The organism is Eikenella halliae, assembly GCF_001648475.1.
Lineage (GTDB): Bacteria > Pseudomonadota > Gammaproteobacteria > Burkholderiales > Neisseriaceae > Eikenella > Eikenella halliae.
Genome location: NZ_LXSQ01000004.1, coordinates 1 through 56,927 on the forward strand (window position 1 = coordinate 1; position 56,927 = coordinate 56,927).

Sequence of the window (56,927 nt, forward strand, 5' to 3'; positions counted from 1 at the left end):
TTGCTCCGATGGTTTATCAAAATACGATGACCGGAGTCTTTTTTGAAGCGTGGTTTCAGCAATGCCTACTGCCCGCATTGACTCAAAAATCGGTGATTATTTTAGATAATGCACGATTTCACCGTATAGGTGTCTTACGGGAAATGGCGGAAAAATTGGGACATAAGGTATTGCCTCTTGCACCCTATTCACCTGAGCTCAATCCGATTGAGAAGGTGTGGGCGAATATTAAGCGGTATCTTCGAACCGTATTGTCTGATTACGCCCGATTTGACGATGCGTTACTGTCCTATTTTGATTTTAATTGACTATATTTGTACTGTCTGCGGCTCGTCGCCTTGCCCTGATTTTTGTTAATCCACTATATTTTAATCCGCTATATCAATCAAATGGGCAGATTATAGGCTACCTGAAACTTTCAGGTAGCCTGATCAGCTTGCAGGCAGTTTGGTGTTACAACCCGAACACCGAAGTATCGCCCGCACCCTGGCGGATAAGCTCGGTGCCGTCGGTCATGTCGATTACCGTGGTCGGCTCGGTGCCGCACCAGCCGCCATCGATGATTAAATCCACGGCGTGTTCGAGCAGGTTGCGGATTTCGTAGGGGTCGGTTTGCGGCTCGGTTTCTTCGGGCAGCATCAGGGTGCAGGAGAGCATGGGCTCGCCCAGCTCGGCCAAAAGGGCGAGGGCGATTTTATTGTCGGGCACGCGCAGGCCGATGGTTTTGCGTTTGGGGTGCAGCGTGCGGTTGGGCACTTCTTTGGTGGCGGGCAGGATAAAGGTATAGGCACCGGGGGTGGCGGCTTTGAGCTGGCGGAATTGGCTGTTGTCCACTTTGGCATAAGTGCCCAGCTCGCTCAAATCGGCGCACATCAGGGTGAGGTGGTGTTTCAAATCGATTTTGCGGATGGCCAAGATGCGCTCCATGGCCTCTTTGTTGCCCATTTGGCAGCCGAGCGCGTAGCAGGAGTCGGTGGGATACACGATCACACCGCCCTGGCGCACGATTTCGGCGGCTTGTTTCACCAGCCGCTCTTGGGGATTTTCGGGATGGATGGCGAAGAATTGTGCCATGGCTATCTCCTGCTGGAAAAATGAATATTTTAAGCCTTTATGCCGCGCCTTGTCCTGAATTATAGTGGATTAAAATAAGAATGGGACAAGGCGGCGAGCCGCAGACAGTATGAGCAATACAGCAAGGCGAGCCAACGCTGTAGCATTCTTATTTTAATTTACTATAAATGGAATTCACTCTGCTTAAAGCCCACTGTGTTTTTCAGGTAGCCTGTTTACCTGTTTAAACCTAAGCCAACAGCCTGCATGCCTGCCGCTTGATATAATGCTGTATCTGTTCATAACGCAGCGGATTAATTCACTATCGCCAACTTGCTTAACTTTTGCCACCGCGTTGGTTCGCCTTGCTATACCAAATGCACTGTCTGCGGTTCGCTGCCTCAGCAAGAAAGTTCTATTAGCTTGTTGTGTAAAGGTATTCAATGCCGCATGGGGAATTAAACGCTTTAGCAATACACACCAAATTTATGTTTGAAAAATTAGCCCATATTGTTCTACCCGGCTTTTTGCTGCTGGCTTTCGGCATCAGTGCCGCCACCGAAACGCCCGCCGCCCGCAGCGAAACCGCTCCGGCCGAAATTTCCTATCTCTGCCAGCTGGCCGACGGGCGCAGCGTGCGCACTGCCCTACCGCAAGGCCGTTGCCGCCCCGTGGCCAAATCTTTGGCCGATAAAGAAGCTGATTTATCTAAGCAGGCCGCTGCAACTCCCGCAGTTGCCGCCTCCGAGCCAGCTCAGCAACCGGCCGACAAAGCCGATGCCGACAGCAGCGAATTGCCCGATGTGTGGCAAGAAGCCGTGGCTGCCGCCAGCGATGTGGAAATCAGCAAACCCGTGCCCATGCGCGTTACCCTGCGCCACCAGCCCGAGCCGGAACGCCGCAGCATTCCCGTCGTGCGCCCTGCGCCGGTGATTGCTGCCGCCAAACCGCTCACGCCCAAGGAAATCATCACCCGCGACATCCGCCGCGAAGAACGCGCCTTGGCACAGGCCGAACGCGAACTGGCCACCGCCCGCCGCAACAACCAGTCCGACCGCGCCGGCAACCTGCAATTGCAAATCGCCGACCGCCGCTCCGGCTTGCAGTCGCTGCGCCAAGAACTGCGTCGGCATCAATAGGTTGCCGTCATAAGTATGATTAAAGGCTACCTGAAAGGTTTCAGGTAGCCTTTAAGTTTGGGAAATCATTGGGCGCTTACACTTTTTCTGTAGCAGACAGCTTTCGTTTCTACTTAAACAAGCTTTAAGTGTCTATAGCCAGCGTATATAAAGAATGGGTACATAAATTAGGATGGGCTTTAGCCCGTCAATCCTCATATGATCTGAAATGGGAACTGAAGACCGCCATAAAAATACCCCAACTCTCATGCACCTGCTATAGGAAATTGTCGTGTTGTTTGCAATTTTTCCACATCGGACAGCTTTTGCTTTTTCTCAAATGATTCTTCAGCAACTGGCCATCATAATCAAGAACAGGGCGGGTTCCTCGTATCTATCGACATTCTTGATCATACCAAATAGCTGATCAGTCAGGTCTTCAAGCGAAAACCGAAAGTGTCAACAACGCTGTTCATTTCCACATGCAGGGCAATTTTCCCGACCCTATCGGCATTTGTCACGATACCGACCAGCAGCTAAATCAGGCCTCCAAACAAAAGCCGGAAGCGTAAATAATGCTGTTGTTTTCCACAGAAAGGCTACCTGAAACTTTTCAGGTAGCCTTAGATGTTTGCATATAAATAAAGAAGAGAGCCGGAAACCACGGCTCTCCTGTAATACCAAACGATTAACGTTTGGAGAACTGTTTGGCGCGACGTGCTTTGCGCAGACCGAATTTCTTACGCTCCACTTCACGGGCATCGCGGGTAACGAAGCCGGCTTGAGAGAGGGCAGATTTCAAACCTGCATCATAGTCGATCAGGGCACGAGTGATGCCGTGACGGATGGCGCCGGATTGGCCGGTTTCACCGCCGCCGCACACGTTTACCATAATATCGAATGCTTCAGCATTTTCGGTCAGAACCAAAGGCTGGCGAACCACCATGCGGCTGGTTTCACGGGCGAAAAATTCGTCAACGGGGCGACCGTTTACTACGATCTGACCGGAACCCTTTTGCAGGAACACGCGGGCTACAGAACTTTTGCGACGGCCGGTGCCGTAGTAGTATTTACTGTTCATAAGATGGTGTCCTTAAATTTCTAATACTTTGGGTTGTTGGGCGGCATGCTGATGTTCGCTGCCAGCGTACACTTTCAGCTTGCGAATCATGGCGTAGCCCAAGGGACCTTTAGGCAACATACCTTTAACAGCTTGTTCTAGGGCGCGACCGGGGAATTTGTCTTGCATTTCCCGGAAAGTGCGCTGGTAGATACCGCCGGGGAAACCAGAGTGACGGTAGTAGATTTTGCCTTCATTTTTATCACCGGTAACACGCAGTTTGTCGGCATTGACTACAATGATGTAGTCGCCGGTATCTACGTGCGGGGTGTATTCGGGCTTGTGCTTGCCACGCAAGCGACGGGCGACTTCGGCAGCCACGCGACCCAGAACTTTATCTTGGGCGTCAATGACATACCATTCGCGCTTCACCTCGTGCGGTTTGGCTGAGAAGGTTTTCATAGCAGGAAAATCCAAATTAATATAAGAAAACTTTAATTTTAAAGATTAAGCGGTTTACTGTCAATGTTTATCCTGAGCGGAAACGGAATTTATGGCGTAATCCCTATACATTGTTGCAGTAAGGCAAGATAAGGAGGAAAGCCGTATATATAGATAAGCTCTCAATTATTGCTACCGTTTAACATTGTTTGGCTAGGCCTTTTTAGGAATAAACATATTTATTTCAACAGATTAGGTTTGGTCCATATTGATTTGATTGGCGTATGTGAGACGCAACAATGCGTGTAGAGGCTACCTGAAAACCGTATTGCCCGTAGCGCCAAGGATATTAGTTATCCCACAACATTTCCTGCATCAGCCGCATGCCCCATTGCCAGCCGCCCAAGCGCTGGTTGAGGTGGCCGGGCTGCGGTGCGCGTAACAGCCTGGCTTGCCAGATGGTGGCGGTATCGCTTGCCCAATCGGTTGGGCATAGCGGATTTTCATCTTGCCCGATTACTAAAGCGGCTTTGCAGTTAGTGCGGGCGCGTTGCAGGGTGTGCCATTCATCATCAATAAAAAAGGCAGATCGCAGAGGGGAAACCAAAATCATGCCACGGATGCGTTGCTGACCGCGCATACTGTTTTGGAACTGCCAAGCCATCACGGCCGGTACGCCTGCGCCGTGTGCCACAATCATAACCTGGCCGGGTATAAGCTGCCAGGCTGTGTTGATTTTACTTTGCCATTGGGCAATGCCCTCTTCGGCAGCACAGGCTACCTGTTGCACCAGCGGATAACTGCGTGCCCAAACATCTATCCACATCTCCGACTCGGCAGCGTCACGCACGAGAAGCAGGGTAAGGTCTTGAGCGGCAGACATAGGCGGTAGGGCAAAGTAGGAAGAAAAGTATTATTGTAATGTATGGCTCTTCCAAAGAGGAGTGAGAGGAATGAATCCATACTGTTCTTCCTCTTTGGCACAGATGTAAGTTAAGCTTGGCGAGGCTGTGCTGTTGCTTTTCAGGTAGCCTGCTGCACGATAGAAGCCGCCGAATGCCGGTGCTATAATCCGCCACTTCATATTACGCTGTTTCCATTTAAGATGATCTTGTAGTGGAATCAGCTATTATACTAATCTAAAACAACGGGTTATCCATGCTTTCTAACTCCACCATCCTCGTAACCGGCGGCACCGGCTCGTTCGGCAACACCTTCGTGCCCATGACCCTGGCCAAATACAATCCCAAAAAAATCATCATTTTCTCCCGCGACGAAATGAAGCAGTGGGAAATGGCGAAAAAATTTCAGGGCGACAAACGCGTGCGCTTCTTCATCGGCGACGTGCGCGACAAAGACCGCCTGTACCGCGCGCTCGATGGCGTGGATTACGTTGTCCATGCCGCCGCCACCAAAATCGTCCCCACCGCCGAATACAACCCGTTCGAGTGCGTGAAAACCAACATCAACGGCGCGATGAACCTGATCGATGCCTGCATCGACAAAGGTGTGAAACGCGTCGTCGCCCTGTCCACCGACAAAGCCAGCAGCCCCGTCAATTTATACGGCGCCACCAAGCTCGCCAGCGACAAACTCTTCGTAGCCGGCAACGCCTATTCCGGCGAACACGGCTGCCGCTTCGCCGTGGTGCGCTACGGCAACGTGATGGGCTCGCGCGGCTCGGTGATTCCGTTTTTCCTCACCCAGCGCGCACGCGGCACGCTGCCGATTACCGACCCGCGCATGACCCGCTTCATGATTTCGCTGGAACAGGGCGTGGAGCTCGTGTGGCACGCGTTTGACGACATGGTGGGCGGCGAAATTTATGTGAAAAAAATCCCGTCCATGAATATTTGCGATTTGGCCGCCGCCGTCGCCCCCGAATGCACGCAGGAAACCGTCGGCATCCGCCCCGGCGAAAAACTGCACGAGCAGATGATTGGCGCGGAAGACTCGTTCCACACCTACGAATACCCCGAACACTTCAAAATCCTGCCCGCCATCAACGGCTGGGACGAAACGCCCGAGCGCATCAAAAACGGCGTGAAAGTGCCCGAAGGCTTCGTGTATGCCAGCGACAACAACACGGAATGGATGACGCGCGAGGAATTGCAGGCGTGGATTGAACAGAATAAAGAGAAAATCGGCGCGATTTGAGAGAGAAGGCTACCTGAAAAATGAAATGCAGGCTGCTTGGAATGATTTTCAGGCAGCCTGAAATCTAAAACGAAACAAGGAAACCAATTAAAGATGGCTCAACAATCAGTAGAACCCAAAATTGCCAACCATATCAACCAGCAACTCAGCAGCTACCATCTAAAATATTTTCTACAGCAGGAAACGGTCAATACTGAAATAGAAAACGCGCTAAGTCGTGCCGCATCCAAATCCGGCGGAGACGGAGGTAACCGTGTGGACTGTAAGTTGTTACTGCAAGACGATTTATTGAACTACTATCCCGTTATGATTGAATACAAAGGTTACGCTGATAAACTGGAAAAACTTAATTCAGACGGCCACCCGGATAACTTCAACAAGAAAAAAAATGAACCAAACTACAAAAACATCAATGCCTACGCAGTAAACGGTGCGGTACATTACGCCAATGCCTTATTGGAGTTTACTAGCTACACCGACGTTATCGCCATCGGCATAACAGGCGAAGTTGATATTTCAGGCAACCTGAAAATAAAAATCGGCGTGTATTATGTCGGCAAAAGCAATTACGGTGTAGGGCAAAAAATTGGCGAATTTTCCGATTTGTCATTTTTAAAACCTGAAAATTTCAGTGAATTTATCCAAAAGGTTAAATTCTTAAAACTCACACCAGCCGAAATCGACAAAATCCACAAAGATCGCGAAAACCGCATAGAAGACGCTCTTACCAAAATCAATGAACGTCTGTATAACAAACAGGAAAACCTGAGCGCACTTTCGCGCATCCATCTCGTATCCGCTAGCATCATGGCAAATCTAGGTGTGGCAGGCAAAGTGCAGCCTTTGGAAGCCAAAGATTTGACTAGCAGCACGGAAGAAGACTATACAGACGGCGACATTATTCTAAAAAAATCAAATCCTTCCTTAAAGAAAAAGGCCTGCCCAAACGCAAACAAGAGCAAATCCTGAATAGTCTCTCCGTCACCATCAAAGACGATAATCTGTCCAAACCCAAAAACGGACAATCATTGCTTAAAGAAATCTTTATAGAAGTGGTTGAAGATTTGGGCTATTTCTACAAAGTTGGGCTGGATACCGACTTCACGGGCAAACTCTTCAACATCATGTTTCGCTGGCTTTCCTTTGCTGGTGATGACCAAAACGACGTTGTTTTAACACCGCGTTACGTTGCCTATCTTATGGCAAAACTCGCCCGCGTAAACAAAGACAGCTACGTTTGGGATTTCGCCACAGGTTCGGGCGGATTACTGGTTGCTTCAATGAATTTAATGCTGCAAGACGCTAAATCCAGCATAAACAGCCCTGATGAATTGCGCCAAAAAGAAAACAAAATTAAAACCGAACAGATTTTAGGCATAGAAGTGTTACCTGAAATCTATATGCTAGCAGTTTTAAACATGATTTTAATGGGCGACGGTTCAAGCAACATCTTGCAGGAAAACAGCCTGACCAATTTCAACGGCAGATACGGCTACGGCAAAGAAAATCAAAACTTCCCTGCCGACGTTTTCCTGCTCAATCCGCCTTACTCCGCTGTAGGCAACGGCATGGTATTTGTAGAAAAAGCCCTGAATATGATGAACAAGGGATATGCTGCCATCATTATTCAAGACAGTGCAGGCAGTGGTAAAGCACGCGACATCAATCGACGTATTTTGCAAAAACACACCCTGCTTGCGTCCATCAAAATGCCAAATGACCTGTTTGTCGGCAAATCCAACGTACAAACCGCTATTTACGTTTTTAAAGTTGGAGAAAAACACGAAGCCAAATTCCCAGTTAAATTCATCGACTTTCAAAATGATGGCTACAAACGCAGCAACCGCAAAAAGGCTAAGGCCAGCAGCAATCTGAAAAATATCAATCATGCTGAAGAACGTTATGCGGAACTTGTTGATTTGGTCAAATACGGCAAAAGCAGCCTGCATTTTTTCAGCGAAAACGAATATGTAGAAGACACCATTGCTTTGGATGGTGATAAATATGGTGCAGACTGGAACTTTGCCCAACATAAGAAAATCGATGCCAAACCCACCCTTGCCGACTTCAAAAAAACCGTAGCCGATTATTTGGCTTGGGAAGTGTCGCAACTTTTGGCAAAACAGGGGGACGCTCAGGGAAAGTAGTAAGCCATCTGCTGGAAATGGAACAGGCATTTTTGGCAGATGGCGGAAATTGGAAATATTTTCAAATCAATTCATTATTTAACATTTACCGTGGAAATATCCAAAATCAAGATAAATTAGTCGATGATATAAACGGCATTGCATTCATTGCACAAAACGACCGTAATAACGGATATGTAAAGCAGGTAAAAATTACTGATAACCGTTTATTTAAAGGGAATGCTTTAATTATCGGCAGGCAAACCGGCATTGTTTATTTTCAAAATCATGATTTCGTTACAACTGACGGTGTTTTGGTTCTAACACCCAAAAATGGCTTAATGCTAAATAAAAATACAGGGTTATTTGTTAAAACGATTGTCCAAAAACAATTAGTCATTTTTGGTTATACAAATACAGTTTCCGTACGAAAATTAAATGAAATCAGTATTCCGCTCCCAGTCAAAAACAATCAAATCGCCTTTGGCTATATGGAAAGCGTTGTCCAAGAACTGCAAGCGGAACGCTTGCAGGAACTGCAAGCCTATCTGCAAGCTACGGGTCTGTCCGACTACATCTTGAGCAAACAGGAAAAATCCGTGCTTGATTTGTTAGAAAACGTAAATGCACAGAGGGGAGGGATAAAACCATTTAAAATCAAAGAATTATTTGGAAATATCCAGCAAGGCGAACGCCTTACCAAAGCCGACCAGATTTCAGGCAGCCTGAATTTCGTTATGTCCGGTACAACCAATACGGGTATTGTCGGCTCAATCGGCAATGCCGTTGTGCGGTTTCCCAAAAATTCAATCACTATCGATATTTTCGGCAACGTGTTCTACCGCAATGACGAATTCGGCGCATCAGACGATGTGGGCGTATATTGGAATAATGAAGACAATGCAATGGACAAACACGCCATGCTGTATCTGGCTGCCAGTTTGCGGAAATCGCTGTCAGGGCGTTTTGACTATGGTTACAAATTACGCGCCTCAAAATCGCATAACCTAACCTGCCTGCTGCCCGAAAAAGACGGAAAACCCGATACCGGACTGATGTCCCAAATCGGACGTGCCATAGAAAAACTCGTCATTACCGATGTCGTCAAATTCAATGAACGGGAACTTGCCGCCTACCGGCAAACTATTCAGCAAGCGTAGCCTGCTTGAGTAGTGTGTGTGCGGAACGTACGCACGCGGTTTCTCAGTTTTCAGGTAGCCCCTATCAGGCTACCTGAAAACACAGCTTCAACGCAGTTAAAAAGTGCAGACTGCTTTTTAACGGCTTCAAAGCCCTAAAAAATCAGCCTGCACCCTACCGGCCAAGACAGCGACGATCCCTAGCGCATGTCTTCTACAGCAAAGCAAAGAAGTAGGATGAACACTCGCTGCCCAGCGGGTTTCAGTTTTCAGGTAGCCCGAAATCCATGCGCAACTTTATTTTCCTCGCTCTTCTATTTCCCCTCCCCGTCCTTGCAGGCGGCGATGCTGCGGAAGCTTATGTATCCGGCGTTTCCGGCAGCCGGGGCGGCTATCGGTTTACCGTCCGCCAAACAGGGCGAGCCATCCGTGCGGACGGCTGCACGCAATACCGCGTCCGCATCACTCCGCCCCGGCGCACTTTTTGGGACAAACTCAATATCGGTATCGGCGGGCTCGACCCCGGCCATCCTACCGCCGAACAAACCCAAGCCGCCGCCGCATTGCTGCAACGCCATGCCGCCGAACAAAAGCCCCTGCAAATCGGCTATCTCGGCAGCGGGCTTACTCCCGACCCGCAGCAAAAATGCCTGTATCACGGCACGGGCATGGCGGTTGAGGCAAGCGATACGGTGATGGTGTATCAAGACGGGCGTGAAGGACTCTATCCGTATTTGCCCAATCCTTAAGATGGCAGATTTTCAGGTAGCCTGCATCCGTAAAAAGCTACCTGAAAATCCTCGGCGGTTCTTGCTAACGCTTAACATATTAAAGAGCGGCATTGGCTCGCTTGCCGTATTGCTTGTGCCGTCTGCCCCCTGCTTATTTGAACCGCCACCTCCCTATCCGCCGCCATGAAGAGCAGCCGCCCGAAACCCAACCCGCACTGCCGAAAACTTGCACGCCCGCCGAGAACATGGCAGGCTACCTGAAAATCCTTCATGAAAGAGAAACCATGTTTCAGGTAGCCTTTTCTTTTGCCGGCCGGAGGTGCGCATGAGCCGGCAAACCATCGTGATTATCGGCGGCAGCGGCTTTATCGGCCGCCATCTGGCTGCGGCGTATCAGGCCGACGGGCATCGGGTGATTATCGTTAGCCGCCATCCGGCCAGCGCACGGGAGGCGGATAAGCGTTTTGAATACATCGCCGCGCTGCACCACCTCTACGACAGCATCCGCCCCGATTTGCTGATTAACCTGGCCGGGGCGTCGGTGGGCGAAGGCCGCTGGACGGCGCAGCGCAAGCAGGAGCTGTTGCAAAGCCGCTTGCAGCCGGTGCAGGCTGTGGCCGACTGGCTGCACCGCCACCCGCAACCGCCGCGCCTCATCATTCAGGCTTCCGCCGTGGGTTATTATGGCAACGGCAGCGCGGAGGGCTGGCCGCCGTGTGCGGAAAACGCGCCGCCGCAAAATGTTTTCCCTTCGCAGCTGTGCCAGCAATGGGAAGCGGCGATACAGCGCGTACAGCAGGAGAGCGGCGTGCCGGTGGCCGTGTGCCGTTTTGGCGTGGTGCTGGGCAGGGACGGCGGCATTTTGCCGCAGCTGCTCAAACCGGTGCGCTACTGCGCGGGCCGGCCCGGCAGCGGCGAGCAGCCCCTGCCGTGGGTACATATGGATGATGTCGTGGCTGCCATCCGTTTCCTGGCCACACAAACGCACAGCGGCTTTCAGGCCTACAACCTTACTGCCCCCAAGCGCACCACTCAACTCGACTTTGCCCGCGCTGCCGCCCAACGGCTGCGCCGACCGCTGTTGTTTTCCGTTCCTGAGCAGATGTTGCGCCTGATGCTGGGCGAGCAGGCCGATTTGGTGCTAGACGGCCAATTTGCCCCGCCGAAAGCCTTGTTGCAGCAAGGGTTTGAGTTTACCTTCCCCACCGTTGAGCGTGCGCTCGACAACCTGCTGAATTAGGCCGCCCAATTCAATCCTTAGCTGCTGCTTAAAATCAGGTAAAATAGCGTTTTCCTGTTTTAAATTTTTCCCCGAAAGAGTGCCATGACCCAATCCCTCAGCTACCGCGACGCTGGTGTCGATATCGATGCGGGCGACCAACTGGTCGAAAACATCAAACCCTTTGCCAAGCGCACCCTGCGCCCTGAAGTGTTGGGCGGCTTGGGCGGCTTCGGCGCGCTGGTGGAAATCAGCAAAAAGTATCAAAACCCCGTGCTGGTAAGCGGCACCGACGGCGTAGGCACCAAGCTGAAACTGGCGTTTGAATGGGATATCCACCACACCGTGGGCATCGACCTGGTGGCCATGAGCGTGAACGACATCCTCGTGCAAGGCGCAGAGCCGCTGTTTTTCCTCGACTATTTCGCCTGCGGCAAGCTCGATGTGGCGCGCGCCACCGATGTGATTAAAGGCATCGCCGAAGGCTGCGAGCAATCCGGCTGCGCCCTGATTGGCGGCGAAACAGCCGAAATGCCCGGCATGTATCCCGAAGGCGAATACGATTTGGCCGGCTTCGCCGTGGGCGTGGTGGAAAAAAGCAAAGTCATCAACGGCCGCAGCATCCGGCCCGGCGACGTGGTGCTTGGCCTAGCCTCCAACGGCACACACTCCAACGGCTATTCGCTTATCCGCAAAATCATCGAACGCAGCAATCCCAATTTGGATGCCGAATTCGACGGCGGTAAAACCCTGCGCCAAGCCGTTATCGCGCCCACCCGCCTGTATGTGAAACCGATTTTGGCCGCGCTGGAAAAATTTGAAATCAAAGGCATGGCGCACATTACCGGCGGCGGCCTCACCGAAAACATCCCGCGCGTGCTGCCCGAAAACTGTGTGGCGCAAATCGACGCCCAATCCTGGCCGCTGCCCAAACTGTTCCAATGGCTGCAACAAGCCGGCAACGTGGAGCGGCAGGAAATGTACCGCACCTTCAACTGCGGCATCGGCATGGCCGTTATCGTGCCTGCCGAACAGGCCGATGCGGCGCAGGCCTTCCTCGCCGAACAAGGCGAAACCGTGTACCGCCTGGGCACAATCCGCGAACGTGCGGGAAGCGAGCATCAAACGCAGGTGGCATAAATAATTTCAGGTAGCCTTGCTTAAAGGCTACCTGAAAACGGAAAACCGCTTTTTGTGTGAACCCCGTTCAGGCAGTTTCTGCACGTTATTTCTCCAAGGGGCAAGCTTATGAACAGCAAAGATTTCTACCGTTACTTGAACACTGTACTGAGTCCCGCTATGAAGCAGGTCGGCTTTGTTAAAGACAAACGCAGCATCCCCTGCTGGCATACGGGAACCGGCGAACGGCTGTTATACCTGATGGTCAAAACCGGCAAATACCCATATCAGCCGTATATCGGTGGTGATTTTTCCCTCTATGCCTGCTTGAGGGATACAGATGACCCGCCACCACAAGCAGGCGACCTAGACTTGGATATTTTTGAATATGCGGATGAAACCCTAAAACAACGCATACTGGCGCAAAATCGCGCCGTTTATGGGAAAATTGCTGCCTTGGATGTCAGCCATTTACAAAATGCTGATGCGGAATACGAAATACTCCTCTCCCAACGTGCATTGACCCTGCCCAGCCTGCGCTTTGAAGCAGAAACCGACCGCCCGTGGATAGAGGTAAATAAACCGTTGCTGTATCTGGATGAAGCCGACATCGCGGTATGGGGTGGTATTGTGGCAGATGTATTTGCCGTTACGGCGATCGGAGTACGCGGTGGCATTATCCATAACGGACGGTAAAACGCCGATAAAGGTTACCTGAAACCATTTCTACCAATTAACCAACAAAGGCAACAACATCATGGCAAAAAATATCGTAGTAATCGGCGCACAATGGGGCGACGAAGGCAAAGGCAAAATCGTCGACTGGCTAGCAGAAGAGTGCGCCGGTGTGGTGCGCTTCCAAGGTGGCCACAATGCCGGGCACACGCTGGTGGTGAACGGCAAAAAAACCGTGCTGCGCCTGATTCCCAGCGGCATCCTGCATGAAAACCTGCATTGCTACATCGGCTCCGGCGTGGTGGTTTCCCCCGAAGCCCTGCTCGGCGAAATCGACGAGCTCACTGCGGCCGGCGTGAAAAACGTGGCCGGCCGGCTGCACATCGCCCCCACCTGCCCGATGATTCTGCCCTACCACATTGCGCTCGACCATGCCCGCGAAGCCTCCAAAGGCGCCGGCAAAATCGGCACCACCGGCCGCGGCATCGGCCCAGCCTATGAAGACAAAGTAGCCCGCCGTGCCATCCGTTTGGGCGATTTGGCCAATACCGAGCTCTTGTCCGACAAACTGCGCGCCAACCTTGAAGTGTATAACGTGCAGCTGCAACATCTGCATGGCGCAGAGTCCGTGCAGTTTGATGACGTGATGGCCAAAATCAACGCCTTCAAAGAGCGTATTCTGCCAATGCTCGCCGACGTGTCGCGCAGCCTGCATGACACCATCCAGCGCGGCGGACGCCTGCTGTTTGAAGGTGCGCAAGGCACGCTGCTGGATATCGACTACGGCACTTATCCCTTTGTTACCTCGTCCAACTGTTTGGCAGGCGCTGCCTCTGCCGGTGCGGGCGTGCCGCCGCAGGCCTTGGATTATGTGCTCGGCATCGTGAAGGCCTACACCACCCGCGTCGGTTCCGGCCCCTTCCCCACCGAGCTGTTCGACGACACCGGCAAAGGCCTGGCCGAGCGCGGCAACGAATTCGGCTCGGTAACCGGCCGTGCCCGCCGCTGCGGCTGGTTTGATGCCGCCGCCCTCAAGCGCTCCATCCAAATCAACGGCATCAGCGGCCTGTGCATCACCAAACTCGACGTGATGGACGGCATCCCCGAAATCAAAATCTGCACCGGCTACACCCTGCCCGACGGCAGCACCACCGATATCCTGCCCTTCGGCAGCAATGCCGTGGCCGGCTGCACCCCGATCTACGAAACCTTACCCGGCTGGACAGAATCAACCTTCGGTGTGCAAAGCTTTGATCAGCTGCCGGAAAACGCCAAAGGCTACCTGAAACGTATCGAAGAGGTATGCGGCGCGCCCATCGCCATCGTCTCCACCGGCCCCGACCGCGTGGAAACCATCGTGTTGCAGCACCCGTTCACCAGCTAACCGGCTTCTATGGGATGAAGAAAGGCTACCTGAAAGTTTTCAGGTAGCCTTTTTTGACATCGTATCCTCAATCTCACTCGCTCGGCAACCGCCACATCCACACTGTTACCAACAAACACACCACCGCCATACCCGCTCCCACCCACCAACGTTCGGGGAAACGGTACAGCATCCATACGCACGAGCAAGCCATCATCAGTGCCGATAACACCTTGCCCTTCAACGGAATGGCCCGTTTGCGCTCCCAGTTGCGCACCATCGGGCCGAAATGGCGGTGTTCGCTCAGCCAGCGGTGGAAACGCGGCGACGTGCGCGACCAACAGCCTGCCGCCAGCAGCACGAACGGCACAGTCGGCAATCCCGGCAAAAAGATGCCGATAATACCCAAGAGCAAAGCCAGCCAACCCGCCAGCCACACAAAAGGCCGCCACAGCGGCAGGTAAGAATCGCGGCCGGTTTGGCGGCGATGCCGTATCCACGCCACACCCGCCGCCAGCCCAACCGCCAAAACTGCAATCATCCACTCCGCTTTACCCATTATGGCCAATTCTCCCGCAAGGTTTGGCACGATTGTATCATTTAGCAAAAGAAATGCGACTTATTCGTAATTGATGCGCCGCGAGAAATACATCTCCCAATATAGGACAACTCCAAGAGCGGATAAAAGATTTATTCGGCCATCCGTCAGGCAAATATCAACCCGCCCGCTGCATAATTAAAGGCTACCTGAAAACCCATCCGGCCGTTTTCAGGTAGCCTGAGGCATTGGCAAATCCTATCCCTTTGCCCGTTCCAACAGCATCAACATCATCAGCGACAGCGTAACCAATTCATCATGCGCCGCTGTGCCGGTTTTTTTCAGGCTGAAGCGCCGTTCCATCAGCGAAGGCTCTTTCTTCAGCAGGTACGCCTCCTGCCCGGCGGCATCGTTTACTCCAAAACTTGAGTTGAGGAAATAACCGCTAAACATGCCTACAACCGGAATCTCGCCCACCAGCGCATCCCAAAATGCCAGCCACGGGTTTTTCTCGCGCACTTCATAAAGTAGTCGGTTACCGGCATCGTATATCTGGTAGGAAATGCGCCACAACGAGCGCATACCGTTACGCCGTATCGAGCCGAGCTCCTCGCCGTTTTCGTTCACAATCCGGTAGCAGGCGTTGAAATCGATGATGAGGTCGGCCTGTATGCGGTATAGCCGCGTGCGGCGGGTGGTATCGCTAAAAATCTCCACAGCTTCCTTCAGCTTAAAAATCTTCTGGCGGGTGTAGGCCACTTCCCTGCCTCCGGCATCCACCACGCTGAAATCGTTGGATGGCGTGAATATTTTGAAATAGAAGTGTAACGGCAGTTGCATGTTTTGCATCATTATTCTTTCTTAATAAAGACTAAAGTTGGGCTGGTGATAAATTTCAGGTAGCCTCAAGCCATGTGCTCGCAGGCTACCTGAAACCGGATGATATAGTGGATTAAATTTAAATCAGGACAAGGCGGCGAGCCGCAGACAGTACAAATAGTATGGCAAGGCGAGACAACGCTGTACTGGTTTTTGTTAATTCACTATTAAAGATACCAAGGCGGCAAACGCTATTCTTCCCGCTCCGCATCTGCAGCGTCGTAAGCATCCACAATTTTCTGCACCAAGGGATGGCGCACCACGTCTTCGCTGGTAAAGGTGTGGAAATAAATACCATCGATGCCTTGCAGTTTTTCCCGCGCGTCTTTCAGGCCGGATTTAATGTTGCGCGGCAAGTCGATTTGGCTGATGTCGCCGGTAATCGCTGCCTTAGCGCCGAAGCCGATACGCGTGAGGAACATCTTCATCTGTTCCGGCGTGGTGTTCTGCGCCTCATCTAGAATCACATACGAGCCGTTCAGCGTGCGCCCGCGCATATAGGCCAGCGGGGCAATCTCAATCAGCCCGCGTTCCAGCAGCTTGGTCACGCGGTCGAAGCCCATCAAATCATACAACGCGTCATACAGCGGGCGCAGATAAGGGTCTACCTTCTGCGCCAAATCGCCCGGCAGAAAGCCGAGTTTCTCCCCCGCTTCCACCGCGGGGCGCACCAACACAATGCGTTCCACTTCGTGCTTGCTCATGGCATCCACCGCCGCCGCCACTGCCAAATAAGTCTTGCCCGTGCCCGCCGGGCCTAGGCCGAACACAATATCGTGGCTGAGCAGAGCGCGGATGTAGCCGTTTTGGCGCGGCGTGCGCCCGCCCAGCTTGCCGCGCCGCGTTTGCAGGAAATACTGATGCCCGGCCTCGTTTTTCGGCACAAAAGCCTCATCGGCTGTTTTGGCTTCCACCGCCGCGAGCCGGATGTCGTTATCGTCCAAATCCCGCCGCTCCGACAGCTCGGCCAGCCTCAAAAGCGCTTCCCTTGCCGCATGGGCATGGTTGCCGATGAAGGTAAACTCGGCAAACCGCCGCCCGATTTCCACTTCCAGCGCTTTGCCCAGTTTTTCCAAGTTTTCTTCCAACGGCCCGCACAGCCGTTGCAAAACGGTGTTGTCGATCTCTTCAAATTTCAGGTGTACAGTATGGCTCATAAGCTCTCAAATATTCGTTGCAAACCTCCGGCTCCGCCTCTCTCAGCCCGCCGGAAAAACATAATTTATAAGATGATAGGCCGTATCGCCCGCCAGGGCAAATCCCCTACCGGACAAGCTTTAAGCAGCATAAAGCCCAGCCCCGGCATAGCGCCACATTGTTGCATAAAGCATACAATTTAGCCCGCATCTGCCGTTTTGCCCGCGATAGGATTTGTTTTTTTGCCGCCGAACAATTATATTGCAGTCATGAAATCGCTAATGCGGCGATTGCGTGAGAGCTTAAATAAAGAAAGACGAAGTTTCTTTTTTAAGTGTGTATTTTTAGTTTAGACATAGATAAAGGAATGCAGCATGAAAAAAACCCTGATTGCATTAGCATTGGTTTCCTTGCCGGTTGCCGCTTCTGCAGAAGTTATTCTGTACGGTAAAATCCGTGGCGGTGTTGAATTTACTCGTGAAGGTACCTCTACCCAAACTAAGAGTCAGAGAAACTCTTGGGGCGTGGTTGACTACAGCAGCTACATCGGCTTCAAAGGTTCTGAAGACTTGGGTGGCAACCTGAAAGCTATTTGGCAAATCGAAGCAACTGCCAAATTGTCTGGCGGTAATATTGCCAACAACCGTGACTCTTTCATCGGCCTGGAAGGTGGCTTCGGTACTGTTAAAGTTGGTCGTGTAAGCACTCCGCTGAGAAATGCCGTAGTTGATCAGGATAACTGGGAATACGACAGCCGTGTTTTAGGCTTGGGCTATTACAGCCGTTTTGCTCAACGTCGCACCAGCTTGAACTATCAGTCTCCTGACTTCGGTGGTTTCGACTTCTCCTTCCAGTTGGCTCCTGGCTCTAACGTACATAGCGGTCGCACCAACGACGGCAAGCCGGTATTCGGTTTGGGCTTAGGTTACAAAAACAGCGGCTTCTTCGTACGTTACGCTGCTGAGTACGCTCGCAAATCTACTGCCGCTGCCGGCGGTCTGAAAGACAGCCATGTTCACAACCTGTCTGCAGGTTATGATGCCAACAACCTGTACGTTGCCGGTGGCTTGCAATACGGCAAGAACGTAAGCCCTGTTGGTAGCACCGATATTGATATTGCCAGCCAGACTGAGAACAATGCCAAAACCAAAGAGGCTCAAATCTCTGCAGCTTACACTTTTGGTGCCGTTACTCCGAAGGTTTCTGTAGCCTACGGTCGTGCTGACAGCGATAATACTGCTCGTGATGGCGGTCGCTACCTGCAAGCCATCGTTGGTGCTGACTATGCGTTCTCTCGCCGCACCACTGGCTTGGTATCTGTAGGTTGGTTGCGTGAAAAAGCTAACTCTAATGCTCAAAACGTAAACAACTGGGGCGTAGGCACTGGCTTGGTACACAAATTCTAATTTGTGGCTAGCTTAGTCTAGTAACCCAACAAAAAGGCTTGCTTCGGCAAGCCTTTTTTCTTGCTTACCCATCTATCCACCTGGCTCAAACAATGCTACTTGCAAATTTGAAGAATTAAGGCAACATTCTGCATTCCAAAATCCCCAGGAGCTGCACAGGCAATACGTGTGCATACCCTACAATAATTCTGTATCTGGCTTGATGCCCATTTGCTATATTCTAAGTAATTCCACAAGGCTACCTGAAACCCATAACCTCGATATACAAAGGACTCCTCATGATCCCCTACGGCCGCCAAACCATCTCTGAAGCCGACATTGCCGCCGTTGTGCGTGTGCTCCAATCCGACTTCCTCACCCAAGGCCCGCAAGTGCCTGCCTTTGAAGATAGCCTGAAGAATTACTGTGGCGCACAACACGCCTTTGCCGTAAACAGCGCCACTTCCGCCCTGCATCTCGCCTGCCTCGCCCTCGGCTTAGGCAAAGGCGACAACTTGTGGACATCCCCCATCACCTTCACTGCCTCAGCCAACTGCGCCCGCTATTGCGGTGCAGACGTGGATTTTGTGGACATCGACCCGAACACGCTGAATATGTCTCCCGCCGCGCTGGAAGCCAAGCTGAAAGCAGCCAAGGTTTCAGGCAGCCTGCCCAAAATCGTTGTGCCCGTCCACTTTGCGGGCGAACCCTGCGATATGCGGGAAATCCACGAACTATCCAAAGAATACGGCTTCAAAATCATCGAAGACGCGTCCCACGCCGTTGGCGGCAGCTATCAGGGCGGCAAAATCGGCAACGGCCAATACAGCGACATCACCGTATTCAGTTTCCACCCCGTTAAAATCATCACTACTGCCGAAGGCGGCGCAGCTCTTACCAACAGCCAGGAGCTTGCCGCCAAACTTGCCCTGCTCCGCAGCCACGGTATCACCCGCAATCCCGAAGAAATGACCCAAGAGCCGGATGGCGCTTGGTATTACCAGCAAATCGATCTCGGCTACAACTACCGCATGACCGAACTGCAGGCCGCACTCGGTGTGAGCCAGATGACCCGCATCGACGAATTCGTCGCCCGCCGCCACGAGCTCGCCGCGCGATACGACCGCCTGCTGGCTCACCTACCGCTCGTCTTACCGCAGCGCCATCCTGAAAACCGCTCTGCCTTGCACCTCTATCCCGTGCAAGTGCGCGCCGATAGCGGCAAAACCCGCCGCCAAGTGTTCGACTTCCTGCGGCAAAACGACATCGGCGCCAACGTGCACTACATCCCCGTCCACACCCAGCCGTATTACCGCCAACACTTCGGTTTCAAAACCGGCGACTTCCCCGCCGCCGAAGCCTATTATGCGGGCGCAATCAGCATTCCGCTGTATTTCGGGCTGACCGAAGCCGAACAGGATAAAGTGGTGGAAGCATTGGAGCGGGCTTTCGGCTAGTGCCCGCAAACACGACAAAGGGCTACCTGAAACCAGTTTTCAGGTAGCCTTTTAACCGCATGGTATGCTAGCTAAATCGAATAATCGTCTTTCAATAAATGCTTATACGCGTGCAGATACGAAGCCGCCACAAACGCCGTACCGCCGGCCACATTGCCTAGAAACACGGGAATCATATTGGCAAAAAACTGCCCCCACGACACATTCGCCCCCGCAAAAATGCCGGCCGGGATGATAAACATATTGGCCACAAAGTGTTGCAGCCCAATCAGCACAAAGGTCATCACCGGAAACCACATCGCCAAAATCCGCCCCGAAGTCTGCTTCGCGCCGAAATAAAACCAAATGCCCATGCACACCATCCAGTTGCAGGCAATGGCCGACACAAACGAGCGGCCAAAGCTCATGCCCACCTTAGCTTCGGCAATGGCAACGGTTTTCGCCGCCGCCACGCCTTCGGCCAAGCCCACGAAATGCCCGAGGAAATACGCCATACACAAAGCCCCGGCTAAATTACCCAAACTCACGATCAGCCAGTTACGCATCAGATTGATCACATTGATTTTTTTGCCAAACCAGCCCAGCCCCATCAGCATCATATTGCCCGTGGCCAGCTCGCCGCCGCCAATCAGAATACAAATCAGGCAGATAGGAAACACGGCCGCGCCCAGCAAGTTGGCCAGCCCCGACCATTCGGGCGGAATGCCGGTAACCACTTTTAAAAACGCCAAATAGCCGAAGCCCACGTAACCGCCGCCCAGAAAGCTCAAAATCGCCAGCGTTTTCAGGCTCGAGCCTGATTTGGCCTGAGCCTTTTGCAGGGAATCCTGCAAAATTTCATGGGGGTAGAAGTCGCGCAAATGTTCGGGTTTCACAAAATCCATGGTTTGTCCTTATCGGCAGTTCAACGGTGGCGAACTGTATCAAGCACGCAGTATTTTGTGAAAGAATGATTGCTTTTATGGAAATTGCCGCCGGTTATAAGCCGGTTTGTTTATGGCAAGAGCGAACAATCTAATCTTGTGCCATCTCGTGAAGGCTTGCGTTTTCAGGTAGCCTGAATGGAACAATGTGTGCAGAAAACCGGCCGTACATAGCAAATTGACTTCAATGCAAGCCGGTAAGCTGCAAACAGTATGGAAATACGACAAAGGCTGCCTGAAAGCTTTGGCTGCGGGAGTTTAAACGCAAATATAGTGAATTAACAAAAACCAGTACAGCGTTACCTCGCCTTGCCGTACTATCTGTACTGTCTGCGGCTTGTCGCCTTGTCCTGATTTTTGTTAATTCACGATAGTAAGCTCTAAGATTTCAGGTAACCTCATCCGCAAAACAGGCCGCCCCGTTTTTGGGAGCGGCCTGTTTGTTTACAGCCTAAGGCTTAGTGATGGCAACCGCAGGCTTTCATGTCGATAACCATACGGCCTTGGATTTTGCCGTCGCGCATTTCTTGGAAAATGGCGTTTGTTTCGTCCAGGCGGCGCAGCTGCACCACGGGCACCACGATGCCTTCGGCGCCGAATTGGAAGGCTTCTTCCAAGTCTTTGCGCGTACCCACCAGCGTGCCGACCACTTCGATGCCGTCCAGCACCAGGCGCGGAATCGACAAATCCATGGTTTCGGGCGGCAGGCCGACGGCCACCACGCGGCCGCAGGCGCGCACGCAATCCACGGCGGAATTGAATGCGGCACGGGACACGGCGGTTACCACGGCGGCATGGGCGCCGCCGGTTTTCTCTTGGATGAACTTGGCCGCGTCTTCCTTGGCCGGGTTCACAATCAGATCCGCACCAGATTTTTGGGCCAGCGCCAGTTTGTCGTCGTTGATGTCTACGGCGATCACGTGTGCGCCGAACACTTTCTTGGCGTATTGCACGGCCAGGTTGCCCAAGCCGCCCGCGCCGTAAACGGCAATCCACTGGCCGGGTCTGGCGCCGGACACTTTGATGGCCTTATAGGTGGTTACGCCGGCACAAGTGATGCTGGAAGCCTGGGCGGGATCAAGGCCTTCGGGCACTTTCACCGCATAATCGGCCTTCACCACGCAGTGGGTGGCCATGCCGCCGTCGATGGTGTAGCCCGCGTTCAATACGCTGCGGCAGAAGGTTTCGCGGCCGGTAACGCAGTATTCGCAGTGGCCGCAGCTGGCAAACAGCCAGGCGATGCTCACGCGGTCGCCCACTTTCAGGGTGGTTACATCCGGCGCAACCTGTTTCACGATGCCGATGCCCTCGTGGCCGAGCACGCGGCCAGGTTTTTTACCGTAGTCGCCGGCAGCTACGTGCAAGTCGGTGTGGCACACGCCGCAGTATTCCACTTCCACCAGCGCTTCGCCCGCGCCCACGGCAGGGATGTCGCGCTCAACGATTTCTACGTTACCGTCGCATTGGGGGGTAACAACAGCTGCTTTCATCTTCATGGCTATGATCCTTGTGCTGGTTGATTGGTAAGTTCGGGGTTGCCCTCGGGGGCTACCCGGGTCAGAGTATGCACTCCGCCGGGAGTTGCCGTCAAGGTTTGGGAATAAAATAACTATTTGATTTAAATCATGTTATATTATAACTCTCACTTGGATTGCCTGCCTGAACAAGGCTACCTGAAAGCAGCGCGGGCAAGGCAAACGGTGCGGTTTGGCAGCAGTCGGATTAGCCCGTTTTTGGGCTGGCGGCAGGAAATTATTGCGATATTATTCTGCTGGGGCATACGGTTTCTGACGGATGCCAAAGCTTGCGCTTTCAGGTAGCCTGCCTGCTGTTTCATTTGCTAGAATGCCCATTCCCCAACCACTTTGCCGCGATGCCGCCATGTCTGTTTACACCAGCGTTTCCGATCAAGAAATCCGCCAGTTTTTAGAAGACTACGACTTAGGCAGCTTCGTGTCGCTGCAAGGCATTGCCCAAGGCGTAACCAACAGCAACTACTTCCTCGACACCGACCGCGGCCGCTATGTGCTCACCATCTTCGAGGTGCTCACCCGCGAAGAGCTGCCTTTCTTCATGGAGCTCAGCCAGCACCTCAGCCGCAACGGCGTAGCCTGCCCCGCGCCCATCCCCCGCCGCGACGGGCGCTTCGACAGCACGCTCGCCGGCAAACCCGCCTGCCTCGCCACCTTCCTCAACGGCCGCGACACCGCCGTGCCCGATGCCGCCCAATGTTTCCACACCGGCGCCATGCTCGCCAAAATGCACATCGCCGGGCAGAGCTTCGGCCAAAGCATGCCCAACCCGCGCCACGCCGCCTGGTGGGAGGCCGAAAGCCGCCGCCTGCTGCCCTGCCTGAGCAGCGAAGATGCCGCGCTGCTGCAAGACGAAATCGCCTTTCTCGCCGCCCACCCCGACAGCCACCTGCCCCACGGCATCATCCACGCCGACCTGTTCAAAGACAACGTATTGCTCGACGGCATTCAGGTAGCCGGCTTCATCGATTTCTACTACGCCTGCAACGGCAGCTTCATGTACGACCTCGCCATCGCCGTAAACGACTGGGCGCGCCTAGCCGACAACCGCATCGACCCGCAGTTGCAGCAAGCCTTTATGCGCGGCTATCAAAGCGTGCGCCCCCTCACCCCCGCCGAACAGGCCTACCTGCCCATTGCCCACCGTGCCGGCTGCATCCGTTTTTGGGTGTCCCGCCTGCTCGACTACCATTTCCCGCAGGGCGGCGAAATGACCTTCGTGAAAGACCCCGACGTTTTCCGCGACCTGCTGCTCTATTTCCGCCAAAGCCCCGCCCCCGCCGCAACCGACCAAGCCCCGTTCAACCTCGAAGGCAAAACGTTCCAACCCGCCGAAGCAGGCCATACAGGCGAAACGCCCGAACGCTGCCGCTTCCGCCAAGACGGCGACACCGTGTGGGCAGAATACGAAGGCGGCGGCATCCGCAAAGGCTTCCTGCTCGGCCGCTACACCGAACGCAGCAGCATCGCCTACACCCGCCAACACCTCACCCTCGCCGGAGCCGCCCACAGCAGCAGCGGCCGCCTGCGCATCAAAACCCTGCCCGACAGCCGCCTGCGCCTGCATTTGTCCGGCGAAGATGGCGAAGCGGTGTGGGAGGAGTGTGCGCCGTAGGGTTGCTTGTGTTGGAACGTGAAAAGGCTACCTGAAACGCAGTTTTCAGGTAGCCCGTGGTTGAGTAAGTGTGTTGGGAAACCTACTCCTGCTTCGGCTAACCCAACCTGCACTTTCTTTTCTTCGAAAGGATTTATGATGCCGAAATATTCACCCAGTTCAGAACTAGAGACCATCACAAGTTTTACTTATTCTTATGAATTAAATCAGCAGGTCAGCGAAGCCGATCCAATAGGAAATATTGGCCGATCCAGTTTTATAAGCGTATTGTATGCATCATTAGTCGGTTGGTATCAACCGTTCCTACCGATTTTGAATCGCAGCATCGAATGGATGCGGTATGGCATTTCGGTAAACGAAGGAGTGGGCAAGGATTATCGGGAAATACCATTGTTTACCCAGATTGGACTGCATGAAGCCTTGGCCTTGGCATTATGGTTCCGCGACGGCGTCGACCAGCCGGAATGGTGGCAGCAAACCTTGCAGCTGCATCAACAGATGCAAAACGAATGCTTGGGGGAAATCTATGGTAAAAAGGATATAAGCGGGCTTCAGGTGAACGACTATATGCGTCGCTGCCTGCAAGCAGAAGCTTACGAAGAGGGCATTATCGGCTACCGGCATTACTGCGGCGACAGCATACCTACCGGCCGTAACCTGCATGCTTCCGAGCGCAAGCTCGGCTATGCCTACTGTCTGCACTATGCCGAAGGCCGCTATTCCGCCGATGAATTGCAGCATGCGGCCAAGATCTTGCTGAGCCGCCGCATGGATGACGAATGGTTGGATCGTGGTCGTCCTTATGAGGCTTTGTTATGGCTCAAAACCGTTTATTGGAACCGCCAAACCGATGCGCCGAACCCGCGCCAAGTTTGGATGAAGGCCTATGACCATTTGCCCGGTGTTGAGCCCTTGAGCGAGGAAGTGATTCAAGCTTCGCTGGTCTCACTTGGAGAGGGTAATTAATACTATAGTGGATTAACAAAAATCAGGGCAAGGCGGCGAGCCGCAGACAGTACACACGTTACGGCAAGGCGAGCCAACGCTGTACTGGTTTTTGTTAATTCACTATAAGAGGCTACCTAAAATTCATTTTTCAGGTAGCCTTTTTGATTGCCGTCAGTATTACACCGCCACTTGCGCTTTGATATGCGGGTGCGGGTCGTAGTTTTGCAGCTCGAAGTCTTCAAAGCGGAAGTCGAACAGGTTTCGCACTTCGGGGTTGAGCTGCATTTGCGGCAGGGCTCGCGGCTCGCGGGTGAGCTGGAGGCGGGCTTGCTCGAAGTGGTTGCTGTAGAGGTGGGCGTCGCCGAAGGTGTGGATGAATTCGCCGGGCGCGAGGCCGCATACTTGCGCCATCATCATGGTGAGCAGGGCGTAGCTGGCGATGTTGAAGGGTACGCCGAGGAAGACGTCGGCGCTGCGTTGGTAGAGCTGGCAGGAGAGGCGGCCTTCGGCTACGTAAAATTGGAACATGGTGTGGCAGGGGGGCAGCGCCATTTCGTCGACGAGGGCGGGATTCCAGGCGGATACGATGAGGCGGCGGCTGTCGGGGTTGCGTTTGATTTGCTCGACAACGTTGGCGATTTGGTCGATATGCCGGCCGTCGGGGGCGGGCCAGGAGCGCCATTGGTAGCCGTATACGGGGCCGAGGTCGCCGTTTTCGTCGGCCCATTCGTCCCAGATGGAGACGTTGTTTTCTTTCAGGTAGCGGATGTTGGTGTCGCCTTTGAGAAACCAAAGCAGCTCGTGGATGATGGAGCGCAGGTGGAGCTTTTTGGTAGTGAGCAGGGGGAAGCCTTGGGCGAGGTCGAAGCGCATTTGGTGGCCGAATACGGAACGGGTGCCGGTGCCGGTGCGGTCGGATTTGTCGGTGCCGTGGCTGAGGATGTGCTGCATGAGGTGGAGATAGGGTTGCATGGTATTGGGGGTGGAGATGTCGAAATGGGGGTATTGTACACGTTTGGGGATGTGGGGGAGCAGCCATAGGCCAGATTCCCGAATCCGGCGCTTCCGGCATAACGGGTTTGTATCTTGGCTACGGGCTGCAACAAGGTTTCCGCCAGACCAAAGTTTCAGGTAGCCTTTTGTCTGCGCTGCGGCTGCGGTTTGGTTTGCCCCCGGTGTTGGCGATATAATCAGGTTTCTTTCCAACAACCGACACAAAGGAGTTTCATCATGGCCAAAACCATCATCCATACCGACCGCGCCCCCGCCGCCATCGGCGCCTATTCCCAAGCCGTTCGCGCCGGCAACACCGTTTATTTGAGCGGCCAGATTCCGCTGGTACCCGCCACCATGCAGGTGGTGGAAGGCGGCTTTGCCGAGCAGGCGCGCCAAGTGTTTGAAAACCTCAAAGCCGTGATTGAAGCCGCCGGTGGCAGCTTTGATGATGTGGTGAAACTCAACGCCTACCTCACCGACCTTTCCAACTTCGCCACCTTCAACCAAATCATGGGCGAATACTGCCGCGAACCCTTCCCCGCCCGCGCCGCCGTGCAGGTGTCCGCCCTGCCCAAGGGCGTGCTGGTGGAAGTGGAAGGCGTGGTGGTGCTGAACGCCTAAGCATATAAGGCTACCTGAAAACTGTTGCAGCTTGCGTTTTCAGGTAGCCTTTCGTTTTATCTGCCCCCCCTATAAACACCCCTAACACAAACATCATGGCACACTACGCAATCGGCGACCTGCAAGGCTGTTTCGCCGAATTTCAAGAACTGCTCGCCCGCATCGGCTTCAATCACGGCCACGACACCCTCTGGCTGGTGGGTGACCTCGTCAATCGCGGCCCCCAATCCCTCGACTGCCTGCGCTACATCAAACAGCACGAAAGCAGCATCCGAACCGTGCTCGGCAATCACGACCTGCATCTTTTGGCCATCGCCCACGGCCACGGCAAACTCAAGCGCAGCGACACCGTGGGCGACATACTCGCCGCCCCCGACCGCCAAGCGCTGCTCGATTGGCTGCTACACCAGCCTCTGATGCTGCAACACGGTAACAACCTGATCGTGCACGCCGGCATTTGGCCGCAATGGACGGCCGAAGAAGCGCAAAGCCGCGCCGCCGAAGTGGCCGCTGTTCTGCAAAGCCGCCCCGATTGGTTTTTCGCCCATATGTATGGCAACACGCCCGATACCGACTGCGCCGATAACGAAACCGAACGCCTGCGCTTTGCCACCAATGTGTTCACCCGCATGCGCGCCCTGCATTCGGACGGCCGCATGGATTTCGACTACAAAGCCACCCTGCCCGAAATGCCATCCGGCCTCATGCCCTGGTTTCGCGCGCCCGGGCGGCAAACCCTTGGTTATCAAACCGTATTCGGCCATTGGTCGGCACTCGGCCTCTATCGTGGCGAAAACGTGGCCGCCATCGATACCGGCGCGCTGTGGGGCGGCGAACTCACCGCGCTGGATTTAGACACGCAGCAGGTTTTTCAGGTAGCCTCCAAACAGCCCAAAAAGTTCGGCTAAAGCCTTGTCGCCACATGATTTGATGTTTATTAACATGAACAGGCGGGCAAGCAGGGCGGGCTTTTGTTACAATGCCGCCTGTTCGTGCCGGCCACAAAATTTGCCGCAGCGCGTTTTCCAATCAATTTAAGGAGTTCCTAATGAACAGCAAATTAGTCATCCCCGCCGCCATCGCCGTATTGGCACTGAGCGCCTGCTCCAGCAGCAAAGCCCCTGAAGGCAACCAGCCGCAAACCCAACAACAAACCCAGCAAAGTGATGAAGCCACCGCTTCCATCGGCAAAATTCAGGTAGCCCAGGTGGACAACATCGAAAAAACCGTGGAAGTAAACTACACCTGCCAAGCAGGCAACGGCCAGCAGCAAAAAGTGGGCGCCATGTACGGCATCAAGAGCGGCACCTTGGTGGTGGCACAGCTGAAAATCAACGATAAAGTTTCCCCCGGCCTGTGGCGCGTGCTCAACGACAGCAACGGCCAGCAGCAAAACAGCTATTATGGCGAAGGCGTGATTTGGGTAACCGGCAAAGCCACCCCCGCCAACGTAGCCACCACCAACGCCATCGGCCTGCTGCAGGCGCAGAGTTTGGATAACGCCGGCAACCCGGTAAACCTCTCAACCGTGCTGGAAAACTGCCAAGTGAGCCGCCAAGCCGCCGCTCCGACTCGCGGCAACCGCCAGCAACGCCGCCGCTAATCCAGCATGACAAAACAAAAAAGCTGCCTGAACGGGCAGCTTTTCTGCGTAATGGAAAGGCTACCTGAAAGCCGAACCAGTATTTTTCAGGTAGCCTTTCTCCTTTTCGGGCTACCTGAAAAACTATAGTGGATTAACAAAAATCAGGACAAGGCGACGAGCCGCAGACAGTACAAATAGTACGGTAAGGCGAGGCAACGCTGTACTGGTTTTTGTTAATTCACTATAAAGCGCATACTGTTTCCAATATGCGCTTCTTCCTTCCTCACCAAACTTATTTCAAGCTGCCCACCATATCGGCAGGGCGTACCCATTCGTCAAACTGCTCGGCAGTGAGCAGGCCGGATTTCACGGCTTCTTCGCGCAGGGTGGTGCCGTTTTTGTGGGCGGCTTTGGCAATTTTGGCGGCGTTTTCGTAGCCGATTTTGGTGTTCAACGCGGTAACCAGCATCAGGGAGTTGTCGAGCTGCTGTTTGATGCGCGGCAGGTTGGGCTCAATGCCGACTGCGCAGTGCTCGTCAAACGAGATGCAGGCATCGGCCAAAAGCTGCGCAGATTGCAGGAAATTCGCCGCCATCACGGGTTTGAACACATTAAGCTGGAAATGCCCCTGTGTACCGGAAAAGGAAATCGCCACATCGTTGCCCAACACTTGGGCGCACACCATGGTGAGGGCTTCGCATTGGGTGGGGTTCACTTTGCCGGGCATGATGGAAGAACCGGGTTCATTCTCGGGAATCAGGATTTCGCCGATACCGGAACGCGGGCCGGAGGCCAGAAGGCGGATATCGTTGGCGATTTTGTAAAGCGACACGGCCAGCTGCTTCAATGCGCCGTGGGTTTCCACAATCGCGTCGTGGGTGGCGAGTGCTTCAAATTTGTTCGGCGCGGTTACAAACGGCAGGCCGGTGAATTTGGCAATGTATTCGGCCACTTTCACGTCATAACCCTTGGGCGTGTTCAGCCCTGTGCCAACTGCCGTGCCGCCGAGTGCCAGTCCTGCCAGATGCGGCAGGGTATTTTCCAAGGCGCGGATGCCGTAGTCCAACTGGGCGGCATAGGCGGAAAATTCTTGGCCGAGAGTGAGCGGGGTGGCATCCATCAGGTGTGTCCGTCCAATTTTCACCACATTGGCAAAGGCTTGGGCTTTTTTGGCCAAAGTCTGTTGCAGGCGTTTGACGGCGGGCAGGGTGTGCTGCACTACCTTTTGGTAGGCGGCAATGTGCATGGCGGTGGGATAGGTGTCGTTGGAGGACTGGGATTTGTTTACGTCGTCATTGGGGTGGATAACGCTTTTCTCGCCCAGTTTGCCGCCGCCCAACACATGGGCGCGGTTGGAAATGACTTCGTTCAAATTCATGTTGGACTGCGTGCCGGAGCCGGTTTGCCAAATCACCAGCGGAAACTCTTCATCCAGCTTGTGCGCCAAAATCTCATCGCAGGCGGCGGCAATCAGATCGCGCTTCTCAGCAGGCAATACGCCCAAATCGGCATTGGCAAAAGCGGCTGCTTTTTTCAAATAGGCAAAGGCTTCAATGATTTCATGCGGCATGGAAGCAGCCGGGCCGATTTTGAAGTTGTTGCGCGAGCGCTCGGTTTGTGCACCCCAATACCGGTTGGCCGGCACCTTTACTTCTCCCATGGTATCTTTTTCAATGCGAAATTCCATCATGCAACTCCTGAAGTTTGTTAAATGTCTAAATTAAAACCAACTGGCTATAACTGCTTCCAATAGCAGCACAACCAAGCGGGCAGCCTTTGCATCATATTAATTTGAAAATACTATATAAAAAATAATCCAACCTATTATCGGCCACGGCGAATATACCATAAAACCAAGCGGCTTTTCACGGCAGTGATCCGTGGAATATTAAAACTAGAAATGCTAAAACCCCTCTGCTTTTCAGCAGAGGGGTTTTAATAATAAATGGCGCGGTGGACGGGACTCGAACCCGCGACCACCGGCGTGACAGGCCGGTACTCTAACCAACTGAGCTACCACCGCGCGCAAAAAAATGGTGGGTGATGACGGAGTCGAACCGCCGACATTCTGCTTGTAAGGCAGACGCTCTACCAACTGAGCTAATCACCCATGTTTCGTGCACAGCACTAGAAGATGCGAATTAAACCAAACTCTCCACATCATTGCAAGCATTATCTTGCAAAAAACTTACGATAAAATATCAACACGCTGTTATGAAAGTGAAAAAACTTTTATAAATTTCTCTCCCAAACCATCAGAAATCTCTCAATATGCCGGTTTGCGCTATAATAAATAGTTTACTTTACTATTCATCATGGCTTTATGAACGCCGTTATCCGTACCCGCCAAGCCAACCCCGAAGCCGAACAAGCCCTGCTGGCCGCCGGCACCCCGCCCTTGTTGGCACGCCTGTTTGCAGCCCGCAATGTCCGTTCCCCCGCCGAACTGCATAACCATTTAGCCAGCCTGCTGCCCTATCAATCGCTGAAAAATATTGATGCTGCCGCCGAACGGTTGGCTCGCGCCATCCGGGAGCAAGAGCGAATTTTAATTGTGGCCGACTACGATGCCGACGGCGCCACAGCCTGCGCAGTAGGCATTTTGGGTTTGCGCCGCATGGGCGCACTGGTGGAGTTTTTAGTACCGGACCGTTTCAAACACGGCTATGGCCTCACCCCGCAACTGGCCGATCTGGCTGCCGAACGAGGCACTCAGCTGCTCTTAACTGTAGATAACGGCATTTCCAGCACTGCCGGTGTGGCACGCGCCCAAGCATTGGGCATGGACGTGATTATCACCGATCACCACTTGCCGGGCGACACGCTACCTGAATGTATCATCGTTAATCCCAACCAACCGGGATGCACGTTTGCCAGCAAGAACCTAGCCGGCGTGGGCGTAATCTTCTATGTATTAACTGCTCTGCGTGCCCTGCTGCGCACACAGCAATGGTTCAACCCGCAAAGGCTACCTGAACCCAATTTGGCCGAGCTTTTAGACTTAGTGGCTTTGGGCACCGTGGCCGATGTGGTGACATTGGATTACAACAACCGAATCCTGGTTAGCCAGGGGCTCAAACGAATGCAGATTGGCAAAACCCGCCCCGGCATTCAGGCGCTTTTTCAGGTAGCCCAACGCAATATGCGGCAGGCCAAGCCGTTTGACTTGGGCTTTGCCATCGGCCCGCGCATCAATGCCGCCGGCCGTTTGGAAAACATGGAAATTGGTATTGCCTGCCTGCTGGCCGAAGACCCGGCCACCGCCGCCGAACTGGCCGAACAGCTAAACGAACTGAACCGTGCACGGCAGGAAATCGAACAAAACATGCTGCAGGAAGCCCTTGCCCTGGCCGATCAAATTATCGTTGGCAACAGCCTGGGCATTACAGCCTTCCATCCAAATTGGCACCAAGGCGTGGTTGGCATCGTGGCCGGCCGGCTCAAAGACCGTTTCCATCGGCCCACCATCGTGTTTGCCCCCACAGGCAATGGCGAACTGCGCGGCTCCGGCCGTTCCATTCCCTCATTGCATCTGCGCGATGCCATCGACTTGGTGGCCAAACGCCATCCCGAGCTAATTCTAAAATTCGGCGGCCACGCCATGGCTGCCGGCCTCAGCATCCGCGAGCAGGATTTTCCCCGCTTCCAACAAGCTTTCGAAAGCGTACTGAACGAACTGCTGGATCAAGACGCACTCACCCGCACCTTCCTCACCGACGGCAGCCTGAACCCGGAAGAAATTTCCCTGCATACTGCCGAAACGCTGTCCAAGCAGGTATGGGGGCAAGGATTCCAACCCCCTTCTTTCTACAATCAATTTGAAGTATTGTGGCAGCGGGTAGTAGGCAACGGCCATAAAAAAGCCGGCCTAAATTATGGCGGACACACTGTGGAAGCCATGTTTTTCCGCTGCGCCGAAGAACTTCCGACCAAAATCCATACGGTATACCGTCCCGTTGCCAATCAATGGCGCAACCAATATGAATTGCAACTGCACATCGACCACTGGGAAGCAGGCTAATCACCCCGCACAACTAAAATTCTTAACCACTTCTCCCACACACCAACATACCCTGCTAGCCACAAGAAATAACCACTTTATTCCATAAACGATGCATTCTTACCATGATTTAACTTATAATCATATCTTAACTATAATAGTGTAAAAGCATTCTTACTAAATGCGGGCCTTGCGGGCGATATCTTAAAAGCAAATATCCGCCCGAAATTTTAAAATCTGTTCTACTTTACTCAGGCAAATATATGAGCGTCGGACTATTGCGCATCCTGTTTCAAAACAAACTGATTGAGCAGGATAAGGTTGAAAAATACCGAGAAAAAGTTAATCAAAACAAAAACATTATCCCTATGCTGGCTGAGGCTGGCATCATCAAGCAGGCAGACTTGGCACTGCTTTTAGCCAAACTATTCCACTATCCGATTTTGGATTTATCCCTTTACTCCCGCAGCATGATGGTGCCGGACGTGCTCAACGACAGCCAGATGACAGAGCACCGCTGCGTACCTTTGTTCAAGCGCGGGCAAAAACTGTTTTTGGGCGTTTCCGACCCCACTTTGTTGCAAACATACCAAAAGATTGTTTTCCCCAGCGGCCTGATTGTCGACCTGATTTTGGTAAACGACGAACAACTAGACCGCCTGCTGGAATTCGCCAGTCAAACATCCACCGCCATTTTAGATGAAATCTCTGCCGATCCAACCGGCCTGGTCGCACCGGCTGCGCTAAAAGTGGATGACGAAGAAGAAGACGGTCCGATTGCCAAATTCATCCACAAAGTGCTGTCTGACGCCCTCAATACCGGTGCATCCGATATTCACTTCGAATTCTACGAAGAAATGGCGCGTATCCGCTTCCGTACCGATGGTCAACTGCGCGAAGTGGTGCAGCCTCCGCTGAATATCCGCGGGCAGATTGCCTCACGTATCAAAGTAATGTCGAAAATGGATATTTCCGAAAAACGCGTTCCGCAAGACGGCCGTATCCAGCTTCAGTTCAATAAAAACCAAAAGCCCATCGACTTCCGTGTGAATACGCTGCCCACGCTGTTCGGCGAAAAAATCGTAATGCGTATTTTGAATTCGGATGCCGCCACACTGAATATCAACCAACTGGGTTTCGAACCTTTCCAAAAAGAATTACTACTGGAAGCCATCCACCGCCCGTACGGCATGGTGCTGGTTACCGGCCCGACCGGTTCGGGTAAAACCGTGTCGCTGTACACCTGTCTAAACATCTTGAATACCGACAGCGTAAACATCTCCACCGCCGAAGACCCGGCTGAGATTAACTTGCCCGGTATCAATCAGGTAAACGTAAACGACAAACAAGGCATGACATTTGCTGCGGCACTGAAAGCCTTCCTGCGTCAAGACCCGGACATCATCATGGTGGGTGAGATTCGCGATTTGGAAACTGCCGATATCGCCATTAAAGCAGCGCAAACCGGCCACATGGTATTCTCTACCCTACACACCAATAATGCTCCGGCCACGCTATCCCGTATGCTGAACATGGGGGTAGCACCGTTCAATATCGCCAGCTCGGTCAATCTGATCATGGCGCAGCGTTTGGTACGTCGGCTGTGTACCTGCAAACAACCGATCGAACGTCCGCCAGCCGAAGCTTTGCTGAAAGTCGGCTTCACCGAAGAAGACTTGGCCAAGGACGACTGGCAGCTATACCGCCAGGTGGGTTGCGACCGTTGCAAAGGCAAAGGCTTCAAGGGCCGTGCCGGCGTATACGAAATTATGCCGGTTACCGATGCCATGCAAAAACTTATTATCAATAACGGCACCGAGGTGGATATTGCCGAACAAGCCTATGCCGACGGGCTGGTGGACTTACGCCGTGCCGGCATTTTGAAAGCAATGCAAGGCATTACCACCTTAGAAGAAATTCTTGCCACCACTAACGACTAGTGAAGTCCGTTCATTTAAAAGGGAATTATCATGGCTACAAACAAACGAAACCAATCCAATAAAAAAGTGGCGGGAACCAGCTACGAATTTGAAGGCCGGCACATGGAGTCCGAGCAAATCGTCCGCGGCGAAGTAGTCGCCAAAGACGAACAGGATGCCCGTGCCAAACTCGCCCGCCGCCGTATCAAGGTTATCAGCCTGCATAAAAAGAAAAAAGTTCGCGAAAAGAAAATCACCCAAGGCGACATTACCGTATTCACCCGCCAGCTAGCCACCATGATGAAAGCCGGCCTACCGGTTATGCAGGCATTTGATATTGTTGCAAAAGGACACTCCAATGCCTCTATGACCAAGCTTTTGATGGAAGTGCGTAACGACATCGAGCAAGGTACCTCTATGGCCAATGCTTTCCGCAAACACCCAAAATATTTTGATGACTTCTATTGCAACCTGGTAGATGCCGGTGAGGCAGGCGGCGTATTGGAAACTCTGCTCGACAAACTGGCTTTATATAAAGAGAAAACCCAAGCCATCAAAAAGAAAATCAAGAGTGCGCTCACTTATCCGATCGCAGTAGTGGTGGTGGCCATTGTGTTGGTTATCATCATGATGATGTTTGTGCTACCCGAATTTAAAAAGGTGTATGACGGCATGAATGCAGAAATGCCTGCACTTACCCAATTTATGATGGGTGTCTCTGACTTTATGGTGGCATGGGGATGGATGGTTATTATTGCAATGGTAGCTGCTGTTGCTGGCTTTATCCAATGGCATAAACGTTCACATGCACTACAAAAACGAGTAGATGCTATGCTGTTAAAATTACCCATCTTTGGCAATATCGTAGAAAAAGGTACGATTGCCCGCTGGGCTCGTACCACTGCCACCTTGTTTACCGCTGGTGTTCCGCTGGTGGAAGCACTAGACTCCGTAGGTGGAGCATCAGGCAATATCATTTACGAAGAAGCCACCAGAAGCATTCGAAACCAAGTCAACCAAGGTACTTCTTTAACCACAGCAATGAGCTCTACTGACCTATTCCCCAACATGGTCTTGCAGATGGCCTCTATCGGTGAGGAGTCAGGCTCTTTGGATGATATGTTGAACAAAGCAGCAGAATTCTACGAAGAAGAAGTAGATACTGCTGTAGCTACGTTGTCATCTCTGATGGAACCAATCATTATGGTAGTATTGGGCAGTATCATTGGTGTCATTTTGATTGCCATGTATCTACCGTTGTTCAACTTAGGTAATGCTATCGGCTAATTCTCCGATCTCCATGAATAACCTTTCAGGTAGCCTCCCACAGGCTACCTGAAAACATACCTACACCACACCTATGACCAATCTTGATCCCGAAATCTACATCCCCTTCGCCGTCCTGCTCGGCCTGCTGGTGGGCAGCTTTCTCAACGTGGTTATCTACCGCCTGCCGGTCATGCTCGAGAAACAATGGCGCATCGCGGCCAAGCAGCATCTCGAACTGCCGCTGGACGAAGAAGACCAAAAACCGTTCAACATCAGCACCCCGCCCTCGCGCTGCCCCAAATGCAGCAGCCCGGTGAAACCGTGGCAAAATATCCCCATCATCAGCTATCTGCTGCTGCGCGGCCGCTGCCATAGCTGCCACACCCCCATCGGCTGGCGTTACCCCGCCGTCGAGCTGCTCACCGGCATCCTATTTGGCATCGTCGCCTGGCGCTACGGCTACACTTGGCTCACCCTTGGCGGCCTCGTGTTCACCGCTGTGCTGGTTGCCCTCACCTTCATCGATGCCGACACCCAGCTCTTGCCAGACCAGCTCACCCTACCCCTGATTTGGCTTGGATTGCTGTTCAACTGGCAGGTCGGCTTCGTCAGCCTGCCTTCAGCCCTGCTCGGCGCCGTGGTCGGCTATTTGAGCCTCTGGCTGCTGTATCACCTGTTCAAACTCATCACCGGCAAAGAAGGCATGGGCTATGGCGACTTCAAACTGCTCGCCGCACTGGGCGCCTGGCTCGGCGTTAGCACCCTGCCCGTTATTGTTTTCGTGGCCGCCTTGGTTGGCCTGGTTGCCGCCCTGGTGATGCGTGCCGCCAAAGGCCAGCCCATTGCCTTCGGCCCCGCGCTCGCCATTGCCGGCTGGCTGGTGTTCGCTGCCAACAGCTACATCCTGCAAGGCATCCAATGGTGGCTGCACAAATCCGGATTCATCTGATATGACCGCCTGGGTCGGCCTCACCGGCGGCATCGGCAGCGGTAAATCCACCGCTGCCCGCCTGTTTGCCCAACACAGCGTGCCGCTGATTGATGCCGATGCCATCTCCCGCGCCCTCACCGCAAACGGCGGAGCTGCCCTGCCCGCTATCCGTGCTGCCTTTGGCGAGGCTGTATTCGATTTTTCAGGTAGCCTCAACCGCGCTGCGCTGCGCCAACTCGTTTTTCAATCCCCCGAGGCCAAGGCCAAACTTGAAAACATCCTCCATCCGCTGATTCTCGCCGAAATCCGCTCGCAACAGCAGCAATATCCCCAAGCCGCCTACGGCATCATCGAAATCCCGCTGCTTGCCGAGCAGCCTGTTTTTCAAAGCATTCTCCAGCGTATCCTCGTTATCGATTGCAGTGAAGAAACGCAAATCCACCGCACGATTGAACGCAGCGGCCTCTCCCGTGATATGATTAAAGGCATTCTCACCGTTCAAGCAAGCCGCCAACAGCGCCGCCGCATTGCCGACGATATCATCAGCAATGAAGCCGGCCTGTCCGAGCTTGCTGCCGCCGTAAAGCGGCAACACCTTATTTACCAACAATTATTCGGTAGTTGAACCATGTCCGCCATCATCACCTTCGAACATCCCCTGTCCGAACGTATCCGCAACTTCCTGCGCCTTGAGCACCTCTTTTCCCGCTTCGATACCACCGTCAGCCACCCAGAGCCTTGGGCTCACCACGCCGCCCTCGGCACCCTGTTCGAAATCATGGATTGCGCCTCCCGCGCCGAACTCAAGCTCGATATCCTGCAAGAACTCGAACGCCAACGCCAGCAAATTTCCCAAGCCGAACATGAGCAATACGACTCTACCCCCGAGCAGGACGACCTCTACCAGGCCACCCAAAACCTGCAAGAAGTGCAGCAAAAATTCGGCCAGCACCTGCGCGAAAACGAATGGCTCATGGGCATAAAGCAGCGCATGCTCGTATCCGGCGGCACCAACCCCTTCGACCTCCCCTCCTATCACTATTGGCTGCAACTGCCCTTTGAGCAACGCGTGGCCGACCTCGGCTGCTGGATTCGCTCCCTCACCCCCACCGGCGACGCCATTTCCCTGCTGCTGCGCATCCTTCGCCGCAACAGCATCCGCCTCGAATGCCTCGCCCGCCAAGGCAACTATCAAAACACCAAGCTCGGCAGCAACATCCACATGCTCACCATCGATGTAGGCCAATCCCACGGCACCCTGCCCGAAATCTCCGCCAACAAATACTTTACCCACATCCGCTTCACCCAAGCCACCCGGCAAAACCAGCGCGGCAGGCAGATTACGGCAGACATCCCCTTCCAGCTCAAAATGTGCAGCTTCGACCCCATTGCCGACAAACCATGACCCAGCCCACCGTATCCTGCCCCACCTGCCAGAAACCCGTACTCTGGAACGAAAGCAGCCCCTACCGCCCCTTCTGCAGCCAACGCTGCAAAATGATCGACCTGGGCACCTGGGCAGACGAAAGCTACCGTATCCCCAGCCAAGAAGAGGCCCCGCCCCAGATGGGCGGCCACGAATAACCGACAGAGGCTACCTGAAACCCCAACCCCGCTTTCAGGTAGCCTCAATCCATCCCACCCCGCACCATGAACACCGCCACCATCCACAGCATCGACCACGAAGGCCGCGGCATCGCCCGCATCCACGGCAAAACCACCTTCATCACCGGCGCACTGCCCCAAGAAACCATTGCCTACCAAATCACCTGCAGCAAAAAACACCACGACGAAGCCCAAGCCACCCGCATCCTCACCCCCTCCCCCTACCGCACCGCCCCCGCCTGCCCCCACTACAACCAATGCGGCGGCTGCACCCTCCAACACGTCCACAGCAACGTTCAGGTAGCCTACAAACAACGCATCCTCGAAGACCAACTCCAACGCCTCGGCAAAGTCCGCCCCCAATACCTCCTGCCCCCCATCTACGGCCAAGCCTGGGGCTACCGCCACCGCGCCCGCCTCAGCGCCCACCACAGCCAAGGCCGCACCATCCTCGGCTTCCAAAGCCGCAGCAGCCACCGCATTGTCGATATCCAACAATGCCCCATCCTCGCCCCCCAGCTTGCCGGCCAACTGGACAACACCCGCGCCCTGCTCCAACAGCTCAACCGCCTGCATACCCCCATCCGCACCATCGAACTGCACCACAGCCCCGCCGCCAACAGCCTTACCCTGCACACCGAACACCTCCCCAAAGCCGCCCGCGCCCACCTCATCCAACACGCCCAAAGCCTGCCCGCCAACTGGCACATCTGGCTGCAACCCCCACACCGGCCCGCCCAGCCCCTCCTGCCCGACAGCCCCCAACTCAGCTACAACCTGCCCGAATACGCCCTCACCCTCCCCTACCGCCCCGGCGACTTCACCCAAGTCAACCCCGCCGCCAACGCCCTGCTCGTTGCCCGCGCCATGCAGCTGCTGCAACCCCAGCCCGGCGAGCGCATCGCCGACCTTTTCTGCGGCCTCGGCAACTTCAGCCTGCCCATCGCCGCCGCCGGCGCACAAGTCATCGGCATCGAAGGCTCGCCCGCGCTCACCGGGCGCGCCAGCCAAAACGCCCACCTCAACCACCTCGCCGAACGCGCCCGCTTCCACAGCGCCGACCTCTTCCAAACCACCGAACACACCGTCGCCGGCTGGGGCTATTTCGACAAAATCCTGCTCGACCCGCCCCGCAGCGGCGCCTACACCCTCGTCCAAGCCCTGCACGCCCCCTACCTCCCGCGCCGCATCGTGTACGTTTCCTGCAACCCCGCCACCTTCGCCCGCGATGCCGCCGTACTCGTTGGCAAAGGCTACCGCTTCCGCAATGCCGGCATCGTCAATATGTTCCCCCAAACCGCCCACGTCGAAACCGTCGGCTGCTTCGATTTGGTATAACCCGCGCACGGTAGCGGATGAAAATCAGCATAGAGCAAAGCAACAAGCCAATGCCGCAGCATCCTTCATTTCCGATAAAGATATAGTGAATTAACAAAAACCAGTACAGCGTTGGCTCGCTTTGCCGTACCGTGTGTACTGTCTGCGGCTCGCCACCTTGTCCTGATTTTTGTTAATCCACTATAAAATTTCAGGTAGCCTTGGATAGGGCGTCGGGTGCGGGAATCCGGCTTATGGTTTTCAGGTAGCCTAAGGTGGGGCGTAGGATGCGTGCCGCAGGCACGCGCGCCGTTGCCCGTTATTCCAAAGCCGTGTGCGTGCGTTCCGCACGCACCCTACACCCCGGAAATAAGCAGGCTACCTGAAATCCATTTTTCAGGTAGCCTGTTGATAAAGCAGGTCGTAGGTTGGGTTGATTAACCCAACATTCCATAATTTGTTGGGTTACGCCTGCGGCTAACCCAAGCTACTCACTAACCTGGCCATTCTGGTGTTCCCAATCTACGCATACAATTATCATAGGCAGCATCTGCATCTTTGTATTTTTCATTACAAATCTGCCGATTATGTCTACGTAATGCTCGTTTTTCTGGTGTTTCTGCAGCATAGTAAGCTACCTGATCATTATAAGCATCAGTCAATGCGGCTCTTGTTGCATAATGCCCATTCCACCAATCAGACATACTGCAAGCACTGAGCAGCAGGTTAGATATCAATATTATCATCATGGAATGAATTGAATGGTTTTGCATGATATCTCTTTCCTTATAATTCAAAATAGTATCGTGTAGGTTGGGTTGATAAACCCAACATTCCATCATTTGATTTGTTGGGTTACGCCTGCGGCTAACCCAATCTAATCGCTGAGAATTTCAGGTAGCCTTGAACGGGGTGCCGGGTGCGGGAATCCGGCTTATGGTTCTTCAGGTAGCCCGAGCCGGTTATTTCCACCGCAGCAACACCCCGCTCTCGATATGCGGTGTAAACGGGAATTGGTCGAACAGCGCAGCGCGTTCGATGCGGTGGGTTTGCGTGAGCGTGACCAGATTGGCGTGCAGGGTTTCCGGATTGCAGGAAACATAAATGATGTTTTCAAACTCCTGCAGCAGCCGCAGGGTATCTGCATCCACCCCCGCGCGCGGCGGATCGACAAACACGGTGGAAAACACATAATCCGCCAGCCCGATGCCCTGCTCCTGCAGGCGGCGGAAGGTGCGCACGCCGTGGTAGGCCTGGGTGAACTCTTCGGCGGAAAGCCGCGCCAGGCGGATGTTGGCCGCGCCGTTGGCCTCAATATTCCACTGCGCCGCCTGCACCGAAGTTTTCGACAATTCCGTGGCCAGCACGCGGCGGAAATAACGTGCCAGCGGCAGGGTGAAATTGCCGTTGCCGCAATAAAGCTCCAGCAAATCACCGCCCAGCCCCGCCGCCGCGCCGCAGGCCCAATCCAGCATTTTTTGGCACACCGGCGCATTGGGCTGGCTGAAGCCGCCTTCATATTGGCGGTAGAGCCAATCGCGCCCGTCGGCATGCAGGCGTTCGGTAACGAAATCCTGCGCCAACACCAGCTTCTGCCCACGGCTGCGGCCGATAATCATGATGCCCAATTCGCGCTGCAAACGCGCCGCCGCCGCCTGCCATTGTCCGCACAGCCGCTTGTGGTAAATCATGCCCACCAGCATATCGCCGCTCAGGGTGGACAAAAATTCGCACTGATACCACCGTTCCCGCAACAGCGGATCGGCCTGCACGGCAGCCAGCAGCCGGGGCATCAGGGCATTGATCGCGGCAGAAGCGGCAGGCAGGGAATCAATCCGGCGCAACGAGGCCGAGCCCGCCTTCTGCCCGGGTTCGAACATGGCATAACTGATATGTTCGCCCTCGTGCCAAACCCGAAATTCGGCACGCATCCGATAATGCTTTTCAGGCGAAGCAAACACCTGCCATTCGGGTGGGGAAAATTCGGCAAACCGCTGTTTCAGGTAGCCTGCTTTTTGTTGCAGCTGGGCGGTGTATTCGGGGCTGGGCTGGGTCATAGGGAGTGTGGGATTGTGGAGAAATACAGGATTATAGCGGGAAGGGGAGGCTACCTGAAAATTCGGCGAGTGGGGAGTGTGGGATTTCCGATAGTCCTGGCACACAAGCACATCATTGCGCAAGTATTGCCCTACTCCGACTTACGTTTACAAATAAAAGGATATTCTATAAATCTATAAGTAATGATGGATATTAATATTACCAAGGTAAAAATTATTGGGAATACTAATGAAAATCCATTAATCCCAATCTGCATCTTGGTATTATGCATATAACTTCTTAATGCATATAATATTATTCCATGCGTGAGATATATGCTGTAACTAATTTCCCCCAGCTTCCGCAAACCATTATTATTCAAAACTTCCCCATAACTATATCCATTAGCAATAAAAGAAAAAAGTATAGCCGTACCTACCATCTGAATTACAGTATATCCATTAGAAAATACAATAACAAGTATCAGCAAAGTTATTTGAAAAATATCAAATAATATTGTTTTTCCATCTAATATCTCCCGAATTCTTTCTTTAAAATATACAGATGGTAATGCCAACAAAAATAACAAATACACATGATAATCTGTTCGTTTCCATATATACAAAAATACTAACAACGATAATGGCAATACTATATACCATTTTGAAAATAATCTTCTACGCCACAATACATACCAGATTGGTAATGAAAAATAGAATCCCCATTCATAAGTTAATGTCCAATTAACCCCTGCAATTACTATACCACTTGGAAAATCTTCAAAATTACCACCAAGAAATAAAAGCCATCGGCGCAACCATTTAAAGAAATCAGGTAGATTTTCTAATGTTAGCGGTCTAAAATATAAAGTTACCGATACAATAAAAATAAATACAAGCAAATACAATGGAACAATACGACGAACTCTAGACAAATAGAGTTGCTTCCATAAAATATTACCTTTCTGTATTTTAGAAAAAAATAAATAACCAGTAATTAAAAAGAAAAATGATACAGATACCGCTCCAAAATTATTTAGAATTTGTGTTGTTGGTCGCACCCACTCCCCCGTTGCGTACATAACATAATTAATATAAAAATGATGAACAACAACAGCCGAGGCCAAAACGCCACGCAATCCATCCAATGGAGAATTTCTACGGGCAGCCTCCCCATCCATGAGATTCATCTTACCTAAAAGACGTGAAGAAACAAATAATGAGAAAATAAATAATCCCGTTAATATTAAAGATGAGATTGAAAAATAATTTATATCCATAATATTTAAGTATAGGTGTCGTTAATTAGATATGATTATATGAATAACTCTATGCCATAAAATTAATTTTTCACCAGCAACCCAATTCAAAATAAAAGTACCGCTACAAGAGGCTACCTGAAACTTTCAGGTAGCCTCTTTCGCTTCCGCACCGTCAGCGCCGATATTCGTTCAACAGCGTTTCTTGCATATCCAGCCCTTCTTCCCCTTCCTGCACGGCAGCGCGGACATAGCTGCCGTCGGGTTGCATCAGCCAGGCTTTGCGGTTGTCGGCCAGAGCGAGGGTGAGGGCTTCGCGCATGATGCGTTGTTTGATGGCCGGGTTTTCCACGGGGGTACAGATTTCGATGCGGCGGAAGAAGTTGCGCCCCATCCAGTCGGCGCTGGCGATGAAGAGCTCTTCGCGCCCGCCGCTGTGGAAGTAGAACACGCGGGAGTGTTCGAGCAGGCGGCCGATGATGGAGCGCACGCGGATGTTTTCGGACAGGTCGGGCACGCCGGGGCGCAGGGTGCACATACCGCGCACGATCAAATCTATCTGCACACCGGCCCGGCTGGCTTCATACAGGGCGCGGATGATGCCGGGCTCGATCAGCGAATTCATTTTGGCAATGATGCGGGCGGGTCGGCCGGCGCGGGCTTCGGCGGTTTCGGCGGCAATGCGCTCCAGCAGCATGGGGCTGAGGGTGAAGGGGCTTTGATAAAGCTTGTTGAGCCGCGTGGGCTGGCCGAGGCCGGTGATTTCCATAAAGATGGCGTTCACGTCGGCGGTGATGGCTTCATCGGCGGTGAGCAGGCCGAAATCGGTGTAGATGCGGGAGGTGCCTTGGTGGTAGTTGCCGGTGCCGAGGTGGGCATAGCGCTTCAGGTAGCCTCCTTCGCGGCGGATAACGAGCGCCATTTTGGCGTGCACTTTGTAGCCGAACACGCCGTATACCACATGCGCGCCCGCGCTTTCCAGCCGTCGCGCCCAGTTGACGTTGTTTTCTTCATCGAACCGCGCCATCAGCTCAACCACCACAGTTACCTGTTTGCCCGCATTGGCGGCGGCAATCAGGGCGCGGGCGAGGTCGGAATGGGTGCCGGTGCGGTAGATCGTCATCTTGATGGCCACCACATCCGGGTCGGCGGCGGCTTCTTGGATGAAGCGCACGGTGGGGGCGATGGATTGGTAGGGGTGGTGCAGCAGCACGTCATGCTGTTTGAGCACTTCAGGCATGGGCTGGTCCTTGCGCACATCTTTGGGCAGGCCGGGCGAGAATGGGGCAAACTTCAAATCGGGCCGGTCCACCATATCGGGCACGGCCATCAGCCGCACCAAATTCACGGGGCCGACCACTTGGTAGAGCTCGTTCGAGCTCAAATTGCATTGCGCAAGCAGGAATTCGGCCACATGCGGCGGGCAGTTGTCGGCCACTTCCAGCCGCACCTCGTCGCCATACTGCCGTTCGCGCAGCTCGGTTTGCACGGCGGCGCGCAGGTTGGTGAGGTCTTCTTCATCCACCGTGAGCTCGCTGTTGCGCGTGAGGCGGAATTGGTAGCAGCCTTCCACGTCCATGCCGGGGAAGAGCTTGTGCACATAGGCGTGCAAAATGGAGGAAAGCAGCACGAAACCGTGCCCTTCGCTGAGTTCTTCCGGCAGCTTCACCACGCGCGGCAGAATGCGCGGCGCCTGCACCACGGCCATGCCGGAAGCGCGGCCGAAAGCGTCTTTGCCGGAAAGCGACACCACGAAATTGAGCGACTTGTTGAGCAGGCGCGGGAAGGGGTGCGCCGGGTCGAGCCCCAGCGGAGTGAGGATGGGCAACAGCTCGCGGTCGAAATAGCTTTCAATCCAGGCACGCTGCTGATCCATCCACTGACGGCGCGGATAGAAGAAAATGCCCTCTTGGCGCAGCGCGGGAACCAGCTCCTTGTTGAACAGCTCGTATTGCTCCTGAATTAATTTTTTGGCCTCGGCCGCCGCGGCCGCCATGGTTTCGGCTGGCGTGGTGCCGTTATCTAGGAGCGTGTGCGGGTTGAGCTGGCTTTCCTTCTTCAGCCAGGCCATGCGCACTTCGAAAAACTCGTCTAAATTAGAAGAAACGATGCACAAAAAGCGCAACCGCTCCAAAAGCGGCACGCCTTCGTCCCGCGCCTGCGCCAACACGCGGCGGTTGAACGCCAGCAGGCTCAGTTCGCGGCAAAGGATGGTGGGCTGGTTCGGCATAAGGTACCTGAAAAAGGAAAATTGAATGAAAATGCTGTGTAAACAAACAGCTGCTTAGAAGAAATCAGCGCTATAATGGCGATACCGCCATCGGCAAAGTGCCGTGCGCGCTAGCTTAATTAATATAGCAATTATCGTTCCAACCTGCGCCCGAAGACAAGATATAGGCACGAAGCAGGCCGAACGTTTCCACCCGCCACCTTTCGGGAGACCCATCATGCGAACCCTGTTCCTTCTCTGCGCCGCCCTCTTCAGCGCTGCCGCAGCAGCCGAAACCAGCGCCCAAATCAACCTGCAAATCAATCCCTACGCCGATTACTACTACGGCGGCTACGATAACTACCCCGGCTACCACCCCAGCCGCAGCTACTATTTCTACAACGGCTCCAACCAATACGGCGGCGGCGAAATTCAAACCACCGAGCAATACAGCCGGGGCGGCATCGGCTACACCGAACATCGCAACTGCCACACCAGCGCCGGCTCCACCATCTGCACCGGCAACTGGCGGCCAGTCGTGCCAATTCGCGGCAATATCTCAATTGAACACCGACGCTGAATTAGAGCTCAAGTCACCGTCTTTACAGGTATCACTTTCCAATATAAACAACGATATGTTGAATAGTAAGATTATTGGTGCTGCGGGTTTGGCAATGTGTTTGTTGCACATTGCCAGCTTTCTCTATTTTCTACTCTTCTCCCAATTATTTAGCACCAATCTGCTTCTCATCGAACTGTACTCCTTGTTTGTGCTTGATGTGTTCATTATTTTTAGCTTGATCAAGATCATCTTTGGTAGAAGCAAGGATAGCCTGAGCAATTTTTCCGTCAGATCCAGATTGTTGTTTTCCTTGTTAATACTCTCAACAGCAATTTATGCTGCATACACTTTTTTCCAGCAAACCGAAAGCATCATGCCCATCCGTTTCAGCACGGATAAGGTACAAACCCTATCCGGCAAACCAGTTTGGCCAGATAACGTTGCATTTTCCTATAACGAACAAGGGATAGCCTCACCTGAACCTCGTAGGAGGAGAGCTCCTGGCTCAGCCAAAACAGCAGCACCTGGTGCCTCGCCTAGAAGCGATCTCGACATTATTCAAGACAACGGCTTTCGCATCACCATGAGTTGCGGTAGCATTTTCGGTGCAAAGCATTGCACACAGAATTTAAACAACGCCTTCAGTGGAAATTGGAGCGATTTTTACCACCAACCTTTCCGATTGAAATTCCAACCCGTTTTTTACCATGGAAAATTTGTTAATCTCGTTGCCGAAATTCAATCGTCGGAAGGGAAAACCATCAACAGCAATTATTTTCAGAGTCTCTACGAGCAAGCCATCCGACGCACTCGTTATGACTATCTATTTCTTTGTACTCTTTTCTTCACTACTTTCCTGATGAGTGCTTGCAGCAAAAATTTATGGAATACATTGGGCAGGCCAAAGTAAATCAGTCAATAATCTCCCACCATAAAAAGGCTACCTGAAAACCATCCTTCGATTTTTCAGGTAGCCTCTCTATTTCCACACAACCCGCAGCCAAGCTATCGGTAAAACCGCTGCCCCATCCCGTTATCGCAATATTGCAGGCTCACCATGCCGCCGCTGCCGTCCAGGCACAGGCCGTTGGCGGCGCTGCGGATGTGGCTGCCCTCGGCAATCCAATGCTGGCTGCGGTTGTTTTGGCAGGCGGTGGCGATGACGGGACTGCCGGCGCCGCCGGTGGCTTCGGCGCACAGGCCGTTGATGTTGAGGCGCGGGCCGTCGAACATGAATTGCTGGTTATTGCGTCCGTGGCAGGGCTGGCTGACTAGGTAGGCGGGCATGCCGCTGCGTTCGAGGCTGAGGCAGGAGTTGTCGGCGGCCTGGCGCAGCAGGGTGCGGCGGCCGTTGTTGAGCACGGGGCTGTAGTAGCCGTCGAGCGGGGAGCTTTCGCTCATGATGACGGTGGTGCCCGGGGCGGCATCCACGCGCACGGTTTTGTGCACGGTGTGTATGGTTTCCACGGGCAAATCGAGCGAGAAGAACCGCCCGTTTGGGCCGTCGAGATACGTGCAGGCGGGGAGGGCGAGCAGGGCAATCAGGAATGGCGGGATTTTCATGGCGGCTCTTTCGGCGGGCGGAGTAGGCTACCTGAAAGCTGCGGGCGGTTTCAGGTAGCCTGCATGCGGTTTACGGCTGCACTTCCACGTTGGCGAGTGCGTCGATATCCAACACGATTTCGTCTTGGCTGTCGCATTTCAAGGGGTGTTGGTCGCTGTTGACCACTGCGCCGTTCTTAATGAAGAAGGCGTGCGTCTGCCAGCCGCTGTAGCCGCCGTAGCTGTTTTTAGCATTGACGCGGGCGCACACCATATAGGAGGGGTAGTAGCTGATCTGCCCGGCGGCAACGTATTGGTTTTTATGCACTTGCAGATATTTGCGCGGCTGAGAGAAGCCGCCGTACATCACGGAATGGGGATCGATCAGGGTTTGGGCGAGGTGGCGTTTGATGAGTTGCTCGTAGTTGCGCGGGTAGCTGCCGTAGTCCATGCGGCGGATCTGATCCATGGTGAGCACGGCGGGTTTGGGCAGGCAGGCGGCGAGCAGGAGGCTGCCTAGGAGGGCGGCGGGGAGGCGTTTGTTCATTTTGCGTTTGAGCTTGGTTGGAATAATCAGCGGCAGTCGGTGAGCAGCTTGCGCATCAGCCGGCATTCGATGCCGATTTCTTGGTTGAGCGGCAGCATGGCTTCGCCAAGGGGGCGGTAGCCGTTGAGCAGGTAGAACGGTTCGGAATTGAGCGAGGCGTAGAGTTTGAGCATGCCCAGCCCGTGTTGGTAGGCCAGCTCTTCGGCGCGGCCGAGCAGGGCGGTGCCGAGGCCTTGGCGCTGCACGAAGGGATGCACATACAGGGCATCGAGCTGGGATTCTTGCAGATTAAGCTGGAAGAAGCCTTGGATGTGGTGCTTGAATTCGATCACCCACAGGAGCTTGCGTTCGTCTTCGAGGGTGTCGAGGTAGCTGTCGGGGCTGAGCAGGGCAAGCCAGGCTTGCAGCACGGCTTCGCTGTAGTTGCGGGCGCAGGTGTAGCGCACGGCGTATTGGTGGGCGTTGTAGATGTGTTCGCAATCTTGGATGCGTGCCGGACGCAGGTGGGTAATCAGGCTCATAACGGGCGGTTGGGTGCGGTGAAACTGGCGGAATTATATAGCTTGTCCAATAGAATAACCAATCGGCCCGGGCAATCGGGATATAATTGGGGCTACCTGAAAACAGAGCTGCAATGCCGTTAAAACGGGCGTTGGCTGTTTTCAGGTAGCCTGATCGGAGAAATACCATGCGCAAACTGTTCCCTCATCTGATGGCACCCGCCGCAATAGCGGTGATCGTGGGCTCCGGCGGCGGGTTTGCCAAGCTCGACGGCTGGTTGTTTTGGCTGGCCTTTTCGCTGCCTTGCGGTTTGGTGTGGTATTTCGAATCCCGCCAATCCCACCCGGCCAGCGCCACAGAAATCGTGCTAGCCACGGCTTGGAAATGGCTGCGCCGCCTGCTGGCTTTCTCCTGCACGCTGCTGTTGTTGGCCGCTGCGGCGGCGTCTGCGCTGGGCTTTGTCGGCGGGAACGTGTGGCAGCGGGTGGGTTTTACCTTGTTCTCGTTGCTGATGGCGTTTCGCCTGGCGCATTCCGGCTGGTATGGCGATTCGGGATTGCGCAGTATGCGGCTCGACCGCGAACACTACCGCGAACAGAAAAAGCGTTATCATTGGCGCAGATAGGCGGCCGGGCGGCCTGTTCTTTTTCAGGTAGCCTTTAAGCCCCCCATCAAAAGGAATCTTTATGCCCTCTCATCTGAAAAGCTGGCTGGCCGTGTGCCTGCTGCCGCTGTTGCTGGCCTTGTGGTTTGCGCTGAATCCGGCGCACGATGCCACGGGCTATTTGCTGCACGGGGTGGTGATGTGCTGCGCCTGTGTGTTTTTGCTGAAATATGTGCTGTTTGCATTGGTGTCGGCGCATTTGCGCCAGGATGCGGCAGCCAAGCGGCGCGCTTTGCTGCAATTGTTGCCGTTGGCCGTGTTCGGCGGCTATGTGGCCTATTATTTTATCCGCTGATTTTTCTTATTTTTTTATTGCGTTAATTCTGATGAACTCTCCTGCTCCTTCCCGCCTTTCCGATAAACAAATGGCGCTGCTCATGGCCGCAATGGCGGCGGTGATGCCGTTTTCGATTGATACCTACTTGCCCGCCGTGCCGGCGATGGCGGCCGGCTTGGGCGTGGGCGAAACCGATATTCAGCAAAGCTTGAGTATTTTTCTGGTGGGGCAGTCGGCGGGCGTGCTGCTGGGCGGGGTGTTTTCCGATTTTAAAGGGCGGCGGCCGGTGGTGCTGGCCGGGCTGGGGGTGTATCTTGTGGCCAGCTTGGGGCTGATTTTGCTGCAAACCCTGCCGCAGCTGATGCTGTTGCGTATGCTGCAGGCTTTTGGCGCGGGCATGGTGGCGGTGAGCGGCGGGGCGATTGTGCGCGACCACTACGAAGGCCGCCGCGCGGCGCAGATGTTTGCGCTGATTGGTGTGATTATGATGGCGGCGCCGATTTTGGCGCCGATGGTGGGCTGGCTGATGCAGATAATCGGCGGCTGGCGCGCGGTGTTCGGCTTCCTGCTGGGCTATGCCGCGCTGGTGTGGCTGCTGCAATGGCGTTTCCTCCCGGCCAACCGCCCCGCCGCCAAACCGGCGGGTTCGCCGCTCTCGATTATTTTCACGGGCTACCGCAGCGTGTTTGCCAAGCCGCAATCGCTCGGCTTTCTGTTTTTCCAGTCGTTCAGCTTTTCCTCCATGTTTGCGTTCCTCACCGAATCGCCTTCGGTGTATATGAAGTTCTACGGCCTGAGCAACGGCTTCTACACCCTGCTGTTCGGCCTCAATATCGTGACCATGGTTTTCTTCAACCGCATCACCGCCTGGCGGCTGAAAAGCGGCAGCGAACCGGCCAATATCCTGCTCATCGGCATCGCCGTGCAGTTTTGCGCCAACTTCCTGCTGATGCTGCTCTCCCAAGCCGCCGCTATGCCGCCTTTGTGGCTGTTTGCGCCTTTGGTGATGGTGTCGGTGGGCACGCAGGGGCTGGTGGTGGCCAACACCCAGGCCTGCTTCATGGGCTATTTCAAAGCTGAAGGCGGCAGCGCCAACGGCGTGCTGATTTCCAGCCAAGTGCTGATCGCCGCCGCCGTGGGCTTCCTCACCACCCAGCTGCACGACGGCAGCGCGCGCATCATGCCCGCCATGATGCTGGCCTCCACCCTGTGCGGCAGCGCGCTGCTGTTTGCCCTGTCGCGGCATGTGTGGCTGAACCCAGCCCGGCAGTAAGCCGCAAGGCTACCTGAAAGCCGCCACACATTTTCAGGTAGCCTGTTTCCGCTTAAAATACTGCCTTTTCACTTCACGGCTTTAACACCATGACCGCACAAATCGGCATTGATTTAGGCACCACCAACAGCCTCGTCGCCCAATTTATCAACGGCGAAACCCGCCTGATTCCCAACCGGCTCGGCCACACGCTCACGCCTTCCGTGGTAAGCGTGGCAGACGACGGCACGATACTGGTGGGGCTGGCCGCGCGCGAGCGGCTGCGCACCGCCCCGCAGGCCACCGCCTCCGCCTTCAAACGCTTCATGGGCACCGACAAAATCTTCCGGCTCAACGGCAAGAAATTCCGCGCCGAAGAGCTTTCCGCACTGGTGCTGCGCCAGCTGAAAGAAGATGCCGAAGCCGATTTGGGCGAAGCAGTGCGCGACGTGGTGATTACCGTGCCCGCCTATTTCAACGCCATCCAGCGCCAGGCCACGCGCAACGCCGCACAGATGGCCGGGCTCAACGCGCTGCGCCTGCTCAACGAGCCCACCGCCGCCGGCTTGGCCTACGGCCTGCAGGAAAAGCCCGACGACACCCGCTTTTTGATTTACGACCTCGGCGGCGGCACGTTCGACGTATCCGTGCTGGATTATTTCGACGGCGTGGTGCAGGTATCCGCCAGCGCGGGCGACAACCACTTGGGCGGCGAAGATTTCGTGCAGGTGTTGCGCCAGCTTTTTCTGGCCAAATGCAAAGAATTGAGCGACGAAGAACGTGCCCGCCTCGCCGACAGCAGCGAGCTGTGGCAGGCCTTGGAAACTGCCAAACGCAGGCTCGGCGAAGAAATGCAGGCCGAAGTGCAGGTGAACGTAGGCAACCGCATGGCCGCCGCCGCGATTACCCGCCAAGAATTCCAAGAAGCCGCCAAGCCGCTGATGGCGCGGCTGCGCCAGCCGTTGGAACGCGCCCTGCGCGACGCCAAACTGCACCCGAGCCAAATCGACAGCATCATTTTGGTGGGCGGCGCCACGCGGATGCCGGTTATCCGCAACACCATCGCCCAGCTGTTCGGCCGCATTCCCAAAGCCTCGGTCAATCCCGATGAAGCCATCGCGCGCGGCGCGGCGGTGCAGGCCGCCCTGCTGGCGCGCGACAGCAACGTGGAAGAAGTGGTGCTCACCGACGTGATGCCCTTCTCGCTGGGCGTGGAAGTATCCGAACAGCTGCCGGACGGCAGCGTTACGCACGGCATTTTCAGCCCGATTATCGAGCGTAATATGCCCGTGCCCGTATCGCGCGTGTCCGGCTATTCCACCATGAACGACCGGCAAACCGCCATCACGCTTCGCGTGCTGCAGGGCGAATCCGTGCTCGCCAGCGAAAACCTCGAGCTCGGCCAGCTCGAAGTGCGCGTGCCGCCGCGCCGCGCTGGCGAAGTGAACATCGACGTGCGCTTCAGCTACGACGCCAACGGCCTGCTGGACGTGGACGTGAGCAACGAAGACCTCAACATCAAAGTCAACCAAACCTTCCGCCACAACAGCATCAACCTGAGCGAAGAAGAAGTACAGGCCGCGCTCGAACGCCTCGCCGCGCTCAAAGTCCACCCGCGCGAACAGCAGGAAAACATCTACCTGCTGGAAAAAGGCAAACGCCTGTATGAAGAATACCTCGGCGAACAGCGCCAAGCCATCGGCCGCGCCGTGATGCAGTTCGAGCGCACGCTGGAGAGCCAAGACGCCAACGCCATCCGCCACGCGCAAAAAGAATTCGGCGAATTCCTGCGCCACTTCGACGGCGGCTGGCTGCTCTAAGGCCGCCCGGAAACCGCCAACCGGGCATTCATCCCCAAGCCCAAACGGAAAACAACAAGCAGGCTACCTGAAAACTCGCTTCGCTCATTTTGACGAAACTCACTTCGTTCGTTTTGGCGAAACTCGCCCTGCTCGTTTTGGCGAAATTCACTTCGCTCATTTTCAGGTAGCCCCCACACCGCACCGGAACCCATCATGGATTGCTGGCACATCCTGCAAATCGCGCCCACATCAGACGAACGCGCCATCAAACGCGCCTACGCCAAACTGCTCAAAACCACCCGCCCCGACGACGATGCCGAAGGCTACCAGCGCCTGCGCGAAGCGTTTGACGAAGCCCTCGCCATCGCCCCCTATATCGAAAGCGAAGCCGCCCCGGAATGGTCGTTCCCGGCAAGCGAATGGCTACCTGAAAACGAGCAGAGCGAGTTTCGCCAAAACGAACAAAGCGGATTCGACCAGGCCGATTCCCATCATACTTTGCCGCCTTGGCAGGCCAGCAACCCCGACGAACACCACGCCTACCGATTTTCAGGTAGCCTCCATCCCGATACAACCGAAAACGAAAGGCTACCTGAAAACGGAAACCCGCCCGAAGCAGACGAACTGTTTTCAGGTAGCCCCCATCCCGGTGCGGAAGAAAACGAAAGCGCGCCCGAAGCCTTCGTTTATCCGTTCGACCCCGATATCGGCAACACCTTTTCAGGTAGCCTCAATCCCTACGGCGGCGACCCCTGCGCCCCCCTGCTCAGCAATATCGAAACTTACTTCACCCGTGGCGGCACGGCCGAACTCGAAGCCGCCTGGCCGCACATCCGCGAACGGCTCGAGCAACTACCCCTGGGCGAAACCGAAAACGCCTCCTACCAATTCGCCGACTTCCTGCGCACCCGCCAAATCGACGACTGTATGCTGTGGGCGCAATGGTCGGACTATTTCGGCTGGCACCGCCCCGACATCCGCAACAACATCTTCACCCCGGCCGAGCTCGAGCAGATCAAGGAATACCGCAGGATAGCGGCCAAGCTGGCCAAACACCGCGCCCAAACGCAGCATACCCAGTCCTTCATCCCGCCCGTCGGGCAGGCCACGGCACAGCTGCTGGCGCACTGGCGGCAATGGTTCAAGCAAGGCGGCAGTGAAGAGCTGCTGCGCCGCTGGCCGGAAACCAGCCGGATGCTCGACAACGTACCGCCGCAGGAGCGGAGCGATGTGGCCGCAGCCTGCCTCGATTTCCTGCACCACAACCAAATCCGCCACCCGCTCTTGTGGGCGCACTTGGCCGACTATCCCGGCTGGCCGCATGCCTTCTTCCAAGAAGTGCGCGACCCGGAAGGCCTGGCGCGGCTGGAAGAATACCGCCGCACCGCCGGCATCATCCGCCTGTTCGAGCCGGAAGCCACCGGGCCGGACGAAGACGGCGGCAAGCCGGAGGAGCGCCTGCCCGTATCCGCCCTGTTCGCCCGCTTCCTCGGCACCCAACCCGGCCTGATGCGCCGCCTGTTTGCCGCCTTTGCCGCCATGCTGCTGTGGCCGGAGTTGTCCGGCGAAGCCAACCGCCGCCAGCGCTGGCTGCTGCACACCTACCGCCCGGCCGTACACAAGCGCTACGATTTCTGGCACGGCTGCCGCATTGCCTGGGTGGCGGTTTGCTTCTTGATAGCCATCGTAAGCGGCATAGTGGTGGCCGTGGATGCGGGCTGGGACAAGGGCTTTGCCTTAACAGCAGCGGTTTTCATCACGTTCATTGTTACGGCCATGTCTTACGGCATCTACATCATGTGTGCCAGCTTTCTGCTGGTACTGCTGCGCCTGCTGTGGCCGAGCATGGAAGGGCGGCTCGTCCGCTTCAAACACTACTCGCCTTGGGGCAAGGCGCTGTATCTGCTTGCTTTTCCCATCACGGTGGCGCTCACGCTGCCCGCCTCGCTGGATGTGCCGCTGTGGCACGGCAGCGTGCTTGCCTATATGTTGTCGCTCACTTATTACAGCACCTACGACCGGGACGACGGCAGCTTTGCCGTGAAAGACGCATCGGCCTGGTTCAAAGCCTGCCTCTGCATGACCGGGGTGCTGGGGCTGCCGATAACCTTTCCTATTCTGCAAGGCTATCCGCAATACCTGCTGGCCGCCTCCCTGCTGTGGCTGAATGCCAATCTGTATCTGCTGTTCGACCGCCCCGGTTGGCTGGGAAAAATCGAGAAGCCGATTCGGCAGCTGCTGGCTTGGAAAATCGGCCGCAAACCGTGGCAATGGCTGCTGCTGCCGTTCCGCGCCGCTTATGCCGCGCAGCTGTGGCTATTGCTGCTGCCTTCGCGGGCGGCGCGGCTGACAGCCTCTTCAAAGGAAGACAGCCTGCTGTGGGAAGTCATTACCGGCGCATTGCTGCTGCTGGCGCTGCTGCCGCGCGAGATGTCTGCCTATGTGCTGCTCCTGATCTACCCCGCCGCCATGCTCTCCGCACTGTTGTGCCACATCGTGCAACGCCTGCTGCTGCGCGGCCTGCGGCGCGGTGCGGTCAAAACACGGGCTACCTGAAAACCGCCCCGCCCGTTTTTCAGGTAGCCTCCATCCCACCCGCCACCTTTCCACCCACACCGCAATGTCCGCCTTTATCCGCCTGCGTCTGCACATCCTCGCCCTGCTCGCCCTGGCTGCCGTTATAGCCGGGCAGTTCGGCAGTTTCTTTTGGCCGGCCGAACTGTTCAGCCATTTCCTACCTTACTACGCCGCTATTTTCATCTTGGCCGCGATTTGGCCGCGCCCGAAGTGGCGGGCGCCGTGGCTCGTGTGTGCTGCCGCATCGCTGCTGTGGCTGGCTCAGCCCTTCGCCCTGCCCGATGCTCCGGCCGACGGCACGCGGCTGGTTTGGTACAACGTCCACCTCGACAACCCCGCAGCCGCAGCGGAAAGCGCCGCCCTCTTGGCCGAACAGGCCGACCTGCTCGCGCTGGGCGAAATCAACCTCGACAACCCCGGCTGGCAAAGCCTGCACCAAGCCTATCCGCACGGCTGCCAACACCGCGAACACAGCCCCTTCGCCCTCGCCCTGTGGAGCAAACAGCCGCTGGCCGCCTGCGAAGTGCGCATGATTGGCGACTATCCCTATATCCGCGCCCAAACTGCCGACGGCACCGCCATCTACGCCCTGCACCCGCCGCCACCCATCAGCAGCGAACTGGCCGGGGCGCGGCAGCACTACCTGGCCGAAACCGCCCGCGCCCTCGCCACCGAACCGCACGCACTGGCCGTGGGCGACTTCAACAGCAGCCCGTTTTCCCCGCTGTTCCGCCGCTTCCAGCAAGAAAGCGGCAGCCGCCCCGCCACCCGCTACTTCACCCCTACTTGGAAACCGTTCTTCCTCAATATCGACCACGCCTTAGCCAAAGGCCTAAACGTTTCCGCCCACACCCTGCCCTGGCAACACTCCGACCACCGCCCGCTCTTGGTGGAATACACCGGCCAATGAAGTAGAAATATAAAAGGCTACCTGAAACTCGCCATTCCGTTTTCAGGTAGCCTTTCCCGCCCAGCCTTACCGCACATTGTGTGATAAAATAATGCGTTTTAATCGATTGGGCTTTAAATCTCCATGAGCAGCACCCACGACCACCGGTTTGCCAAAGAAACCATCCCCGTCAGCCTCGAAGAGGAAATGCGCAAAAGCTATCTCGATTACGCCATGTCTGTAATCGTCGGCCGCGCGCTGCCCGATGTGCGTGACGGCCTGAAACCCGTGCACCGCCGCGTGCTCTACGCCATACACGAGTTGAAAAACAATTGGAATTCGTCTTATAAAAAATCCGCCCGTATCGTGGGCGACGTTATCGGTAAATACCATCCGCACGGCGATTCCGCGGTGTACGACACCATCGTGCGCATGGCGCAGCCCTTCTCCATGCGCTATATGCTGGTAGACGGCCAGGGCAACTTCGGCTCGGTAGACGGCGACGGCGCGGCAGCCATGCGTTACACCGAAATCCGCATGGCGAAAATCGCCCACGAAATGCTGGCCGATATTGAAGAAGACACCGTAAACTTCGGCCCGAACTACGACGGCAGCGAACAAGAGCCGCTGGTGATGCCCACTCGCTTCCCCGCCCTGCTGACCAACGGCTCGGCCGGTATTGCCGTGGGCATGGCCACCAACATCCCACCGCACAATTTGGGCGACACGGTGGATGCCTGCCTGCAACTCCTGGCCGATCCCGACACGTCTATCGACGCGCTCATCGACACCATCAAAGCCCCCGACTTCCCCACCGGCGCCACCATTTACGGCCTCGCCGGCGTGCGCGAAGGCTACCGCACCGGCCGCGGCCGCGTGGTGATGCGCGGCAAAACCCATATCGAGCCTGTCGGCAAACACGGCGAGCGCGAAGCCATCATCATCGATGAAATCCCCTATCAGGTAAACAAAGCCAAGCTGGTGGAAAAAATCGGTGAGCTGGTGCGCGAGAAAACGCTGGAAGGCATTTCCGATTTGCGCGACGAATCCGACAAATCCGGCATGCGCGTGGTGATCGAACTGAAGCGCAACGAAAACGCCGAAGTCGTGCTCAACCAGCTCTACAAACTCACCCAGCTGCAAGACAGCTTCGGCATCAATATGGTGGCCCTGGTCGACGGCCAGCCGCGCCTGTTGAATTTGAAGCAGATTCTGGCCGAATTCCTGCGCCACCGCCGCGAAGTGGTTACCCGCCGCACCCTGTTCCGCCTGAAAAAAGCGCGGCACGAAGGCCACATCGCCGAAGGCAAAGCCGTGGCGCTTTCCAATATCGACCCGATGATTCAGCTCATCAAAGAATCCGCCGATGCAGCCGAAGCCAAAACCAAACTGCTGGCGCGGCCGTGGCAGTCCGGCCTGGTGGGCGACATGCTCAGCCGCACCGATTTGGATTTGAATATGGCGCGCCCCGAAGGGCTACCTGAAAACCTCGGCCTGCGCGAAGACGGCTATTATTTGAGCGACTTGCAAGCCGACGCCATCCTGCGCATGAGCCTGCGCAACCTCACCGGCCTCGACCAAGACACCATCCTCGCCGACTACAAAACCATCATGGCGCAGATTATCGATTTCCTGGATATTTTGGCCAAGCCCGAGCGCATCACCCAAATCATCCACGACGAGCTCATCGAAATCAAAACCAACTTCGGCGACCCGCGCCGCAGCGAAATCAACCCGTTCGGCGGCGACATCGCCGACGAAGACCTGATTCCGCCGCGCGAAATGGTGGTTACCCTCACCCACGGCGGTTACATCAAAACCCAGCCCACCACCGACTACCAAGCCCAGCGGCGCGGCGGTCGCGGCAAGCAGGCCGCCGCCACCAAAGACGAAGACTTCATCGAAACCCTGTTTGTGGCCAACACCCACGACTACCTGATGTGCTTCACCAA

Annotated in this window: 54 protein-coding genes, 2 tRNA genes and 2 pseudogenes (1 of these 58 running past the window's edge); 37 read left to right on the plus strand and 21 right to left on the minus strand. The window is 54.8% G+C overall.

The genetic code is table 11. The features are described from left to right. Positions 1-308, plus strand: a pseudogene (locus A7Q00_RS01065) (IS630 family transposase); the annotation flags it as partial. 145 nt (positions 309-453) lie between these two features. Here A7Q00_RS01065 and A7Q00_RS01070 read toward each other — a convergent pair. Continuing rightward, positions 454-1,074, minus strand: a complete 621-nt coding sequence (locus A7Q00_RS01070) for an L-threonylcarbamoyladenylate synthase (RefSeq protein WP_064088806.1) — start codon at positions 1,072-1,074, stop codon at positions 454-456. A gap of 467 nt (positions 1,075-1,541) precedes the next feature. Between A7Q00_RS01070 and A7Q00_RS01075 the strand changes: the two genes are divergently transcribed. After that, entirely contained in the window at positions 1,542-2,192 is a 651-nt protein-coding gene (locus A7Q00_RS01075) for a hypothetical protein (protein ID WP_064088807.1), read from the plus strand. Positions 2,193-2,859: 667 nt separating this feature from the next. Here the strand turns inward: A7Q00_RS01075 and rpsI are convergent. The 3 genes from rpsI to A7Q00_RS01090 form a co-directional block, all read right to left on the minus strand. Then, complete coding sequence (gene rpsI, locus A7Q00_RS01080) at positions 2,860-3,252, minus strand: 30S ribosomal protein S9 (protein ID WP_064088808.1); 393 nt, start codon at positions 3,250-3,252, stop codon at positions 2,860-2,862. Positions 3,253-3,264: 12 nt separating this feature from the next. Next, positions 3,265-3,693: a 50S ribosomal protein L13 gene (gene rplM, locus A7Q00_RS01085; protein WP_064088809.1), complete on the minus strand. Its 429-nt coding sequence runs from the start codon at positions 3,691-3,693 to the stop codon at positions 3,265-3,267. Between the two features lie 328 nt (positions 3,694-4,021). Continuing rightward, the gene (locus A7Q00_RS01090) at positions 4,022-4,555 is read right to left on the minus strand and encodes an alpha/beta hydrolase (protein WP_064088810.1); all 534 of its coding nucleotides are present in this window, start codon (positions 4,553-4,555) and stop codon (positions 4,022-4,024) included. Positions 4,556-4,830: 275 nt separating this feature from the next. On the opposite strand from A7Q00_RS01090, the gene pseB reads away from it, so the two are divergent. The 9 genes from pseB (at position 4,831) to A7Q00_RS01135 (ending at position 14,222) form a co-directional block, all read left to right on the plus strand. Next, complete coding sequence (pseB, locus tag A7Q00_RS01095; protein WP_064088811.1) at positions 4,831-5,829, plus strand: UDP-N-acetylglucosamine 4,6-dehydratase (inverting); 999 nt, start codon at positions 4,831-4,833, stop codon at positions 5,827-5,829. A 93-nt stretch (positions 5,830-5,922) separates the two neighbouring features. Then, positions 5,923-6,798, plus strand: coding sequence for a hypothetical protein (locus tag A7Q00_RS13905; protein ID WP_218915549.1), 876 nt, complete (start codon positions 5,923-5,925; stop codon positions 6,796-6,798). A 59-nt stretch (positions 6,799-6,857) separates the two neighbouring features. After that, on the plus strand, positions 6,858-7,976 hold the full coding sequence (locus tag A7Q00_RS13910; protein WP_245637496.1) for an HsdM family class I SAM-dependent methyltransferase: 1,119 nt from the start codon (positions 6,858-6,860) through the stop codon (positions 7,974-7,976). After that, on the plus strand, positions 7,925-9,115 hold the full coding sequence (locus A7Q00_RS01105; protein ID WP_218915550.1) for a restriction endonuclease subunit S: 1,191 nt from the start codon (positions 7,925-7,927) through the stop codon (positions 9,113-9,115). Before A7Q00_RS13910 ends, A7Q00_RS01105 begins: the two co-directional genes overlap by 52 nt. A gap of 266 nt (positions 9,116-9,381) precedes the next feature. Beyond that, the gene (locus A7Q00_RS01110; RefSeq protein WP_064088812.1) at positions 9,382-9,843 is read left to right on the plus strand and encodes a hypothetical protein; all 462 of its coding nucleotides are present in this window, start codon (positions 9,382-9,384) and stop codon (positions 9,841-9,843) included. 307 nt (positions 9,844-10,150) lie between these two features. After that, positions 10,151-11,065, plus strand: a complete 915-nt coding sequence (locus tag A7Q00_RS01120; protein ID WP_064088814.1) for a TIGR01777 family oxidoreductase — start codon at positions 10,151-10,153, stop codon at positions 11,063-11,065. Positions 11,066-11,149: 84 nt separating this feature from the next. Beyond that, on the plus strand, positions 11,150-12,184 hold the full coding sequence (gene purM / locus A7Q00_RS01125; RefSeq protein ID WP_064088815.1) for a phosphoribosylformylglycinamidine cyclo-ligase: 1,035 nt from the start codon (positions 11,150-11,152) through the stop codon (positions 12,182-12,184). Positions 12,185-12,292: 108 nt separating this feature from the next. Continuing rightward, positions 12,293-12,859: a hypothetical protein gene (locus tag A7Q00_RS01130; protein ID WP_064088816.1), complete on the plus strand. Its 567-nt coding sequence runs from the start codon at positions 12,293-12,295 to the stop codon at positions 12,857-12,859. 61 nt (positions 12,860-12,920) lie between these two features. Next, entirely contained in the window at positions 12,921-14,222 is a 1,302-nt protein-coding gene (locus tag A7Q00_RS01135) for an adenylosuccinate synthase (protein WP_064088817.1), read from the plus strand. A gap of 73 nt (positions 14,223-14,295) precedes the next feature. Here the strand turns inward: A7Q00_RS01135 and A7Q00_RS01140 are convergent, their stop codons facing one another. The 3 genes from A7Q00_RS01140 to A7Q00_RS01150 form a co-directional block, all read right to left on the minus strand. Continuing rightward, positions 14,296-14,655 (minus strand): YbaN family protein, encoded by a 360-nt coding sequence (locus tag A7Q00_RS01140; RefSeq protein ID WP_064088881.1) that lies wholly within the window; start codon positions 14,653-14,655, stop codon positions 14,296-14,298. Between the two features lie 342 nt (positions 14,656-14,997). Next, positions 14,998-15,591 carry an LURP-one-related family protein gene (locus tag A7Q00_RS01145; RefSeq protein WP_245637497.1) on the minus strand — a complete coding sequence of 198 codons (594 nt, stop codon included), beginning with the start codon at positions 15,589-15,591 and terminating at the stop codon, positions 14,998-15,000. A gap of 218 nt (positions 15,592-15,809) precedes the next feature. Next, entirely contained in the window at positions 15,810-16,775 is a 966-nt protein-coding gene (locus A7Q00_RS01150) for a PhoH family protein (protein ID WP_064088819.1), read from the minus strand. A gap of 354 nt (positions 16,776-17,129) precedes the next feature. On the opposite strand from A7Q00_RS01150, the gene A7Q00_RS01155 reads away from it, so the two are divergent. Both A7Q00_RS01155 and pseC read left to right on the plus strand, forming a co-directional pair. Further along, a complete protein-coding gene (locus A7Q00_RS01155) occupies positions 17,130-18,161 on the plus strand; it encodes a porin (RefSeq protein ID WP_064088820.1) in 1,032 nt (343 codons plus the stop codon). A 278-nt stretch (positions 18,162-18,439) separates the two neighbouring features. Next, positions 18,440-19,597, plus strand: a complete 1,158-nt coding sequence (gene pseC, locus A7Q00_RS01160; protein WP_064088821.1) for a UDP-4-amino-4,6-dideoxy-N-acetyl-beta-L-altrosamine transaminase — start codon at positions 18,440-18,442, stop codon at positions 19,595-19,597. 71 nt (positions 19,598-19,668) lie between these two features. Here pseC and A7Q00_RS01165 read toward each other — a convergent pair whose 3' ends face one another. Continuing rightward, positions 19,669-20,481, minus strand: coding sequence for a formate/nitrite transporter family protein (locus A7Q00_RS01165; protein ID WP_064088822.1), 813 nt, complete (start codon positions 20,479-20,481; stop codon positions 19,669-19,671). Positions 20,482-20,978: 497 nt separating this feature from the next. Continuing rightward, on the minus strand, positions 20,979-22,016 hold the full coding sequence (adhP, locus tag A7Q00_RS01170; protein ID WP_082887688.1) for an alcohol dehydrogenase AdhP: 1,038 nt from the start codon (positions 22,014-22,016) through the stop codon (positions 20,979-20,981). A 385-nt stretch (positions 22,017-22,401) separates the two neighbouring features. On the opposite strand from adhP, the pseudogene thrB reads away from it, so the two are divergent. The 3 genes and pseudogenes from thrB to A7Q00_RS01180 all read left to right on the plus strand — a co-directional run. Further along, a pseudogene (gene thrB / locus A7Q00_RS01175) lies at positions 22,402-23,307 on the plus strand (homoserine kinase); the annotation flags it as partial. Then, positions 23,302-23,667, plus strand: a complete 366-nt coding sequence (locus A7Q00_RS14395; protein ID WP_483782930.1) for an avidin-fold protein — start codon at positions 23,302-23,304, stop codon at positions 23,665-23,667. The pseudogene thrB and the gene A7Q00_RS14395, both read left to right, overlap by 6 nt. Positions 23,668-23,802: 135 nt before the next feature. Then, entirely contained in the window at positions 23,803-24,633 is an 831-nt protein-coding gene (locus A7Q00_RS01180) for a hypothetical protein (protein ID WP_156503677.1), read from the plus strand. A gap of 159 nt (positions 24,634-24,792) precedes the next feature. Here A7Q00_RS01180 and A7Q00_RS01185 read toward each other — a convergent pair whose 3' ends face one another. After that, the gene (locus A7Q00_RS01185) at positions 24,793-25,587 is read right to left on the minus strand and encodes a thymidylate synthase (protein WP_064088824.1); all 795 of its coding nucleotides are present in this window, start codon (positions 25,585-25,587) and stop codon (positions 24,793-24,795) included. A 258-nt stretch (positions 25,588-25,845) separates the two neighbouring features. On the opposite strand from A7Q00_RS01185, the gene A7Q00_RS01190 reads away from it, so the two are divergent. From A7Q00_RS01190 to A7Q00_RS14130, 4 genes are all read left to right on the plus strand, one after another. Continuing rightward, entirely contained in the window at positions 25,846-26,232 is a 387-nt protein-coding gene (locus A7Q00_RS01190) for a RidA family protein (RefSeq protein WP_064088825.1), read from the plus strand. 95 nt (positions 26,233-26,327) lie between these two features. After that, a complete protein-coding gene (locus tag A7Q00_RS01195) occupies positions 26,328-27,140 on the plus strand; it encodes a symmetrical bis(5'-nucleosyl)-tetraphosphatase (RefSeq protein ID WP_064088826.1) in 813 nt (270 codons plus the stop codon). A 140-nt stretch (positions 27,141-27,280) separates the two neighbouring features. Next, a complete protein-coding gene (locus A7Q00_RS01200) occupies positions 27,281-27,835 on the plus strand; it encodes a hypothetical protein (protein WP_064088827.1) in 555 nt (184 codons plus the stop codon). A gap of 6 nt (positions 27,836-27,841) precedes the next feature. Then, a complete protein-coding gene (locus A7Q00_RS14130; protein ID WP_281178998.1) occupies positions 27,842-27,964 on the plus strand; it encodes a hypothetical protein in 123 nt (40 codons plus the stop codon). Between the two features lie 145 nt (positions 27,965-28,109). Here A7Q00_RS14130 and fumC read toward each other — a convergent pair whose 3' ends face one another. The 3 genes from fumC to A7Q00_RS01215 all read right to left on the minus strand — a co-directional run bounded on the left by fumC (position 28,110) and on the right by A7Q00_RS01215 (position 29,927). Beyond that, positions 28,110-29,504 (minus strand): class II fumarate hydratase, encoded by a 1,395-nt coding sequence (gene fumC / locus A7Q00_RS01205; protein ID WP_064088828.1) that lies wholly within the window; start codon positions 29,502-29,504, stop codon positions 28,110-28,112. Positions 29,505-29,763: 259 nt separating this feature from the next. Beyond that, positions 29,764-29,840: transfer RNA gene (locus A7Q00_RS01210), tRNA-Asp, on the minus strand. An 11-nt stretch (positions 29,841-29,851) separates the two neighbouring features. After that, positions 29,852-29,927, minus strand: a tRNA-Val gene (locus A7Q00_RS01215). 213 nt (positions 29,928-30,140) lie between these two features. Between A7Q00_RS01215 and recJ the strand changes: the two genes are divergently transcribed. From recJ to rlmD, 8 genes are all read left to right on the plus strand, one after another. Further along, positions 30,141-31,838, plus strand: coding sequence for a single-stranded-DNA-specific exonuclease RecJ (gene recJ / locus A7Q00_RS01220; RefSeq protein WP_064088829.1), 1,698 nt, complete (start codon positions 30,141-30,143; stop codon positions 31,836-31,838). A 242-nt stretch (positions 31,839-32,080) separates the two neighbouring features. Next, positions 32,081-33,757, plus strand: coding sequence for a type IV-A pilus assembly ATPase PilB (pilB, locus tag A7Q00_RS01225; RefSeq protein WP_064088830.1), 1,677 nt, complete (start codon positions 32,081-32,083; stop codon positions 33,755-33,757). A 30-nt stretch (positions 33,758-33,787) separates the two neighbouring features. Continuing rightward, entirely contained in the window at positions 33,788-35,023 is a 1,236-nt protein-coding gene (locus A7Q00_RS01230) for a type II secretion system F family protein (RefSeq protein ID WP_064088831.1), read from the plus strand. Between the two features lie 73 nt (positions 35,024-35,096). Further along, positions 35,097-35,954 carry a prepilin peptidase gene (locus A7Q00_RS01235; RefSeq protein ID WP_064088832.1) on the plus strand — a complete coding sequence of 286 codons (858 nt, stop codon included), beginning with the start codon at positions 35,097-35,099 and terminating at the stop codon, positions 35,952-35,954. Between the two features lies 1 nt (position 35,955). Further along, a complete protein-coding gene (gene coaE, locus A7Q00_RS01240; RefSeq protein WP_064088833.1) occupies positions 35,956-36,561 on the plus strand; it encodes a dephospho-CoA kinase in 606 nt (201 codons plus the stop codon). Positions 36,562-36,564: 3 nt separating this feature from the next. Next, a complete protein-coding gene (zapD, locus tag A7Q00_RS01245) occupies positions 36,565-37,341 on the plus strand; it encodes a cell division protein ZapD (protein ID WP_179946187.1) in 777 nt (258 codons plus the stop codon). Then, positions 37,338-37,520, plus strand: a complete 183-nt coding sequence (yacG, locus tag A7Q00_RS01250) for a DNA gyrase inhibitor YacG (RefSeq protein ID WP_064088834.1) — start codon at positions 37,338-37,340, stop codon at positions 37,518-37,520. The genes zapD and yacG overlap by 4 nt, the downstream gene beginning before the upstream one ends. Before the next feature lie 66 nt (positions 37,521-37,586). Continuing rightward, positions 37,587-38,879 (plus strand): 23S rRNA (uracil(1939)-C(5))-methyltransferase RlmD, encoded by a 1,293-nt coding sequence (rlmD, locus tag A7Q00_RS01255; protein WP_064088835.1) that lies wholly within the window; start codon positions 37,587-37,589, stop codon positions 38,877-38,879. Between the two features lie 473 nt (positions 38,880-39,352). Here rlmD and A7Q00_RS13195 read toward each other — a convergent pair whose 3' ends face one another. The 4 genes from A7Q00_RS13195 to ppk1 form a co-directional block, all read right to left on the minus strand. Further along, complete coding sequence (locus tag A7Q00_RS13195) at positions 39,353-39,631, minus strand: hypothetical protein (RefSeq protein ID WP_156503678.1); 279 nt, start codon at positions 39,629-39,631, stop codon at positions 39,353-39,355. A gap of 189 nt (positions 39,632-39,820) precedes the next feature. Next, complete coding sequence (gene trmA / locus A7Q00_RS01260) at positions 39,821-40,915, minus strand: tRNA (uridine(54)-C5)-methyltransferase TrmA (protein WP_064088836.1); 1,095 nt, start codon at positions 40,913-40,915, stop codon at positions 39,821-39,823. 131 nt (positions 40,916-41,046) lie between these two features. Then, complete coding sequence (locus A7Q00_RS12605; protein WP_082887689.1) at positions 41,047-42,174, minus strand: acyltransferase family protein; 1,128 nt, start codon at positions 42,172-42,174, stop codon at positions 41,047-41,049. A gap of 154 nt (positions 42,175-42,328) precedes the next feature. Next, the gene (gene ppk1, locus A7Q00_RS01265; RefSeq protein ID WP_064088837.1) at positions 42,329-44,383 is read right to left on the minus strand and encodes a polyphosphate kinase 1; all 2,055 of its coding nucleotides are present in this window, start codon (positions 44,381-44,383) and stop codon (positions 42,329-42,331) included. 217 nt (positions 44,384-44,600) lie between these two features. Between ppk1 and A7Q00_RS01270 the strand changes: the two genes are divergently transcribed. Further along, on the plus strand, positions 44,601-44,942 hold the full coding sequence (locus tag A7Q00_RS01270; protein ID WP_064088838.1) for a hypothetical protein: 342 nt from the start codon (positions 44,601-44,603) through the stop codon (positions 44,940-44,942). Then, a complete protein-coding gene (locus tag A7Q00_RS01275; protein WP_156503679.1) occupies positions 44,926-45,834 on the plus strand; it encodes a hypothetical protein in 909 nt (302 codons plus the stop codon). The genes A7Q00_RS01270 and A7Q00_RS01275 overlap by 17 nt, the downstream gene beginning before the upstream one ends. Positions 45,835-45,929: 95 nt before the next feature. Here the strand turns inward: A7Q00_RS01275 and A7Q00_RS01280 are convergent, their stop codons facing one another. The 3 genes from A7Q00_RS01280 to A7Q00_RS01290 form a co-directional block, all read right to left on the minus strand. Beyond that, positions 45,930-46,487, minus strand: a complete 558-nt coding sequence (locus A7Q00_RS01280) for an RICIN domain-containing protein (protein WP_064088840.1) — start codon at positions 46,485-46,487, stop codon at positions 45,930-45,932. Between the two features lie 70 nt (positions 46,488-46,557). Beyond that, on the minus strand, positions 46,558-47,079 hold the full coding sequence (locus tag A7Q00_RS01285; RefSeq protein ID WP_245637498.1) for a hypothetical protein: 522 nt from the start codon (positions 47,077-47,079) through the stop codon (positions 46,558-46,560). After that, positions 47,040-47,534, minus strand: coding sequence for a GNAT family N-acetyltransferase (locus A7Q00_RS01290; protein WP_023887726.1), 495 nt, complete (start codon positions 47,532-47,534; stop codon positions 47,040-47,042). The genes A7Q00_RS01285 and A7Q00_RS01290 overlap by 40 nt, the downstream gene beginning before the upstream one ends. A gap of 167 nt (positions 47,535-47,701) precedes the next feature. Here A7Q00_RS01290 and A7Q00_RS01295 point away from each other — a divergent pair, with 167 nt between their 5' ends. From A7Q00_RS01295 to A7Q00_RS01310, 4 genes are all read left to right on the plus strand, one after another. Beyond that, positions 47,702-48,139 (plus strand): hypothetical protein, encoded by a 438-nt coding sequence (locus tag A7Q00_RS01295; protein ID WP_064088841.1) that lies wholly within the window; start codon positions 47,702-47,704, stop codon positions 48,137-48,139. Positions 48,140-48,200: 61 nt separating this feature from the next. Next, positions 48,201-48,473, plus strand: coding sequence for a hypothetical protein (locus A7Q00_RS01300; RefSeq protein ID WP_003823599.1), 273 nt, complete (start codon positions 48,201-48,203; stop codon positions 48,471-48,473). 70 nt (positions 48,474-48,543) lie between these two features. Then, positions 48,544-49,728, plus strand: coding sequence for a multidrug effflux MFS transporter (locus tag A7Q00_RS01305; RefSeq protein ID WP_064088842.1), 1,185 nt, complete (start codon positions 48,544-48,546; stop codon positions 49,726-49,728). An 89-nt stretch (positions 49,729-49,817) separates the two neighbouring features. Next, the gene (locus A7Q00_RS01310) at positions 49,818-51,527 is read left to right on the plus strand and encodes a molecular chaperone HscC (protein WP_064088843.1); all 1,710 of its coding nucleotides are present in this window, start codon (positions 49,818-49,820) and stop codon (positions 51,525-51,527) included. On the opposite strand, the gene A7Q00_RS01315 is transcribed toward A7Q00_RS01310, so the two are convergent. Further along, complete coding sequence (locus A7Q00_RS01315) at positions 51,524-51,724, minus strand: hypothetical protein (protein WP_156503680.1); 201 nt, start codon at positions 51,722-51,724, stop codon at positions 51,524-51,526. The two genes, A7Q00_RS01310 and A7Q00_RS01315, sit on opposite strands and share 4 nt — an antisense overlap. Here A7Q00_RS01315 and A7Q00_RS01320 point away from each other — a divergent pair. The 3 genes from A7Q00_RS01320 to gyrA form a co-directional block, all read left to right on the plus strand. Next, positions 51,723-54,065: a J domain-containing protein gene (locus tag A7Q00_RS01320; RefSeq protein ID WP_064088845.1), complete on the plus strand. Its 2,343-nt coding sequence runs from the start codon at positions 51,723-51,725 to the stop codon at positions 54,063-54,065. The genes A7Q00_RS01315 and A7Q00_RS01320 overlap by 2 nt on opposite strands. Next, a complete protein-coding gene (locus tag A7Q00_RS01325; RefSeq protein WP_245637499.1) occupies positions 54,040-54,996 on the plus strand; it encodes an endonuclease/exonuclease/phosphatase family protein in 957 nt (318 codons plus the stop codon). Before A7Q00_RS01320 ends, A7Q00_RS01325 begins: the two co-directional genes overlap by 26 nt. Positions 54,997-55,119: 123 nt before the next feature. After that, on the plus strand, positions 55,120-56,927 hold the 5' portion of the coding sequence (gyrA, locus tag A7Q00_RS01330; protein ID WP_064088847.1) for a DNA gyrase subunit A. It continues 940 nt past the right edge of the window; only the first 1,808 of its 2,748 coding nucleotides appear in the window; its start codon is at positions 55,120-55,122; the stop codon falls past the right edge of the window.

What these genes read in the sequence shown, in the direction of transcription:
- A7Q00_RS01070 (WP_064088806.1), bottom strand. Translation starts at nt 1,074, where the DNA reads ATGGCACAATTCTTCGCCATCCATCCCGAAAATCCCCAAGAGCGGCTG.
- A7Q00_RS01075 (WP_064088807.1), top strand. Translation starts at nt 1,542, where the DNA reads ATGTTTGAAAAATTAGCCCATATTGTTCTACCCGGCTTTTTGCTGCTG.
- rpsI (WP_064088808.1), bottom strand. Translation starts at nt 3,252, where the DNA reads ATGAACAGTAAATACTACTACGGCACCGGCCGTCGCAAAAGTTCTGTA.
- rplM (WP_064088809.1), bottom strand. Translation starts at nt 3,693, where the DNA reads ATGAAAACCTTCTCAGCCAAACCGCACGAGGTGAAGCGCGAATGGTAT.
- A7Q00_RS01090 (WP_064088810.1), bottom strand. Translation starts at nt 4,555, where the DNA reads ATGTCTGCCGCTCAAGACCTTACCCTGCTTCTCGTGCGTGACGCTGCC.
- pseB (WP_064088811.1), top strand. Translation starts at nt 4,831, where the DNA reads ATGCTTTCTAACTCCACCATCCTCGTAACCGGCGGCACCGGCTCGTTC.
- A7Q00_RS13905 (WP_218915549.1), top strand. Translation starts at nt 5,923, where the DNA reads ATGGCTCAACAATCAGTAGAACCCAAAATTGCCAACCATATCAACCAG.
- A7Q00_RS01110 (WP_064088812.1), top strand. Translation starts at nt 9,382, where the DNA reads ATGCGCAACTTTATTTTCCTCGCTCTTCTATTTCCCCTCCCCGTCCTT.
- A7Q00_RS01120 (WP_064088814.1), top strand. Translation starts at nt 10,151, where the DNA reads ATGAGCCGGCAAACCATCGTGATTATCGGCGGCAGCGGCTTTATCGGC.
- purM (WP_064088815.1), top strand. Translation starts at nt 11,150, where the DNA reads ATGACCCAATCCCTCAGCTACCGCGACGCTGGTGTCGATATCGATGCG.
- A7Q00_RS01130 (WP_064088816.1), top strand. Translation starts at nt 12,293, where the DNA reads ATGAACAGCAAAGATTTCTACCGTTACTTGAACACTGTACTGAGTCCC.
- A7Q00_RS01135 (WP_064088817.1), top strand. Translation starts at nt 12,921, where the DNA reads ATGGCAAAAAATATCGTAGTAATCGGCGCACAATGGGGCGACGAAGGC.
- A7Q00_RS01145 (WP_245637497.1), bottom strand. Translation starts at nt 15,591, where the DNA reads ATGATGCAAAACATGCAACTGCCGTTACACTTCTATTTCAAAATATTC.
- A7Q00_RS01150 (WP_064088819.1), bottom strand. Translation starts at nt 16,775, where the DNA reads ATGAGCCATACTGTACACCTGAAATTTGAAGAGATCGACAACACCGTT.
- A7Q00_RS01155 (WP_064088820.1), top strand. Translation starts at nt 17,130, where the DNA reads ATGAAAAAAACCCTGATTGCATTAGCATTGGTTTCCTTGCCGGTTGCC.
- pseC (WP_064088821.1), top strand. Translation starts at nt 18,440, where the DNA reads ATGATCCCCTACGGCCGCCAAACCATCTCTGAAGCCGACATTGCCGCC.
- A7Q00_RS01165 (WP_064088822.1), bottom strand. Translation starts at nt 20,481, where the DNA reads ATGGATTTTGTGAAACCCGAACATTTGCGCGACTTCTACCCCCATGAA.
- adhP (WP_082887688.1), bottom strand. Translation starts at nt 22,016, where the DNA reads ATGAAGATGAAAGCAGCTGTTGTTACCCCCCAATGCGACGGTAACGTA.
- A7Q00_RS01180 (WP_156503677.1), top strand. Translation starts at nt 23,803, where the DNA reads ATGATGCCGAAATATTCACCCAGTTCAGAACTAGAGACCATCACAAGT.
- A7Q00_RS01185 (WP_064088824.1), bottom strand. Translation starts at nt 25,587, where the DNA reads ATGCAACCCTATCTCCACCTCATGCAGCACATCCTCAGCCACGGCACC.
- A7Q00_RS01190 (WP_064088825.1), top strand. Translation starts at nt 25,846, where the DNA reads ATGGCCAAAACCATCATCCATACCGACCGCGCCCCCGCCGCCATCGGC.
- A7Q00_RS01195 (WP_064088826.1), top strand. Translation starts at nt 26,328, where the DNA reads ATGGCACACTACGCAATCGGCGACCTGCAAGGCTGTTTCGCCGAATTT.
- A7Q00_RS01200 (WP_064088827.1), top strand. Translation starts at nt 27,281, where the DNA reads ATGAACAGCAAATTAGTCATCCCCGCCGCCATCGCCGTATTGGCACTG.
- A7Q00_RS14130 (WP_281178998.1), top strand. Translation starts at nt 27,842, where the DNA reads ATGACAAAACAAAAAAGCTGCCTGAACGGGCAGCTTTTCTGCGTAATG.
- fumC (WP_064088828.1), bottom strand. Translation starts at nt 29,504, where the DNA reads ATGGAATTTCGCATTGAAAAAGATACCATGGGAGAAGTAAAGGTGCCG.
- recJ (WP_064088829.1), top strand. Translation starts at nt 30,141, where the DNA reads ATGAACGCCGTTATCCGTACCCGCCAAGCCAACCCCGAAGCCGAACAA.
- pilB (WP_064088830.1), top strand. Translation starts at nt 32,081, where the DNA reads ATGAGCGTCGGACTATTGCGCATCCTGTTTCAAAACAAACTGATTGAG.
- A7Q00_RS01230 (WP_064088831.1), top strand. Translation starts at nt 33,788, where the DNA reads ATGGCTACAAACAAACGAAACCAATCCAATAAAAAAGTGGCGGGAACC.
- A7Q00_RS01235 (WP_064088832.1), top strand. Translation starts at nt 35,097, where the DNA reads ATGACCAATCTTGATCCCGAAATCTACATCCCCTTCGCCGTCCTGCTC.
- coaE (WP_064088833.1), top strand. Translation starts at nt 35,956, where the DNA reads ATGACCGCCTGGGTCGGCCTCACCGGCGGCATCGGCAGCGGTAAATCC.
- zapD (WP_179946187.1), top strand. Translation starts at nt 36,565, where the DNA reads ATGTCCGCCATCATCACCTTCGAACATCCCCTGTCCGAACGTATCCGC.
- yacG (WP_064088834.1), top strand. Translation starts at nt 37,338, where the DNA reads ATGACCCAGCCCACCGTATCCTGCCCCACCTGCCAGAAACCCGTACTC.
- rlmD (WP_064088835.1), top strand. Translation starts at nt 37,587, where the DNA reads ATGAACACCGCCACCATCCACAGCATCGACCACGAAGGCCGCGGCATC.
- A7Q00_RS13195 (WP_156503678.1), bottom strand. Translation starts at nt 39,631, where the DNA reads ATGCAAAACCATTCAATTCATTCCATGATGATAATATTGATATCTAAC.
- trmA (WP_064088836.1), bottom strand. Translation starts at nt 40,915, where the DNA reads ATGACCCAGCCCAGCCCCGAATACACCGCCCAGCTGCAACAAAAAGCA.
- A7Q00_RS12605 (WP_082887689.1), bottom strand. Translation starts at nt 42,174, where the DNA reads ATGGATATAAATTATTTTTCAATCTCATCTTTAATATTAACGGGATTA.
- ppk1 (WP_064088837.1), bottom strand. Translation starts at nt 44,383, where the DNA reads ATGCCGAACCAGCCCACCATCCTTTGCCGCGAACTGAGCCTGCTGGCG.
- A7Q00_RS01270 (WP_064088838.1), top strand. Translation starts at nt 44,601, where the DNA reads ATGCGAACCCTGTTCCTTCTCTGCGCCGCCCTCTTCAGCGCTGCCGCA.
- A7Q00_RS01280 (WP_064088840.1), bottom strand. Translation starts at nt 46,487, where the DNA reads ATGAAAATCCCGCCATTCCTGATTGCCCTGCTCGCCCTCCCCGCCTGC.
- A7Q00_RS01285 (WP_245637498.1), bottom strand. Translation starts at nt 47,079, where the DNA reads ATGCCGGCTGATGCGCAAGCTGCTCACCGACTGCCGCTGATTATTCCA.
- A7Q00_RS01290 (WP_023887726.1), bottom strand. Translation starts at nt 47,534, where the DNA reads ATGAGCCTGATTACCCACCTGCGTCCGGCACGCATCCAAGATTGCGAA.
- A7Q00_RS01295 (WP_064088841.1), top strand. Translation starts at nt 47,702, where the DNA reads ATGCGCAAACTGTTCCCTCATCTGATGGCACCCGCCGCAATAGCGGTG.
- A7Q00_RS01300 (WP_003823599.1), top strand. Translation starts at nt 48,201, where the DNA reads ATGCCCTCTCATCTGAAAAGCTGGCTGGCCGTGTGCCTGCTGCCGCTG.
- A7Q00_RS01305 (WP_064088842.1), top strand. Translation starts at nt 48,544, where the DNA reads ATGGCGCTGCTCATGGCCGCAATGGCGGCGGTGATGCCGTTTTCGATT.
- A7Q00_RS01310 (WP_064088843.1), top strand. Translation starts at nt 49,818, where the DNA reads ATGACCGCACAAATCGGCATTGATTTAGGCACCACCAACAGCCTCGTC.
- A7Q00_RS01320 (WP_064088845.1), top strand. Translation starts at nt 51,723, where the DNA reads ATGGATTGCTGGCACATCCTGCAAATCGCGCCCACATCAGACGAACGC.
- A7Q00_RS01315 (WP_156503680.1), bottom strand. Translation starts at nt 51,724, where the DNA reads ATGATGGGTTCCGGTGCGGTGTGGGGGCTACCTGAAAATGAGCGAAGT.